The 55978-nt window shown below is 69.3% G+C and carries 52 protein-coding genes (2 of these 52 only partly in view); 22 read left to right on the top strand and 30 right to left on the bottom strand.

The window, feature by feature from the left end; all coding sequences use genetic code 11:
- The 3 genes from ACMGFG_RS03025 to ACMGFG_RS03015 form a co-directional block, all read right to left on the bottom strand.
- Positions 1-687 carry the 5' portion of a sulfatase family protein gene (locus ACMGFG_RS03025; protein WP_436928880.1) on the bottom strand. It extends 552 nt beyond the left edge of the window, so only the first 687 of its 1239 coding nucleotides appear in the window; it begins with the start codon at positions 685-687; the stop codon falls past the left edge of the window.
- A gap of 2 nt (positions 688-689) precedes the next feature.
- Complete coding sequence (locus tag ACMGFG_RS03020; RefSeq protein ID WP_436928879.1) at positions 690-1838, bottom strand: sulfatase-like hydrolase/transferase; 1149 nt, start codon at positions 1836-1838, stop codon at positions 690-692.
- Between the two features lie 131 nt (positions 1839-1969).
- Positions 1970-3790 (bottom strand): ArnT family glycosyltransferase, encoded by a 1821-nt coding sequence (locus ACMGFG_RS03015; protein ID WP_436928878.1) that lies wholly within the window; start codon positions 3788-3790, stop codon positions 1970-1972.
- Between the two features lie 197 nt (positions 3791-3987).
- On the opposite strand from ACMGFG_RS03015, the gene ACMGFG_RS03010 reads away from it, so the two are divergent.
- Entirely contained in the window at positions 3988-5394 is a 1407-nt protein-coding gene (locus ACMGFG_RS03010; RefSeq protein ID WP_436928877.1) for an oligosaccharide flippase family protein, read from the top strand.
- 102 nt (positions 5395-5496) lie between these two features.
- On the opposite strand, the gene ACMGFG_RS03005 is transcribed toward ACMGFG_RS03010, so the two are convergent.
- On the bottom strand, positions 5497-6828 hold the full coding sequence (locus ACMGFG_RS03005) for a sulfatase family protein (RefSeq protein WP_436928876.1): 1332 nt from the start codon (positions 6826-6828) through the stop codon (positions 5497-5499).
- Positions 6829-7010: 182 nt separating this feature from the next.
- Positions 7011-8408: a sulfatase-like hydrolase/transferase gene (locus ACMGFG_RS03000; protein ID WP_436928875.1), complete on the bottom strand. Its 1398-nt coding sequence runs from the start codon at positions 8406-8408 to the stop codon at positions 7011-7013.
- A gap of 184 nt (positions 8409-8592) precedes the next feature.
- On the opposite strand from ACMGFG_RS03000, the gene ACMGFG_RS02995 reads away from it, so the two are divergent.
- Both ACMGFG_RS02995 and ACMGFG_RS02990 read left to right on the top strand, forming a co-directional pair.
- Complete coding sequence (locus ACMGFG_RS02995; RefSeq protein ID WP_436928874.1) at positions 8593-9579, top strand: alkaline phosphatase family protein; 987 nt, start codon at positions 8593-8595, stop codon at positions 9577-9579.
- Between the two features lies 1 nt (position 9580).
- Positions 9581-10921, top strand: coding sequence for a sulfatase-like hydrolase/transferase (locus tag ACMGFG_RS02990; RefSeq protein WP_436928873.1), 1341 nt, complete (start codon positions 9581-9583; stop codon positions 10919-10921).
- Positions 10922-10980: 59 nt separating this feature from the next.
- On the opposite strand, the gene ACMGFG_RS02985 is transcribed toward ACMGFG_RS02990, so the two are convergent.
- Both ACMGFG_RS02985 and ACMGFG_RS02980 read right to left on the bottom strand, forming a co-directional pair.
- On the bottom strand, positions 10981-11889 hold the full coding sequence (locus ACMGFG_RS02985) for a glycosyltransferase family A protein (RefSeq protein ID WP_436928872.1): 909 nt from the start codon (positions 11887-11889) through the stop codon (positions 10981-10983).
- An 87-nt stretch (positions 11890-11976) separates the two neighbouring features.
- Positions 11977-12834, bottom strand: coding sequence for a TrmB family transcriptional regulator (locus tag ACMGFG_RS02980; protein WP_436928871.1), 858 nt, complete (start codon positions 12832-12834; stop codon positions 11977-11979).
- Positions 12835-12923: 89 nt separating this feature from the next.
- Between ACMGFG_RS02980 and ACMGFG_RS02975 the strand changes: the two genes are divergently transcribed.
- Both ACMGFG_RS02975 and aglJ read left to right on the top strand, forming a co-directional pair.
- A complete protein-coding gene (locus tag ACMGFG_RS02975) occupies positions 12924-13088 on the top strand; it encodes a DUF8595 family protein (protein ID WP_436928870.1) in 165 nt (54 codons plus the stop codon).
- Between the two features lie 124 nt (positions 13089-13212).
- Complete coding sequence (gene aglJ, locus ACMGFG_RS02970) at positions 13213-14265, top strand: S-layer glycoprotein N-glycosyltransferase AglJ (protein ID WP_436928869.1); 1053 nt, start codon at positions 13213-13215, stop codon at positions 14263-14265.
- A 14-nt stretch (positions 14266-14279) separates the two neighbouring features.
- Here aglJ and ACMGFG_RS02965 read toward each other — a convergent pair whose 3' ends face one another.
- Complete coding sequence (locus ACMGFG_RS02965) at positions 14280-14609, bottom strand: DUF5789 family protein (RefSeq protein ID WP_436928868.1); 330 nt, start codon at positions 14607-14609, stop codon at positions 14280-14282.
- Between the two features lie 240 nt (positions 14610-14849).
- Here ACMGFG_RS02965 and ACMGFG_RS02960 point away from each other — a divergent pair, with 240 nt between their 5' ends.
- Positions 14850-16550 (top strand): rhomboid family intramembrane serine protease, encoded by a 1701-nt coding sequence (locus ACMGFG_RS02960; protein ID WP_436928867.1) that lies wholly within the window; start codon positions 14850-14852, stop codon positions 16548-16550.
- 27 nt (positions 16551-16577) lie between these two features.
- Here ACMGFG_RS02960 and ACMGFG_RS02955 read toward each other — a convergent pair whose 3' ends face one another.
- From ACMGFG_RS02955 to ACMGFG_RS02930, 6 genes are all read right to left on the bottom strand, one after another.
- Positions 16578-17276, bottom strand: coding sequence for an METTL5 family protein (locus tag ACMGFG_RS02955; RefSeq protein WP_436928866.1), 699 nt, complete (start codon positions 17274-17276; stop codon positions 16578-16580).
- A 129-nt stretch (positions 17277-17405) separates the two neighbouring features.
- Entirely contained in the window at positions 17406-18476 is a 1071-nt protein-coding gene (locus tag ACMGFG_RS02950) for a sensor histidine kinase (protein WP_436928865.1), read from the bottom strand.
- A complete protein-coding gene (locus ACMGFG_RS02945) occupies positions 18476-18916 on the bottom strand; it encodes a response regulator (RefSeq protein ID WP_436928864.1) in 441 nt (146 codons plus the stop codon). Before ACMGFG_RS02945 ends, ACMGFG_RS02950 begins: the two co-directional genes overlap by 1 nt.
- Positions 18917-18989: 73 nt before the next feature.
- On the bottom strand, positions 18990-21017 hold the full coding sequence (locus ACMGFG_RS02940) for a sensor histidine kinase (RefSeq protein ID WP_436928863.1): 2028 nt from the start codon (positions 21015-21017) through the stop codon (positions 18990-18992).
- Positions 21018-21210: 193 nt separating this feature from the next.
- Positions 21211-22284, bottom strand: a complete 1074-nt coding sequence (dph2, locus tag ACMGFG_RS02935) for a diphthamide biosynthesis enzyme Dph2 (protein WP_436928862.1) — start codon at positions 22282-22284, stop codon at positions 21211-21213.
- Between the two features lie 118 nt (positions 22285-22402).
- A complete protein-coding gene (locus ACMGFG_RS02930) occupies positions 22403-22537 on the bottom strand; it encodes a hypothetical protein (RefSeq protein WP_436928861.1) in 135 nt (44 codons plus the stop codon).
- 144 nt (positions 22538-22681) lie between these two features.
- On the opposite strand from ACMGFG_RS02930, the gene ACMGFG_RS02925 reads away from it, so the two are divergent.
- The 6 genes from ACMGFG_RS02925 (at position 22682) to ACMGFG_RS02900 (ending at position 27410) form a co-directional block, all read left to right on the top strand.
- Positions 22682-22957 carry a hypothetical protein gene (locus ACMGFG_RS02925; RefSeq protein ID WP_436928860.1) on the top strand — a complete coding sequence of 92 codons (276 nt, stop codon included), beginning with the start codon at positions 22682-22684 and terminating at the stop codon, positions 22955-22957.
- A gap of 85 nt (positions 22958-23042) precedes the next feature.
- Entirely contained in the window at positions 23043-23474 is a 432-nt protein-coding gene (locus ACMGFG_RS02920) for a hypothetical protein (RefSeq protein WP_436928859.1), read from the top strand.
- Positions 23475-23571: 97 nt separating this feature from the next.
- The gene (locus ACMGFG_RS02915) at positions 23572-23970 is read left to right on the top strand and encodes a YlbF/YmcA family competence regulator (RefSeq protein WP_436928858.1); all 399 of its coding nucleotides are present in this window, start codon (positions 23572-23574) and stop codon (positions 23968-23970) included.
- 74 nt (positions 23971-24044) lie between these two features.
- The gene (locus ACMGFG_RS02910; protein ID WP_436928857.1) at positions 24045-24875 is read left to right on the top strand and encodes an MBL fold metallo-hydrolase; all 831 of its coding nucleotides are present in this window, start codon (positions 24045-24047) and stop codon (positions 24873-24875) included.
- 165 nt (positions 24876-25040) lie between these two features.
- Positions 25041-26261 carry a hypothetical protein gene (locus tag ACMGFG_RS02905; RefSeq protein ID WP_436928856.1) on the top strand — a complete coding sequence of 407 codons (1221 nt, stop codon included), beginning with the start codon at positions 25041-25043 and terminating at the stop codon, positions 26259-26261.
- Between the two features lie 246 nt (positions 26262-26507).
- Positions 26508-27410 carry a phosphoribosyltransferase HisG-related protein gene (locus tag ACMGFG_RS02900; RefSeq protein WP_436928855.1) on the top strand — a complete coding sequence of 301 codons (903 nt, stop codon included), beginning with the start codon at positions 26508-26510 and terminating at the stop codon, positions 27408-27410.
- Positions 27411-27416: 6 nt separating this feature from the next.
- On the opposite strand, the gene ACMGFG_RS02895 is transcribed toward ACMGFG_RS02900, so the two are convergent.
- Entirely contained in the window at positions 27417-27773 is a 357-nt protein-coding gene (locus tag ACMGFG_RS02895) for a DUF555 domain-containing protein (RefSeq protein ID WP_436928854.1), read from the bottom strand.
- A gap of 327 nt (positions 27774-28100) precedes the next feature.
- Between ACMGFG_RS02895 and ACMGFG_RS02890 the strand changes: the two genes are divergently transcribed.
- The 3 genes from ACMGFG_RS02890 (at position 28101) to ACMGFG_RS02880 (ending at position 30644) form a co-directional block, all read left to right on the top strand.
- Entirely contained in the window at positions 28101-28283 is a 183-nt protein-coding gene (locus ACMGFG_RS02890) for a hypothetical protein (protein ID WP_436928853.1), read from the top strand.
- 118 nt (positions 28284-28401) lie between these two features.
- Positions 28402-29133, top strand: a complete 732-nt coding sequence (gene psmB / locus ACMGFG_RS02885) for an archaeal proteasome endopeptidase complex subunit beta (RefSeq protein WP_436928852.1) — start codon at positions 28402-28404, stop codon at positions 29131-29133.
- A 158-nt stretch (positions 29134-29291) separates the two neighbouring features.
- Positions 29292-30644, top strand: a complete 1353-nt coding sequence (locus tag ACMGFG_RS02880; protein ID WP_436928851.1) for a phosphopentomutase/phosphoglucosamine mutase — start codon at positions 29292-29294, stop codon at positions 30642-30644.
- Positions 30645-30668: 24 nt separating this feature from the next.
- On the opposite strand, the gene ACMGFG_RS02875 is transcribed toward ACMGFG_RS02880, so the two are convergent.
- The 5 genes from ACMGFG_RS02875 to ACMGFG_RS02855 form a co-directional block, all read right to left on the bottom strand.
- The gene (locus ACMGFG_RS02875; protein WP_436928850.1) at positions 30669-31433 is read right to left on the bottom strand and encodes a DUF5673 domain-containing protein; all 765 of its coding nucleotides are present in this window, start codon (positions 31431-31433) and stop codon (positions 30669-30671) included.
- A gap of 55 nt (positions 31434-31488) precedes the next feature.
- A complete protein-coding gene (locus ACMGFG_RS02870; protein WP_436928849.1) occupies positions 31489-32496 on the bottom strand; it encodes an alpha/beta hydrolase fold domain-containing protein in 1008 nt (335 codons plus the stop codon).
- A 106-nt stretch (positions 32497-32602) separates the two neighbouring features.
- Entirely contained in the window at positions 32603-33988 is a 1386-nt protein-coding gene (locus tag ACMGFG_RS02865) for a sensor histidine kinase (RefSeq protein WP_436928848.1), read from the bottom strand.
- A gap of 231 nt (positions 33989-34219) precedes the next feature.
- The gene (locus tag ACMGFG_RS02860) at positions 34220-35077 is read right to left on the bottom strand and encodes an alpha/beta fold hydrolase (protein WP_436928847.1); all 858 of its coding nucleotides are present in this window, start codon (positions 35075-35077) and stop codon (positions 34220-34222) included.
- A 98-nt stretch (positions 35078-35175) separates the two neighbouring features.
- On the bottom strand, positions 35176-36657 hold the full coding sequence (locus ACMGFG_RS02855) for a glycoside hydrolase family 43 protein (RefSeq protein WP_436928846.1): 1482 nt from the start codon (positions 36655-36657) through the stop codon (positions 35176-35178).
- A gap of 139 nt (positions 36658-36796) precedes the next feature.
- On the opposite strand from ACMGFG_RS02855, the gene cdd reads away from it, so the two are divergent.
- The gene (gene cdd / locus ACMGFG_RS02850; protein ID WP_436928845.1) at positions 36797-37189 is read left to right on the top strand and encodes a cytidine deaminase; all 393 of its coding nucleotides are present in this window, start codon (positions 36797-36799) and stop codon (positions 37187-37189) included.
- Positions 37182-38015 (top strand): nucleoside phosphorylase, encoded by an 834-nt coding sequence (locus tag ACMGFG_RS02845; RefSeq protein ID WP_436928844.1) that lies wholly within the window; start codon positions 37182-37184, stop codon positions 38013-38015. Before cdd ends, ACMGFG_RS02845 begins: the two co-directional genes overlap by 8 nt.
- Before the next feature lie 98 nt (positions 38016-38113).
- Here the strand turns inward: ACMGFG_RS02845 and ACMGFG_RS02840 are convergent, their stop codons facing one another.
- The 6 genes from ACMGFG_RS02840 to ACMGFG_RS02815 form a co-directional block, all read right to left on the bottom strand.
- On the bottom strand, positions 38114-38518 hold the full coding sequence (locus ACMGFG_RS02840; protein WP_436928843.1) for a methyl-accepting chemotaxis protein: 405 nt from the start codon (positions 38516-38518) through the stop codon (positions 38114-38116).
- A gap of 250 nt (positions 38519-38768) precedes the next feature.
- Positions 38769-39143: a hypothetical protein gene (locus ACMGFG_RS02835; protein ID WP_436928842.1), complete on the bottom strand. Its 375-nt coding sequence runs from the start codon at positions 39141-39143 to the stop codon at positions 38769-38771.
- A 137-nt stretch (positions 39144-39280) separates the two neighbouring features.
- A complete protein-coding gene (locus ACMGFG_RS02830; RefSeq protein ID WP_436928841.1) occupies positions 39281-39415 on the bottom strand; it encodes a hypothetical protein in 135 nt (44 codons plus the stop codon).
- A 250-nt stretch (positions 39416-39665) separates the two neighbouring features.
- Complete coding sequence (locus tag ACMGFG_RS02825) at positions 39666-39851, bottom strand: hypothetical protein (RefSeq protein ID WP_436928840.1); 186 nt, start codon at positions 39849-39851, stop codon at positions 39666-39668.
- 130 nt (positions 39852-39981) lie between these two features.
- Positions 39982-41145, bottom strand: coding sequence for an NAD(P)/FAD-dependent oxidoreductase (locus tag ACMGFG_RS02820; RefSeq protein WP_436928839.1), 1164 nt, complete (start codon positions 41143-41145; stop codon positions 39982-39984).
- A gap of 255 nt (positions 41146-41400) precedes the next feature.
- Positions 41401-41934 carry an HTH domain-containing protein gene (locus ACMGFG_RS02815; protein WP_436928838.1) on the bottom strand — a complete coding sequence of 178 codons (534 nt, stop codon included), beginning with the start codon at positions 41932-41934 and terminating at the stop codon, positions 41401-41403.
- 173 nt (positions 41935-42107) lie between these two features.
- Here ACMGFG_RS02815 and ACMGFG_RS02810 point away from each other — a divergent pair, with 173 nt between their 5' ends.
- The 3 genes from ACMGFG_RS02810 to rocF all read left to right on the top strand — a co-directional run bounded on the left by ACMGFG_RS02810 (position 42108) and on the right by rocF (position 44520).
- Complete coding sequence (locus tag ACMGFG_RS02810; protein WP_436928837.1) at positions 42108-43028, top strand: NAD-dependent epimerase/dehydratase family protein; 921 nt, start codon at positions 42108-42110, stop codon at positions 43026-43028.
- Between the two features lie 37 nt (positions 43029-43065).
- Complete coding sequence (locus ACMGFG_RS02805) at positions 43066-43527, top strand: hypothetical protein (protein ID WP_436928836.1); 462 nt, start codon at positions 43066-43068, stop codon at positions 43525-43527.
- Positions 43528-43605: 78 nt separating this feature from the next.
- Entirely contained in the window at positions 43606-44520 is a 915-nt protein-coding gene (gene rocF, locus ACMGFG_RS02800) for an arginase (protein WP_436928835.1), read from the top strand.
- A 9-nt stretch (positions 44521-44529) separates the two neighbouring features.
- On the opposite strand, the gene ACMGFG_RS02795 is transcribed toward rocF, so the two are convergent.
- From ACMGFG_RS02795 to gyrB, 3 genes are all read right to left on the bottom strand, one after another.
- The gene (locus ACMGFG_RS02795) at positions 44530-46725 is read right to left on the bottom strand and encodes a DUF7282 domain-containing protein (protein ID WP_436928834.1); all 2196 of its coding nucleotides are present in this window, start codon (positions 46723-46725) and stop codon (positions 44530-44532) included.
- Between the two features lie 131 nt (positions 46726-46856).
- Positions 46857-49412, bottom strand: coding sequence for a DNA gyrase subunit A (gyrA, locus tag ACMGFG_RS02790; RefSeq protein ID WP_436928833.1), 2556 nt, complete (start codon positions 49410-49412; stop codon positions 46857-46859).
- 49 nt (positions 49413-49461) lie between these two features.
- Positions 49462-51378, bottom strand: coding sequence for a DNA topoisomerase (ATP-hydrolyzing) subunit B (gyrB, locus tag ACMGFG_RS02785; RefSeq protein ID WP_436928832.1), 1917 nt, complete (start codon positions 51376-51378; stop codon positions 49462-49464).
- A 225-nt stretch (positions 51379-51603) separates the two neighbouring features.
- Between gyrB and ACMGFG_RS02780 the strand changes: the two genes are divergently transcribed.
- Both ACMGFG_RS02780 and ACMGFG_RS02775 read left to right on the top strand, forming a co-directional pair.
- Positions 51604-54039: a DNA topoisomerase VI subunit B gene (locus tag ACMGFG_RS02780; protein ID WP_436928831.1), complete on the top strand. Its 2436-nt coding sequence runs from the start codon at positions 51604-51606 to the stop codon at positions 54037-54039.
- Positions 54040-54063: 24 nt separating this feature from the next.
- Positions 54064-55161, top strand: coding sequence for a DNA topoisomerase IV subunit A (locus ACMGFG_RS02775; RefSeq protein ID WP_436928830.1), 1098 nt, complete (start codon positions 54064-54066; stop codon positions 55159-55161).
- Between the two features lie 532 nt (positions 55162-55693).
- Here ACMGFG_RS02775 and ACMGFG_RS02770 read toward each other — a convergent pair.
- A protein-coding gene (locus ACMGFG_RS02770) for a metallophosphoesterase (protein WP_436928829.1) crosses the window boundary here: on the bottom strand, positions 55694-55978 show its final stretch. It continues 468 nt past the right edge of the window; only the last 285 of its 753 coding nucleotides appear in the window; its start codon lies beyond the right edge, outside the window; it ends in the stop codon at positions 55694-55696.

Below are 55978 nucleotides of genomic sequence, written 5' to 3'. Positions count from 1 at the left end.
GAGTCCGAGCCCGTAGCGGAGTCCGGTCCGGAGGAACTTCGCGACCTTGTGGAGGTAGCTGTCGCGGTAGGCGATGGCCTCGCCGTGGTCGCCGTGGAGCGCGGTCACGGTGTTGGCCGGGACGTGGTCGTGGAACCGTTCGAGCGCGCGGTCGAGCGCCGAGAGGGTCCGCGCGTAGGGGTAGCGCCCGTACGCCGGGTCGTCGTAGCCGTCGGGGACGCGGACGGGGTCGTGGACCTCCCAGAGGTGGAGGTAACAGAAGAACGGCTCCTCCAGGCCCGCGACCGTCTCGACGGCCTCGTCGAACCAGTCGCCGACGAGCTCCTCGTTGCGGTCGCGGTAGGCGTACTCGTCGAAGCCGCGGTCGAGACCGGTATCGGCGACGATGGGTCCCGTGACCATCGCCGTCGTGTCGTAGCCGGCGGCCGAGAGGTGTTCGGCGAGCGTCGGGACCGACTCGTCGAGGCGGGCCTCCTCCAGCGAGTAGACGCCGTTGTGCTCGGAGTACGTGCCGGTCATGTAGCTGGCGACGCAGGGGGTCGTCGTCGTCGCCGTGGCGTACATCTCGCGGTAGTCGGTCCCGTCGGCGACGAGGCCGTCGATGAACGGCGTGTCTGCGTGGTCGGTGCCGACGAAGTCGCTGCGGAGGCAGTCGACGGTGACGAACAGGAGGTTCTTCCCCGACATGGCTACCCCGCGTCCGAGTAGCCCAGGTCGCGCAGCTGCGCCTCCACGTCCTCCGAGACGTCCGTGCGTTCGACCGTCACCTCGCCCTCGTCGTCGGTGATCGACACGTCGGCGTCGCGCGCGACGAGCTTGCGGTCGAAGTCCTGCCAGCAGACCGTCGCGCTGTCGTGCCACGGCGCGACCGTGAGCGTCTCGTCCGTCCCGGTCGCCGCGAGGTCGTTGCCCTGCCACGCGGTCGGGACCTCGGCGCCGACCGCGCCGGCGAGCGTCGGCGCGATGTCGAGCAGGCTACACCGGTCGCCGACGGTGTCGACCCCGTCGAGGACGACCGGCACGCGGATGATCGGGTCGGCGACCCTGCGGCGGTAGCCCTGGTGGTAGTAGTAGCCCTCCTCGCCGAACTCGTCGCCGTGGTCGGCCGCGAAGGCGAAGATCGGGTCCTCGCTGTCGATCCCTTCGACCACCCGCTCGACCCGGTCGTCGACGCGCCCGAGCGCGTCGCGGTAGGCGTCGAGGATGGTGCGGCGCTCCGCGTCCGTGACTTCCGAGGAGCCGAACCAGTGGCGGCCGCCGCTGGCCTCGGCCTTGCGGTCGACCGACCCCGGGATGGCGTCGTCGCCGCGGCCGTAGGGGCGGTGGCTCTCCATCTGGTGGACCCAGAGGAACCGGGGGCCGTCGGCGTCGTTGAACCGCTCGATCGCCTCGTCGACGACCGCGTCGTCGGCCGGGAGGTCGGCCATGTTCGCCTCCATCGGGTAGACCCGGCGGTAGACCTGCCGGACGATGTCGAACGAGCCGAGGAACTCGCGGAGGCCGCTGCGGCGGTTCTTCGCGGCGTTGCCGCTGCCGCTCATGTAGTTGTCGTAGTGGTCGAACCCGTCGTCGAAGCCGAAAGCGGGGTCGGCCTGGGCCGTCGGGACCAGGCCGATAGTCTCGTAGCCCGCCTCGGAGAGCACCTCGGCCAGCGAGGGCCCGATGACCCTGGACTGGACCGAGGCGCGCAGCCGCGACGACTGGAGGGCGGCGAGGCTGGGCCGGGTGTAGTGGCCGGCGGTCACGCCCGTCAGCACGTCGTGGCCGTCGACGAAGGGCATCGCGTCGACGAAGTCGCGGCGGACCGAGTCCGCGGTCAGGAGGACGACATCTCTCATTCGAAGCTCGTGCCGTCATTTTCCGGGAACCTATACAATCCCTTCGGAACCCGGTCCCGCCCGCGGCGCGAGCGAGCCCGGGCCGCTCGAATTCGGGACCGCTCGACGCAGAGCCGCTCCCGCCTCCGGGATCACCCGCCTGCGCGGACCGCGCGCCGGTCGGCGTCCGCCATCGTCCCGGTCCGCTCCTCGTGGGCCAGGATAACCACGTATCGCTCCTGCCCCTCGACCTCGGGGCGGAACACGGCCCGCATGAAGTCGTCGCGGAGCGTCTCGGTCCGCTCCCAGTGGCCGAACGTCGCGACCACCCGGTAGTCGTACTCCCCGGCGAGCAGCCCCTGAACGTAGGCCCGCCGCTCGGGGTAGCGGTGGTAGTCAGTGTCGGTCGGGTCGACGTAGGACAGCTCGTTCGCGGTGAGCTCGATGTAGGCGGGCTCGCGGTCGGGCCCGCTCGTCATCCACTCGGTGAACCGCGACTCGTTCAGGACGAGCGAGGAGCTGGACGTGGCCCGCTCCTCCCGGTAGTCGAAGTGGACCGTCTCCCGGCCGTGGGGCGTCCCAACGTCGGCGATTGAGTTCTCGTAGACCTCGACGCGGTCGCCGTCGTTCGTGTTCGTCGCGATCCACTCCGTCGCGCCGTCGCGCGGCTCGGTCAGGTAGCCGGCCCCGGCGACGCCGGCGATGAGCGCGCTCGACACGACGACGAGCGCGAGCGCCGCGCGGACGCCGGTCCGGACCTTCGGCCGGTCGACGTCCCACCAGCGACTGGCGGCCGCGCCGAACAGGACGAGCAGCGGCGGGAAGGTGGGGACGACGTGGCGCAGGCGGACGAACTCCCACCGCGAGTAGACCAGCAGGAAGACCGCTACCGAGGTGATCACCAGCCAGTAGAGGGGTTCGACCCTGGAGCGGCGGGTGACGAGGTGACGGGCGGTCGCGACCGCGCCGGCGACGGCGGCGAGGAACAGCGGGACCCCGAGCCCGCGGACGTACTGGCGGACCAGCCAGTAGGAGATCGGGGCGGTGAGCCCGCCGGACTTGCCGGTCTTCGAGGCGATCGACCCGGTCGCCCGCGCGAACAGCTCCAGCGGGCCGCCGAGTAGCACGCTCGGGATGGCGACGTAGATGGTGGCGGCGCCGACCGCGAGCCCGCCCAGCACGACCCGCGGCCGGGCCAGTTCGCCGAGCGGGTCGTCGCTGCGGGCCGCGCGGACGAGCAGCGCCACGCCGAGGACGACCGCGGCGACGCCCCCGGAGAGCTTGAACGCGACGGCGAGCCCGCCGGCGAACGAGCCGACCAGGAAGTCGGTCGCGCGCCCCTCGGCGACGTACCGGTTGGCCAGCAGGACGGTCGCGAGCAGCAGGAAGATCATCGGGATGTCCTCGCCGATCATGTGGGTCTGGGCGACGAAGCCGACCGACAGCGCGAGCGAGAGCGCCGCGACGCGGCCGGCGAAGCGGTCGCGGAGTTCGGTACCCAGGCGGTAAGTGAGGTAGACGCAGCCGACGCCGAGCGCGACGCTGACGAGGCGGCCGAGCAGGATGGCGAGCGTCCAGAACCACGCCGGCGCGGCGTGCCAGAGTTCCCATCGCGACTGGATCGTCCCGAGCGTCGCGAACTCCCCGAGCCGGCCGGTGGCGACGACGACCAGGAACACCGGGGCCAGCGTGGCCGCGTAGAGGTAGAACGTCGCGCCGAGCGCCCGGCCGTCCGTGACGCCCGCCCGGATCGACTCGAAGCTCGGCTCCGCGACGAACCGGCCGGCGACCTTCATCGGCTGGATGAGCCGGGAGTACTCGTCGGGCGCGGCGAAGTTCGGCAGCCGGAACCAGACGCCGAACCCGCAGGTCACCACCGCGAGCGCGAGCAGATAGGGGAGATACGGGTCCGCCGCGGCGTCCGACCGGACGCGACCGAGCGGCCGCCCCAGTAGCTCCCGTATCCGTGACATACGCCCCGGTTGTTCGGTCGGTGTCGAAAAGATTGCTATCTCCCGAGCGGCGCGAGTCCGGGGCCGCCACGGGCCGTCGGGCGGTCCGGAGCGAGGCGGGCGCGTATCAGAAAGGTTCTGAACCCCGCCGGTCACAGTGGGCCCATGAGCGATCGTCGTTCGAGCACGCGCCGCGTCGACGGGGTCGGCGGGTAACGATGCGGCTCGGCCGGACCACACTCTTTCACTTCGCCTCCCACGTCGTCGTCTCGCTCGCGGGGTTCGCGGCGACGTTCGCGATCGCCCGGCTCGGCGGTGCGGACCTTCTCGGTCTCTACGCGCCGGCCGTGGCGGTCGCCTTCTGGCTGAACATCCCCGCGACGGCCGTCGGCGACTCGCTCACGAAGCGGCTGAGCGAGGGGAGCGACCAGCGGGAGTTCCTCGCGACGGGCCTCGTGATGCTGGCCGGGATCGCCGTCGTCCTCGGGGTCGCCGTATTCTTCGGTACGCCGCTGGTCAACTGGCTCGTCGGCGCCGAGGTCGGCGGGGTCGTCGCGCTGCTCGTCGTCGGCAACGTGGCGTTCATCGGCATCAGAGCGGTACTCAACGGCGAGAAGAAGGTGGCCAGGGCCGCGGGAACGAAGTCTCTGGAGCGTATCGTCCGGTCGGCCCTGCAGATCGCGGCCGTCGCCGCCGGCTACGGCGTCACCGCGCTCGTCGCGGGTCACGCCGCCGCCCTGTTCGTCGGGACGCTGGCCGCCGTCGTCTTTGTCGACCTCTCGCCGGGCTGGCCGACCCGGCGGGCGGCGCGGAGTCTCTTCGACTTCGCCCGCTACACGTGGCTCAGCACGCTGAAGACCCGCGCGTTCAGCTGGATGGACACGGTCGTCCTCGCCGCGTTCGCGGTCGGGTCGACGCTCATCGGCGTCTACGAGGTGGCCTGGAGCCTCGCGTCGGTGTTCGCGCTCGTCGCGGTCTCGGTCAAGAGCACCCTCTTCCCGGAGATGAGCGAACTCGGCGTCGACGACGAACACGACCGCATCCACCACTTCCTCAACGAGGGGCTGGTGTTCACCGGCGTGTTCGTCATCCCCGGGCTGTTCGGCGCGTGGGCGCTCGGCGAGCGCGTCCTGCGCATCTACCGGCCCGAGTTCACGCAGGGCGCGCCGATCCTGGTGTTGCTCGTCTTCGCGCGGATGCTCGCGGCCTACGGCGAACAGTTCCTCAACGTCGTCAACGCGATCGATCGCCCCGACGTCGCCTTCCGCGTCAACCTCGCGTTCGCCGGCTCGAACCTCCTGCTGAACGTCGCGCTCATCTACCTGTACGGCTGGGTCGGCGCCGCCGTCGCGACCGTCCTCTCGGCCGGCGTCGGGCTCGTATACTCCTACGTTGCGCTCTCACGGCTTGTCGGGCGCCCGGACGTGCCGGTTCTCGAGATCGCCCGCCAGGCCGCCGCGGCCCTCGTGATGGTCGCGGTCGTCGTCCCGGTCCGCCCGGCCGTCCCGACGGGCAACTATCTGACCGTCGGACTAGTGCTGGCCGGTGCGGCGGTCTACACCGGGGTCCTGCTCGCCGTCTCAGGGCGGATCCGGTCGAAGGTCCGGGGACTGGCCGGCGTGTAGCGAGCGGTGCGGGACGGGTCCGAACGGAGCGGGACGGGTCCGAACGGAGCGGGACGGGTCCGAACGGAGCGGGCCAAGGTTCGTCGGAGAGACGGGACGGGGTCAGACTTCCATGTAGCCGAGCGCGGCCAGTTGCTCCTCGTCGGCGGCGTCGTCGGGGTCGCGGGTCCCGAGCGACTCCGTGCGGAAGAGCGGGTCGGGGATCTCGGCCTCGAACTCGTCGACGACGCCCGGACGCTCGTCCGCGAGGTCGGCGCGCTCGTCGGGGTCGGCCTCGAGGTCGAACAGGTGCCGGCGGTCGCCGTCGCGGATGTACTTCCAGCCGTCCCAGCGGCCGCCGACCACGGCCCTGTCGTCGATGGCCGCCGACCCGGTCGTGATTACCTTCCTGTCGTCGCCCTCGAAGAGATGGGTGCCGAGGAACGGGAGGTCGTCCGTGTCGAGGCCGTGCTCCCGGCAGATCGTCGGAGCGATGTCGAGTAATTCGCGGTCCTCCGCAATCGTCTCCCCGCCCGACCGGGACGCGAGCTTGGTGAACAGCGGGACGTTGATCAGCTCGTCGTACGGGAGGTTTCGGTGGAAGTACATCCCGTGGTCGTAGAACTCCTCGCCGTGGTCGGAGGTGAAGTAGATGTCCGTCTCCGCCCAGAGCCCGTCCGACTGCATGAAGTCGAACAGCCGGTCGAGATGCTCGGAACAGTACCGGAGATCGGAGTCGTAGAGGTCCTCGATGAGGCGGTTCTGGCCCATCGTCACGTCGTCGGGCGCGGTGCCGGCCGTCTCCATGAGCTCCATGATCGTCTCGTCGTCGGGCTGTTCGTCGAGGTACTCCGGGTCGGGGTCGTGGACGCCGTAGGGGCGGTGGCCCTCCATGTAGTGGACCCACAGGAAGAAGTCGTCGGGGGCCTCGCGGAGCCAGTCGATCACCTCGTCGGTCATCCGCTCGGCGCTGGTGTAGCCCTTGAACTCGTGGGTCGAGAACAGGCGGTCGTGGACGGACTCGGCGGCCTCGTAGAGCGGGCGCGAGACGCTGACCACCGGCTCGACGGCCCGCTTCGCGGCGTCGAGGACGGGCGAGTGGTTGGCCTGCTCGTAGAACTCGTCGCGGCCGAGGTCGGCGTACTCGTCGAACACGAGCGCGCCCTCGTTGTCCCTGAACCCCGTCAGCGTCCCGAGGCAGGCGGTGTGGGCGCCCGCGTCGCTGAGGGCTTCGGCGACTGTGGGCGACTCTCCGATCAGTTCGTGGCCGCGGTACTGCGACGTGTGAAAGGAGGGGATCGACATCCGCGTGTACGGCGCGTTCGAGAAGGCGTTCGGGAAGGTCGTCCCGTCGGCCGCCAGCCGGTCCAGCGCGGGCATCGTGTCGCGGTGGTAGCCGAACTGTCCGAGATGGGACTGCCTGACGGCGTCGACCGTTATCAGCAGGGAGGGCATACCAGATGTCATCGATATACTAACTTAATGGATACGGATCGTTCCAGCCGTCGGGCTCCAGTCCTGCGGTTCCGGGCCAGGAGCTGGGTCGGTAGATCCGCGCTACGGGCCGCGGTTCCGGGCCGGTGGGAGGGGCGTCCGACCGGGGGTCCGAACCGCCGGCTCGGGTCCGCGCTGTCGACTCAGAGGTAGCCGAGCCGCTTCAGCCGGTCCTCGGGGATGTCGTCGCCCCAGTCTTTCTCCTGGGCGTCGCCGAATCGGCTCTTGAACTCGGCCAGCGGGACCTCGAACACCTCCTCGACGCTCTCGTCGAAGGGCTCGTCGACTTCCTCCTGGCGGCAGGGGCGGTCTCGGTCGATACGGTAGACCGAGCGATCGCCGAACGAGTCCCAGACGTACTTGCGGTCGCCGTCGTAGACGGCGCGGATCATCCGGTCCCAGTAGTCGTAGTTCTCGACGTGGTCGGGCGGCGCGCCGCCGACGACCTCGGCGGGGACCCGGTCCCTGTAGGTCGTCGGCAGTTCGTCGTCGGCGAGGCCGGCCACGAGGGTCCGCAGGTCGAGGTGCGAGAAGTAGGTGTCGTCGGGTTCCCGGACGGACTCGGGGGCGTTGAACACGAGCAGCGGCACGTGCAGCAGCGACTCGGTGACGTTGCCGATGTGGCCGAGCATGCCGTCGTCGTCGGGGTAACAGAGGTTCTCGCCGTGGTCGGCAGTCACGACGACCGTCGTCTCCTCCTCGGTCTCGCGCTGGAGGCGCTCGACGAACGGGACGAGCTTGCGGTCGACGTAGCCGATCGACGCGGCGTAGGTGTCCCGGTAGTGCTGGACGTGCTCGTCGTAGCCATCGGGGTCCTCCAGGAGGCGGTTGTTGAACGGCACCGTCCGGTGCTTGTCGGACCACCAGTCGTTCGGAACGTCCTCGGCCCGGTAGAAGACGTTGTTCGCGTGGGGGTTGTGCGTCTCCATCAGGTTGACGAAGCCGAAGAAGGGCTCGCGGCCGGCCGTCGCGAGGTCGGTCGCGTGCGAGAGCTGCGTCCGGGTGCCGTAGTCCCACAGCCGCGGGACGGGCACGCCCTCCAGATAGTCGTTGGTCTTGAGCATCAGCCCGTTGGCGATGCTCCTGACCGTCTCGTCGTGGCCGAGCGCCTGCCTGAGGAACTCGTAGTAGCGGCGGACCCCCTCGGCGTCGACGTCGTGGAGGAACGAGTCGATCTCCTCGCCCTCGGCGAAGACGGCGTGGCGCGAGACGCTGGTGAACTCGTCGAAGTACTCGTCGAACCCGTACGGGCGGGCGACGAAGAGGTTGCTGCTGACGGCGAAGCGGTAGTGGTCGCGGAAGGCGTCGAACAGCGTGTCCTTGACGGGGATGTCGTCGTAGCTGGGGTCGTGGCTGTGCAGGCCCGAGACGTGCGGGAGCTCGCCGGTGAAGATGGCGCCGTGGCTGGAGGGGCTCCAGTTGCTCGCCGCGCGGCAGTGGTCGAAGGACACGTCCGCCGCGTCGGCCAGCCGGGGTGCGTGCTCGTCGAAGTAGTCTTTCCGGACGGAGTCGAGGACCACGAGGACGACGTTCCGCGCCATGTCCGCCCTGAGTTCGGCGGTGCAGTAATGTCTAACGGGTCGCTCGCGGTCGGCCCGCGATCGCGGGGGTGGGGAACCACGGCGGGAAACCGACGGGAGCGCCGCGGCGGGGAAACCGACGAGAGTCGCCCACGGTAGGGAAAACGACAAGATACTTGAGCTACGGCGGACTCCGGGACGGTAGATGACGCTGGTCGTGCTCGGCGTGGACGCGCTCGACCCGGACCTGGTCGACGCCGACGCCCACCCGAACCTCACCCTGGCGGCCCATCGCGCGATCGAGACGATCGACAGCCACGCGGGCGAGCCGAGCACGCACGAACTCTGGCCGACGATCATCACGGGGTTGCCCCCGTCGGAGCACGGGCTCGAACTCGGCGACGACGGCGTGGCGTGGGGCAACCCGGTACTGGAGTTCGGCAGCGCGGTCGCCGACTACCTGCTGCCCGACTCGCTGCAGACCCGCCTCGGCGCCTGGCTGCTGACCAACACCGACACCGACGCCTTCCGGACGCCGGCCACCTACTACGCCGACAACGACCTCACGACCGTCTTCGACGGCCGCGAGGCGGAGCCGATCGGCGTCCCGAACTACGTGGTCGACCCTGACAGCGAGGACCGCGAACACGCCCTCCGGCGGAGCCTGGGGAACCTGTTCGAGCGCGACCCCGAGGCGACCGGCGGCCACACCTCCTCGGACCCCGAGACGTTCTACGAGCAGTGCATGGAGATGGCGATGATACGGATCGCCCGGGCGCGGCGGGCCTACCGCGGCGGCCGCCACGAGCTCGTCTTCGCCTACACGAGCGGACTCGACCTGATCGGCCACGTGACCTACGACCGGCCGGAACTGCAGCGGGCCGCCTACGACGAGGTCGACGAGTTCGTCGGCGAACTCCGCGCGGACCTCGGGGACGACGACGAACTCCTGCTGGTCAGCGACCACGGCCTGCAGGACGGCGTCCACACTCACGAGGCGATGGTCGCCGCGACCGACGGGTCGCTCGTCGAGTCGATCGAGAGCGTCACGGACGTGCGGGCGGCCATCGACGCGGAACTCGACGGGACAGACCACTCGGGGACGCCGACCCACCGCCCTGCCGCCGGCGGGGGCGACGGCGTCGGCGGGGACCGCGTGAAAGAGCAGCTGGAAGACCTCGGGTACATGTGACATGACGAACATCGCACTGGTGGTGATGGACACGCTGCGGAAGGACTCGTTCGACGAGCACTTCGACTGGCTCCCGGGCGCGCGATACGAGAACGCGTGGTCGCCGGGCGGGTGGACCGTCCCGGTCCACGCGACGCTGTTCGGCGGGTTGTACTCGAGCGAGCTCGGCGTCTACGCCAAGACCACGACGCTCGACTGCGAGAAGCCCGTCCTCGCGGAGCACCTCTCGCGAGCCGGCTACACGACCCGCGGGTTCAGCGCCAACGCCAACATCGCGGACGCCTTCCAGTTCACCCGCGGGTTCGACGAGTTCCACCACAGCTGGCGGGGCCGCCGGCGCGACCCCGACATCGTCGACTGGGCGGAGTTCATCTCCGAGACGCGCGGCGAGGGGCCGACGCGGTTCCTCAGGGCAGTCAAACGCTGTTTCGCCGACGACGTCGACACCGTCGAGTCGCTGAAGTTCGGCGTCAGGATGAAGGCACGCGACCTGGGGATCGCCTCGATCGCCGGCGAAGACGACGGCGCCAGCGAGGTCCTCGACCTCGTCGAGTCGACCGACTTCGGCGACGACGAGTTCCTCTTCGTGAACCTGATGGAGGCCCACGGGCCGTACAACGCCCCGGAGGGGTACCGGAGCGTCGACGTCTCGGCAAACCCCAGCTTCGAGGAGACGGTCGGCGACGGCCCCGAGGCGGACCCGGCGGACGTGCGCCAGGCCTACGAGGACTGCGTCCGGTATCTCTCGGACATCTATCGGGACATCTTCGCGGCGCTCCGCGAGGAGTTCGACGTGGTCGTGACGGTGTCGGACCACGGCGAGATGTTCGGCGAGGACGGCGTCTGGGGGCACAACCACGGGCTCTACCCCGAACTCACGCACGTGCCGCTGACCATATGGGACGGCGGGGACGCCGTCGAGACCCGCGAGGAGACGGTGGGCCTGCTCGACGTCTACCGGACGGTGCTGTCGGCGGCCGGCGTGGACGACGAGGAGGCGCGCGGCCGCGACCTGCGCGCCGACCGCGGGTCGCGCTCGTATCTCACCGAGCGCCACGGGCTCCGCTCCGAGCGGATCTCCCACCTCCGGAACCAGGGGTACGACGAGGCGACCGTCGAGCGCTACGACGCGCCGCTCAACGGCGCCGTCCTCGAGGACGGTGGTTACGGCTGCGAGACGCTCGACGGCTTCCGGACGTGGGACGGCGCCGACGAGGCGACGGTCTGGGCGGCCATCGACGACATCGTCGACACGCTCGCCGTCAGGGACGTGGCGCTCGGCGAGGACCAGGACCTCCCGAGCGACGTGGAGGAGCGGCTCTCGGAACTCGGCTACGTCTAGACGGATTCTGACGGTGCCGGTGAGCGCCTGCTACGGCGACAGCGGTCGCCGACCGCGCGCTACAGCGGCGGCCGGCCCTGGAGCTTGCGGACGAACTGCCGCGCGTCGGTCACCTTCGCCTGCAGTTCGAGGGGGAGCCGCGTCAGCAGTCGCTTCGCGAGCAGTTCGGCGACGCGGCCGTCCGAGGGGAGCCGGTCCTGGGTCTCAAGCCACTCGAGCTGGCCGTAGACGATCTGGCGGTAGCCCCACTTGTCGAGGAAGTACTCGCGGGCGTCCATCAGGCGTTCGCGCTTGTTCCGGTTGGCGGTGTAGGAGCTGCCGCCGCCGGGATAGTGGGGGAACTGCACCGCCGGACAGCAGCCGAACCGCCAGTCGGTCCGGCGCTTGTGGCCGACGTAGAAGTCGAGGTGGGGTTTGCCCTGCTGGAGCTGGGGGTCCCAGGCGTAGTCCTCGACGCACTCCCGGCGGAAGGCCGCGACGTTCTGGAGGAAGTCGAACTCGACGAGCGGCTGGCCGGCGACGAGCTCCGCCTCCTTGCCGCGGATGTCGCGGACGAGGATGTCCCCCCGCTCGTAGAGGTCGTGGCAGGTCCCGCGCAGCCCGCCGTGCTCGAAGAGGAGCCCGCAGACGCCGCCGAACTCGGGTCGGGCCTCCAGCTGGTCGACGAGCGTCGCCACGTTTCCCGGGATCGTGTGGTCGCTGTCGGCGATGACCAGGTAGTCCTCGTCGAGCCGGTCGACGATGCTCCGCCGGCAGTTCCCCAGCCCGGAGTCGTACTCGACGTCGATGGGGACCAAGTCGAACGCGAACTCGGAGTCGTAGAGGTCGCGCCGCTCGTCGGTGTGGCCGTTGTCGGCGACGTAGACGGTGTCGACGGGGACGTTCTCGGCCGATTCGAGGAGGTTCCGGAGCTTCTCGGTCCGCTCGTAGACGGGGACACCGAGGGCGACTGACGCGCCTGCGATCATTGCGGGCTCACCGTTCTCGGGAGCCGGTTCCGCGGGCCCGCCAATGAAGATTCCCTTTCGACGCGGCCGCGTCGCCGCACGGACCCGTCACCCCTCGCGGTCGGCGACGCTCTCGTGGTCCCAGATGAGGTCGAAGTACCGCTTCAGGCCGGCGACGAAGGCGCCGTTGTCGGTGATCGCGGCCTGGCGCATGTGGTTGGGCACGTCCTCCTCCTCGACGAGGAGGATGGCCGACCCCGTCTCGTAGTCGGGGCTCGGGTCGACGACGTGGCCGCGGAAGGGGAGCTTCCCCGTCGAGAAGCGGATCTCGACCGCGGGGTACTCCGCGCGGATCCGCTCGACGATCTCCCGCTGGATGGCGGGCTCGTCGCGCGGGTCCGTCGAGAGGAAGTCGGGGACGAGCATCAGGACCGAGACGTCGACGCCCCGCTCCAGCGCGTCGGCGAGGCCGGGCTCGACCGAGTCGAAGTACTCGAAGCTCTTGGTGACGACGTCGACCTCCTCGTCGGCCTCGTGGTAGAGCCGCCGGGTCTCCCGTTCGCTGGGTTCGCCCACGTCGACGACGTGGAACAGCTCCTCTGTCGGGGTCACGTCCTCGCTGGCCCGCTCGTAACGGGGGCGGAACTCCGCGAGGAAGTCCTCGCGCAGGTCCTCGATGGCAGCGGCGAACGCCTCGAAGTCCTGGCGGTGGTTCTCGACGGCGCGGTCGAGGATCGCTTCCGGGGGTTTGGGCTGGTACTCCTTCGGCCGCCCGGGGATGACCTCGACGAACCCGCGGTCGGACAGCGAGTCGAGGACGCCGTAGATCCGGGCCTTCGGGATGTCCGTCGCCTCGGCGAGGTTCGGCGCCGTCGTCTTCCCGAGCGAGAGCAGCTCCCGCAGCGCCGTCTCCTCGTACTCGGTCAGCCCCAGCCGGTCGAAGACCGCGCTCCCGTCACCGCTCATGGTACCGCCCGGTTCGCCGCCCGGGCTTAAAATGCCCCCGAAAGGTACTTACCTGTCGCCGACATGAGTTACTCACAAGCTGAGTAACTATGGTCGAACTCGACAACGCGGCCGACGGGAGCTCGGACGACCGGGTCGACGAGGAGTCGGCCGACGGGGACGCCCGCGCAGACGCCCACCTCGACGACGTGGACGACGGCTGCGGGTGTACCGAGATCTGGGAGCACCTGAGCGAGGAGCGCGCCGACGACTGAGCCGTCCGCGCTGTCGTTCTCCCCGGTCCGTCGTCCCCACGGCTCCGGCGGCGGGCCGCCTCGGGGTGGGCGAGCCCGTGTCCAACGGGGAACCTTTTTCTCCCGGAGCGTCAAAGCGCGGACGATGGATTACGACGACGTCTGCGTGCTGATCCCCACGCTGAACGAGTCCGAGACTATCGGGCCGGTCGTCGAGTCGTTCGCGGCCGAGGGGTTCGACGACATCCTCGTGATCGACGGCGGGTCGACCGACGGGACCCCGTCGATCGCCGAGGAGAAGGGCGCGCGCGTCGTCCAGCAGCGCGGCTCGAAGGGGAAGGGCCAGGCGCTCCAGGAGGGGTTCGAGCGGACCGACGCCCCGGTCGTGCTCATGCTCGACGGCGACCTGACCTACCGGGCCGAGGACGCCGCGACGATGCTCGAACCGATCTTCGAGGGGCGGGCCGACCACGTCATCGGCGACCGCTTCGCCGACATGGAGGACGGTGCGATGACCCGGCTCAACCAGTTCGGCAACGGCGTCATCAACCGGGCGTTCTCGCTCATCCATGGGCGTGACTACGGTGACATCCTCAGCGGCTACCGGGCGCTGACCCGCGAAAGCATCGACCGCATCTCGCTGACGGAGGATCATTTCGGCATCGAAACGGAGATGGCCGTCGAGTGCGTCAAGCACAACGTCCGCACGGAGGTGGTCCCGATCCGCTACCGCGCCCGGCCGGACGACTCCGAGACGAACCTCCGCCCGTTCCGCGACGGCGCCGACATCATCCTCACGCTGTACAAGATGGCCAAGACGAACAACCCGCTGTTCTACTTCGGGAGCGTCGGAGCCGTCAGTCTCGTCGTCGGCCTCGTCCTCGGTACCTACGTCGCCGTCGAGTGGATCACGGCCAACACTTCCCACGAGGTGATCGCCTTCCTGGGGGGGCTGGCCATCATCTTCGGGGTCCAGCTACTGATGTTCGGCGTGCTCTCGGACATGATCGTCACGGTCAACCGCGAGCAGACACGGCAGCTGGAGGACCTCACCGAGCGGTTGAGCGAGCAGCGGGCCCGCGGCGCCGCTCGCGTCGACGAGTCCGGGACCGGGCGCGACGCCGGTGGAGCGACGGACCGCGCGGACGGGGAGCGCCCGTCCGATCCGGAGCCGTCGGCGGCCGAACGGCAGGGGTGACGGGCCGGACCGGCTCAGAAGGGGACGAGCCCGCGCAGCTGCTTGACGAGGCTCGTCGAGGCCGCCTGGCGCTTGCGCTCGAAGACGGGGTGCAGCGCGTTGAGCAGCTCGTCCTCGGAGTCGAACGACTCGCCGTCGGCCTCGGCCAGCGCCTCGGTGACGGGCATCTCGTTGCCCGACGCGTCGTACGGGACGGTCGCGTCCCCGAAGTACTCGCGCAACTCCTCGGCTGTCGCGGGGAAGGACACGTCCGCGTCGGCCAGTCGCGCGTCGAGTGCCGCGATCCCGAACTCGACGACGTCCGGTTCCTCGTCCACGTCGTTCGACGGTGGCCGAACTCCCATTAGCGGGTACATCGGCGTCGACCCCCGAAAATCCTGCGGCTCGAACCTCCCGGTAGCGGGCCGTTCGGAGCGTCCCGCAACGCCCGGAGTCGCGCCCGCAACCGAGCGTCGAGACCCCTCGGAGTCGCGACCGCCACCGAGCGTCGGGACTCCCCGGAGCGTTTCCGGGTGCGTCCGACCGCCCGACGGTAGGCCGGTGGCGCCACCAACGATAACTAACCGGCCCCCTATGTGGCGGACATGCTGCAGTCGTCGCCCGGGCAGGTCGCCGATCTGGTCGAGGCCGTCCGCGCGGTCGCCCCCTGGCAGCAGCTCTTCCTCCTCGTCGCCGTCGCCGTCTCCGTCGCCGTCGCACGGCGGCTCGTCCCCGGCGAGCGCTGGGGCGACCGCCTGCGCGCCCGGTTCGTCCTCGGCGTCCCCTGGGGGACGCTGCTGACGGTCCTCGGCGTCCTGCTGGTCTACTGGATCGTCCAGGGCGGGTGGGAACACCCCCACAGCCCACTCGTGATCCCCTTCCGGTCGTGGTCGTACTTCTACCCGCTCGGGGTTCTCGTCGCCGGGTTCGCGCACAACGGCGTCGGTCACATCACCGGCAACCTGGTCGGGACGGTCGTGTTCGCCCCGATCGTCGAGTACTACCTCGGTCACTACCCCACAGAGCGGGGCTCGGAGTCGTTCTCGTCGCTCCGGGCGAACCCGTTCGTCCGCCTGCTGGCGGTCCCCGCGGGGTCGATCGCCGTGGGCGTGTTCACCGGCTTCTTCTCGATGGGACCGGTCATCGGGTTCTCCGGCGTCGTCTACGCCTACGTCGGCTTCGCGATGGTGACGCGGCCGCTGCTGGCGGTGCTCGCGCTCGTCTCCGAGCGGGTCGTCGACCTGCTCTACCGCGGGCTGCGCAACCCCTACATCAGCCGCGAGCCGGGCCCGAGCTTCTTCTCGCCGTGGTGGGCGGACATCGCGATCCAGGGCCACGCGATCGGCATCCTGGCCGGCGTGCTCGCCGGGATCGCCGTCCTCGCCGCCCGCGAGGAGTACCCGAACCCGCTCGCCCTGTGGTTCGCGGCGCTGGTGCTGGGCATCCGGCAGTCGCTGTGGGCGATCTACGCGCCGATGGGCGCCAACCGGTTCGTCCTGTTCCGCGCGGTCGGCGTCGGCGTGATCTTCATCTCGGCGGCGCTGATCGCGACTGCCGTCTCGGCGTCGAACCGGTCGCTGCTCCCGCGGCTGGAGGGACGGAGCGTCGGCCTCCCCGCCCCCGACGCGCCCGTGGTGGTGATCGCCGTCGCGCTGGTCGTGCTCTCGTCGTTCGCGGTGCCGTTCGGCTTCGCGACCGTCTCCGGGGAACTGCCGGCCGACGCCGCGACCGTCGAGGTCCGCGACTACACCGTCACCTACGTCGAGCACGAGCCCAACCAGTACGTCTCGCTGGTCAACGAGTACCTCTACGGCGACACGGGGACGATCCGCTCCAGCGGGGTGGTCGTCCTCAGCGAGGACCGCCGCATCTGGCTCGAAGCGGTCTCGAAGAGCCAGCTCGCCTTCAGCGGCGGCGCGGCCGTCCGCGTCGGCGGGCTGGGCTGGCGCGAGACGGTCTACGCGGACCGCGAGGGCTGGTCGCTGGTCGGCAACGGGTCGGTGTACAGGGTGTCGCTCCGCGAGCGGGGCGAGCGCGGGCGGCTCGCCTACGCGTCCGACGCGCGCCGCGCGCGGCCGGTGATCGACGGCCGCAACGTCTCGATCGCACCGGTCGAGGGCGGGTTCGAGGCCATCGTCTCGACGAACGGGACCGTCCTCGACCGGGCGCCGGTCCCCGGGCCGTCGAACGCGACGACCGTCGGCGGGCTACGGCTCAACCGGACCGGCCGCGAGCTGGTCGCGACCAGCGGCCGGACGAGAGTGCAGGTGGCCAGCAAGTCGGTGCCGCGGGCGCGGCAGGGCTGAACTGCGAGTGTCTCGTGCGCGTAGCAGTCACTCGGCGCCGTCGTCGGCGCCGCCGCCGCCCGTGTCCTCTGCGTCGCCGGCGTCTCCGGCGTCGCCGTCGTCCCCGTCCCAGGCGATCCGGAAGACCTCCACGTCGACGGTCTGCGAGTCGGCCTCGTGGAAGTCGAACTGGCGGGGCAGGTCGAGTTCGGCGGCGAAGGCGTGGGTGACGCGGCCGCCGCTGTCGGCGGCGAACGACTCGACGAACTCCTCGCTGCCGGCGTTGTGGACCGAGTAGGACACCTCGCTGATGGCGGCGGCGGTCGCGAGGAACGCCCGGTCGGCGTGTTCGTTGCCCGACTGGGCGCCGAACGGCGGGTTCATCACGACCGTCGTCGGGCCGTCCGGGCACAGCGGGACCGCGGTCGCGTCGGCCCGGACCCACTCCACGTCGGCGGCGGCCGCGACCCGGCCCTCGTTGGCCCGCGCCGTCGCCAGCGGCCCCGGGTCCAGGTCGACGCCGACGACCCGCTCGGGGCCCCGCAGGACGGCCCCGAGCGCGAGCATCCCCGTCCCGGTGCCCAGGTCGACGACCGTCCGGCCCTCGATGTCGCCCTGCAGGTCCGCCGTGTGGATCAGGTGGGCCGCGATGTCCGGCGGCGTCCGGTACTGTTCGAGGTCGACCCGCGGGTCCTCGAAGCCCGCGACGACCGCCAGCTGCTGGGCCAGCCGTGTCTTCGTGCTCACGCTCTCACCCCGCGGTTCCCGGACTCGCTCGCGCGTCGCGCCTGGTCGGTCATCCGTCGACAATATCTCCCGCGTATGCAAAAACGTTGTTGAATGCCCGAGAGTAATTCACGACGGGTCGCGGGCGGGTCACGCCCGGGGGAGTTCCAGTACGAAGGCGGCGCCGCCGCGGTCGCTCTCTTCGGCGCGGACGGACCCGCCGTAGGACTCGACCATCGAGGAGACGAAAAAGAGGCCGAAGCCCGTGCCCGAGGAGGCGGCCCCCTTCCCACCGCGCTCGAAGATGTCGGCCCGGTCCTCCGGGGGGAGTCCCGTCCCGTCGTCGGCCACCCGGAGACAGACGGTCGACCCGCCGTCCTCCGCGGTGACGACGACGTTCGTGGTCTCCTCGGAGTGCTCGACGGCGTTCGTGAGGAGGTTCCCGACCACGTCGTCGAGGAGGTCGTTCGCGAGGACGGTCAGTCCCGCCGGGACCGACGCGTCGACGTCCACCCGGTCGGTCATCGCGTCGACGCGGTCGGCCTCCTCGGCGACCAGCGGTCGGAGCGCGACCGCCTCGAGGGCAGTGTCCCCGTCGCTGGCGACGGAGTCGAGGATCGACCGCACCTTCCCGCTCAGGTCGGTGATCTTGACGCTCCAGTCGTAGATGCTCTCGGCGTGGCCCACGTGTTCGGGGTCGTCCAGGTCGTTCCGGAGCATATCGGCCCGCGCCATGATGACGTTGAACCCGTTCATCATGTCGTGCCGGAGGACGCTGTTGAAGAAGTCGAGCTGTTCGTTGCGGCGCGCGAGCGTCTGTTCCTGCTCGTGGCGGTCGATGGCGTAGCGGAGCGCTCGCACCAGTCTGTCGCCGTCGAGGTCGCCTTTCGGCAGGTAGTCCTGGGCGCCCGACTGGATCGCCTCGACGGCGATGTCCGTGTTGTCGAGCCCGGTGAGCACGATGATCGGTACGTTCGAGTCGAACCCCGCGGCACGGCGGAGCGTCTCGATCCCCTCGGACTCGGGGAGCCCGAGGTCGAGCAGGAGCACGTCGTAGTGTCCCGCGGCGAGCGCGTCGCGCGCGGCCGACAGTGACTCGACGTGGGTGAGCGCGACCTCGTCGAGAAACGCCCGGACCGAGGAGTTGTCGAGGTGATGCTCGACGAGCTTCGCGTCGCCGGGGTTGTCTTCGACGAGCAGCGCGTTGACGGTCGACTCCATCACTCCGGGGGCATCCTGACGACGGTGAGCCAGAAGTCCTCGATCCGTTCGACGATGTCGAGGAAGCCGTCGAAGTCGATCGGTTTGGTCAGGTACGCGTTGGCGTGCAGGTCGTACGACTGGACGATGTCCTCCTCGGCCTCCGAGCTCGTCATGACGACGATCGGGATCCGCCTGAGGTCGTCGTCCGTTTTGATCTCCTCCAGCACGTCTCGGCCGTCCTTGCGCGGCATGTTGAGGTCGAGCAGGACGAGGTCGGGGCGGGGCTCGTCGGCGTACTCCCCCTCCTGGCGGAGAAAGGCGAGCGCCTCGACGCCGTCGTTGACGACGTGGAGGTTGTTGCTGATGTTCCCCCGTTCGAGCGCCTTCCGCGTCAGCGTCACGTCACCGGGGTTGTCCTCGGCGAGGAGTATCTCGACCGGTTCGCCGTGGTCGTTCATACCCGCGCCTCCGCGAGTCGAGTCGGTTCGTCGCCGGTTCGCGCTCGGTCGGTCGCGGTCGTGTCGTGGGGGGTCATGCGTGGATCTCCGTCTCCGCTGTCGCCGGCATCGTGAAGTGGAACGTCGCGCCGTCGCCGGGTTCGGACTCGACCCAGATCTCGCCGCCGTGGCGGTTGACGATGCGCTTGCACATCGCCAGCCCGATGCCGGTACTCCCCGAGCGGCTGGCGTTCTGTTTGAATATCTCGAAGATGCGGTCGTGCTGGTCGGCCTCGATGCCGGGGCCGTCGTCGGCGACGGTGAAGTGGACGCGGTCGTCCTCGCGTTCGGCGCCGACCGTCACGGTCGGTTCGTCGCCGCCGTAGTGGAGCGCGTTCTCGACGAGGTTCTGGAACACCTGTCCGAGCTGGTTGCGGTCGACGGTGACCGCCGGCAGTTCGCCGCTGTCGACGGTCGCGTCGCGCTCGTCGATCAACAGCTCCAGGCTCCGGACCGTCTCCTCGAAGACGGCCCCGGCGTCGGTCTCGGTCGGCTCGTCGCCCTTCGTCGTCACCCGCGAGTACTGGAGGAGCGCGTCGATCATCTCCTGCATCCGCGTCGCGCCGTCGACGGCGTACTCCATGTACAGTTCGCCCTCCTCGTCGAAGCTGTCGCCGTACTCCTCCTCCAGCAGGGTGACGTAGCTCGACACCATCCGCAGGGGCTCCTGGAGGTCGTGGGAGGCGACGTAGGCGAACTGCTGGAGGCTTTCGTTCGAACGTTCCAGTTCCGTCCGCTGGCGTTCGAGTTCGGCCTCCCGTTCGACGCGGTCCAGGGCGTCGACCATGGCCTGCTCGACCATCTCGACCATCGTGTGTTCGAACTCGTCTATCTCGGCCGTCCCCGGGTTGCCGATGTTCAGGAGGCCGTGGTCGCCGACCGGAACCAGCATCAGCGTCTCCAGGTCGGACTCCGGGGACGACGGGTTCGGCAGGTCGCCGTAATCGGCCACGACCGACAGCTCTCCCGCCTCGAACACGTCCATCTCGTCGTGACCTCGTTCGATATCCGGCAGAGCCCGTGGGGTCTCGACCCCGGCGACTTCGAGCGCGCGCTCCGACGCGAACAGCGGCTCGAGCCTGTCGCCCCCTTCGTCGTACGACCAGTAGGCGGTGACCGGACAGCCGGCGATCGAGTCGACGATATCGACGATGATCTCGGCGACCTCGGTCTCCGACCGAGCGTGCGGGAGCTGTCGCGTCGTCTCGGCGAGCTCCTTCAGTCGTTCCTCCCGCCGCTTGAGCTCGGAGATGTCGCGCGTGAATCCCGCGACGTACGACACGTCGCCGTCCTCGTCGAAGACGGGTTCGGCGTGGACGCTGAGCCACCGCGTCTCGTCGTCGCCGGTCAGGGTGCGGTACTCGAGGTCGGCCGGGTCGCCCTCCGAGAGGACGCCCATCTTCTCGCCGACCATCTCGCGGTCCTCCGGGTGGATCCCCTCGAGGAAGTCGGTCGGGTCGTCGATCAGGGCCGCCTTCGTCCGGTCCCACACGTCTTCGTACGCGGAGTTGACGATGACCGTCTCCGACCAGTCCGCCGTGAACATCCACAGCGTGTCCGTCGTGTACTCGGTCAGCCGGAAGAGCAACTCCGTCGCGTCCTCGTAGCGCTCGTGGGCGCGATACGTCTCGACGACCGCCTCGATCCGGTCGACGAGCGTTCGAAACGTCTCGGACCCGGGCTCGCCGTCGTACGTGACGTACCCGTCCGCGCCCGCGTTGACGGCGTCGGCCGCGACGCGCTCGCTGCCGTCCCCGGTGACCAGCACGAACGGCAGGTCGCCGTGCTCCGCCCGCAGGCGTTCGAGGACCGCGATCCCGTCCGGCTCCCCCGCGGCCAGCCCGCACACGAGACAGCCGGCGTCCTCGGCGTCCAGACGCTCGAACGCCGACGACACCGTCGTCACCGCCGTCGCATCCGTCGCGTCGCCGGCCGCCTCGATACCGTCGGCGAGGCGCTCGCCCGTCGCCGCGTCCGGGTGGAGACAGACCACGCTGACTCCCGGTTCCTGCTCGTCGAGCGGCCTGACGTACGTCGACGACGACGGGCGACCGTCGCTCACGGACTGTTCCCTCCGCGGTCGGCCACCGTCGCCGTCGGGCCGGTGGGCCCACGACCGACCGCCACTCGCTGGGCTCTCGCGCTCGATTCGGTGCGCATACGCGAGGCTCACCGTCCGACTGTAAATCGTTGTGCCACCAGTTATCGCGGCTGATACTCCACAGGACCCGCGAAAACAGGCCGCCGGCGGCGGGCTACCAGGTGCCGTGGAACGTGTCGAACTCCAGCGCCTCCAGGGGTTCCTCGCCGATGGCGATGCGGTACTCCTGGGGGGTGAGCATCGGTTTCTTGAACTGCGGGCCGTCGTCGGTCGTGATCCGGGGACAGCCGGTGTTGACGTAGGCGTCCATCCCGAAGTTGGTCAGCCGGTCGGGCGTCACCTCGTCCATCGTGATGAGGTAGGCGTCGTCGTTGTTCTCGACGATCTCCTGGGCCTGGTCCCAGCGGCCCTGGCCGATCTTGGTGCAGAAGATGACGCCCCACTCCTCGGCGTCCATCGCGCGGTGGACCGCGCCGTAGCGCTGTTTCATGAACTTCTCCGTGTCGGCGACGGAGACGGCGTTGTTGACCGGGTCGGCAATAATGACCTTCTTGTCGGGGTGTTCCATCGCGAGGCCGAGCGGGTGGAACTTCCCGCCGCCGACGTAGAGCATCTGGTCGGCGTCGACGTCCGCGCTGGCGTAGTTACAGCCCAGCACCTGGCCCTCGTGGGTGAGCCGCTCGTCGCCCTTGCGGGTGTGGACGGTGTAGCCCCGCTCCTCCAGCCACGAGCGCATCTCGTCGAACTTGTTCATGTGCTGGGCGGTCGTGACGAGGCCCACGTCCTCGTCCTCGTCGGCCGGCGCGAGTTCCTCGTCGAGCGCCCGCTCCATGATCGGGAAGACGTCGACGTTCGAGAAGAGGGGGACGTAGATGATCTTGTCCGACTCCTTCATCGGGGAGTGGCCGAAGTGGACGAACACGTCCGTCCGGCGCATGAGGTAGGTGTCCAGGTCGCAGGCACCGTAGCAGGGCTGGCCGGAGATCATGACGGTTACGTCGTCGGGCAGTTCGGCGCGCAGGTCGTCGGCGACGCGGGGGCCGCGGCGCTTCAGTCCCTCTGGGAACTGGAGGCCGACGGTCTCGGCGTCGCGCTCTTCGACGGCGTCGACGATGCGGTCGAGTTCGTAGTCCCACTCGCGGTCGTGGCGCAGCGACATCCCCGTCTCCCTGAGGTCGCCCTCGGTGCGAGCCGCGTCCTCGGCCTCGCCGCGCGAATCCTTGCTCATTGGAGGCTCGTATCCGCTCGCGGGGTAAAACCTCCGCGGTCCCACCCGCCACTGTCAGCCGGTGACGGATCCGCCGCTGGCCGGCCCGACGAGCGCGAAAAACCGGGCCCCCGTCCGGTCAGGGGTCCTCGATGACGACCCGCTCGTCGCCGCCGCGGGCGCGGGTCAGCGCCGAGACGATGCGGTCCTGGAACCGGAGGAAGCCGAACACCAGCAGCGCGAGCAGCCCGCCGACGACGAGTTCTGAGACCATACCCCCGTTTCGGTCCCGCGTCGGATAAGGGCTCGGGGAGCGTGCGAACGTCGCCGGTTCCGGTGACGCGCTCCCCGACGATCCGGCCCGAAAGCGAGTACGGCCACGCATTTAACGCCACCCGCCGAGTAGGGTCGACCGACGATGGTCCCCCTCCCGACCGTCCTCCGCACGGCGGTCGTCGCCGTCGCCTCGTTCGCCGTCGCGGCCGGCGCCGCGGTCGCGGTCACTCGTCTCGCCGTCCGAACCCGCTTTTTCGCGATGCAGGACCGCCCGCTGGACAGCTGGCACGGCCGACCGCCCCGCCAGGCCGACCGCGAGCCCCGGGACGGGCTGAACCCGTTCATCCTCGCGTTCCTGACCTTCTGGGTCGCGTTCGCGCTCGCGAGCCTCGCGCTCGACGTGCTGTTGCTCGGGTAGGTTCGCGGACCTATCCGCGGGGTCCCGAAGTTCCGGTCCCCCCGCAGTCGCGGGAGCTTTGACGCTGGCGCACTCGGGGACGGGTATGTCCCTCCGCACGTGGGCGTCCGCCACCGTCGACTTCCTGCTCGCGGCGGTCGGGCTCTACCTCGGGCTCGCGCCGGCCTTTACGGTCGGCTACGCGCTCGCCGCGGACGCGACGCTGTTCGCACAGCCGCCCCAGACCGCCGCGGCCGTCGTCGCGATCGGCGGGAGCTACCCGTTCGTCGCCGGCGACTGGTCGTACCGCCGGCTGGCCGTCTTCGTCGTCGCGCTGTACGTCGCCAGCGGCGCCGCGGGCCTGGCCGGCCTCGCAGTCCTCCGGTCGCTCGACGTCTCGCTCCCCTCGACGGTCCTCGCGCGGGCTGGCGCGCTGGCTATCGCCTACCCGGTCGCCGCGGCGGCGGTGTTCCGCGACCGCGTCCGTCGCCGGCTGGGACTCCGCCCGCTCGACGCCGACGACCTCACCGGGCGGTGAGTGCCGAGGGTGCTCGGCGGCTGCCGTTCGATAGAGTCGACCCGGCGACCGCGGCCGGAGTCGGCACCTTGAAACCCGCGAGAGACCAACGGCGAGTATGAGCATCGAGACCGACGCGGCGAACGCGGAGGCCGGCGAGGAGGTCGACGCGCTCGCCCGCGAACTCGGCGAGCGCATCGCGGAGCTGCCCGTCTACGAGCGCTACCGCGAGGCCAAGGCCGAGGTCGAGGCCGACGAGGACCTCCAGGAGCAGATCCGCGAGTTCGAGCAGATCCGCGAGGAGTTCATGCTCGCGCGCCAGACCAACGAGGCCACCCAGGAGGACCTCCGGACCCTGCAGGACGCCCAGGAGGAGCTGCACGACCACCCGAAGATGGCGGAGTACCTCGAAGTCCAGAGCGAACTGGAGCTGCGCCTGCAGGAACTCAACGAGCTCATCTCCGAGCCGCTGACGGTCGACTTCGGCGGGAAGGCCGGCGGCTGCTGCGAGGACTGACCCTCCCGGACGGGCCGGGGAGCGGACGGCCGGTTTCACCCACCTTTTTGCTGGCGTCGCGCGGAGTTACCGGTATGACAGTGGAAAGCGACTGGGGCGACTGGCTCCCACGTGCGGTCGAATCGGCGTCGCCGGACACCCTCGCGGTCTGGTACCTCGGCTGTAACGGCTTCGTACTCAAGGCCAGCGACGACACGACGGTCTTCATCGACCCCTACCTGGGGATCGGCGACCCGCCGCGGACCGTGCGGATGATCCCCGTCCCGTTCGAGCCCGAGGACGTGGCCGAGGCCGACGCCGTGTTCGGCACCCACGAGCACGTCGACCACGTCCACGGGCCGAGCCAGGCGCCGATCCTCGCGAACACGGGCGCCGACTACTACACGGCCGACGCCGGCCACGACGTGATCGACGAGGAGGACTGGACCGGCGAGTGGGGCGTGAGCGACGACCAGCTCCACGAGATCGAGGAAGGCGACACGGTCGAACTCGGGGAGCTGACCGTCCACGTGGAACCCGCAAATGACCCGGACGCTATCCACCCGGTCTCGCTGGTCTTCGAGCACGAGGCGGGCACGTTCTTCCACGGCGGCGACGCCCGCCCAGGCGAGTTCGAGCAGGTGGGCGAGGAGTACGACATCGACATCGGGGTGCTGGCGTTCGGCGCGGTCGGCAATATCCAGGACAAGGAGACGGGCGAGGACGTGCGCACCCGGTGGTACAGCGACGAGAACATGGTGATCGAGGCCGCCAACGAACTCCAGCTCGACACGCTCGTGCCGAGCCACTGGGACATGTGGAAGGGCATGACCACCGAGCCGACGGTGCTGCACAACCACGCCGCGAGCTTCGAGTACCCCGCGAACTTGCGGGTCGTCGAGATCGGCGACCGGTTCGACCTGTAGGAAGGCCACCGGGCCGCGCCGATGCCGACCGCGCACTCCCGGACCGGAATCGACGGACGGCCGGTCGCTTTTCCCCAAAATTCCGCGCGTTCCTTCCGCTGAGTAGAGATGAAAGGATCTGGACAATAAGTATCATTAAGTTGGTCCCTAAACGAGAGAGAACACATGAGCGACTCACAGCAGTACGAAAAAGTGTCCGTCTCGTCGGACGGGGTGACGGTGGACAAGCGGTTCGAGGAGGACGAGTTCCCGGTGCCGGCGATCGCCTTCGAGATCCAGTCGGCGCGCTCGGAGACGGTGACGGTGACGCTGGTCGACCAGGTGCCCGAGGACGTGGCCGTCGAGGACCTGGGTTTCCATCCGGAGTACGGCTCCGAGTACTGGACCATCGACGAGGAGCAGATCACCTTCGAGCGCGAACTGGAGGCGGGCGCGGACTACACGACGGTCTACGGCATCCGGGCGACCGGGACCGACAACGTCGAGCAGTTCCTCACGACGCCGACCGTCGAGTCGGTCGACCCGCCGCTGGACGACGGCGAGGGCAGCGTCGTCGACGAGGACAGCAGCGACGTGGTCCGCGACGTGATCTCCGGCGACGGCGACGTGCCGGGGCTCGAAGACGACGACGACGAGGCCGACGGGAGCGACGAGGACGTGGAGACGCTGAACCTGAAAGACCCCAACGAGCCCGACGACGCCGGGTCGGGCGGCGGTGGCGGCGGTGGCGGTGGCGGCGGCTCCTCGGGCGGCGGGACCGTGGCCGTCGAGGACGCCGACGTGGACTCGCTGGTCGGCGCGCTCGCCGCGGAGATCCGCAACCAGAACGTCGACGCCGAGGACGTGAAGCTGCTGCGCAAGGCGTTCGACCTCGCCGAGGACGACAAGGGCAGCGTCGACGCGCGCATCCAGCACCTCCAGACCGAGGTGTCGGATCTCCTCGCCTACACGTCCGCGCTGGAGGAATTCCTCGACGAGAACGGCACCGGCGACGAGATGATCGAGGAGTTCCGCGAGCAGGTCGAGTCGTTCGAGTCCGAGCTGGAGGAGGTCCGCGAGATGGCCTCCGGCCACGAGGCGTCGATCTCCGAGGTCGAGGAGACCGTCGCCTCCGTCGAGTCGTCGATGGACGCGCTCCAGTCGGACATGGACGAGGTGCTCGACGACGTGGAGTCCGTCCAGAACGAGGTCGACTCCGTCCAGAACGAAGTCGATTCCGTCGAGAACACCGTCGACGACGTGGAGGAGGACCTCGACGAGCTCGAAGCGCAGGTCGGCGACATCGACGTCGAGGACGTGCGCTCGGACATCGAGGACATCAACGACGAGATCGAGGAGCTCAAGGAGTGGCGCGAGCAGCTCTCCTCGGTCATCGGCGGCAGCTGAGCGGTTCAGGTAGGACCGACGGATATCGGAGTCGAGCGGCGCCGGACGGAGGGGAGTCGAGCGGCGCCGGACGGAGGGGAGTCGAGCGGCGCCGGACGGAGGGGAGTCGAGCGGCGCCGAACACCGGAATCGAGCGGCGCCGAACACCGGAATCGAGCGGCGCCGGGCGGCGACAGGTGTCCCGCGGGTGGACAGACGTAGCGGAGATCGGACTCGTTTTACGCGCCGCTTGCGTGCTCGATAGCAATGACGACCGTCAGCGTCGCGGTGCCGCGGAAGGGACGCCCGCTCGAAGCGGTCCTCGACAGACTCGCCGACGAGACGGGGGTCGCCGGCCTCGCCGACGACGTGATCTCGACCCTGCGCTACGAGAAGGCAGTCACCAAGGGCGAGCAGTCGGCGACCGGCGACGTGTACGAACGACTCGCGACCTACAGCGACGACGAAGACCCCCATGCCCCGGAGTACACGCTGGTCCGCGACGACCGCTCGGGGATGCCCCGCCGGATCGTCTTCGACAGCGTGGTCGTGCCGGTCGACGAGGACCTGCAGTTGCAACTGGTCGGCCGCGAGGAGCCCTTCCGGGCGCTCCGGAAACACGAGATGCCGCTGGGGTTCGATAGCGCCGACCTGTTCCTAGAGGAGGTCGTCGAACTCCGCGCGGAGCCGCTGGCCGAACTCGGCGAGGTCAACGAGCGGGTCGACCCCCGGGACACCGACGTGCGGCTGGTCGCCGGCCTCGGCGACACCGTGTGGCACTCGCTGCTGGTCACCCCGGAGGTCGCCGCCGAGTACGACGCCAACCCGACGCGGGAACTGGTCGACGCCTACGAGGGCGATTTCTGCATCTCGCCGCGCTACGAGCGGCTCGTCGAGGGCGTCCTCGGCACCGCGGCCATCGAGGGGATCGAGTTCACCTATCCGGGGGCCGACCACGAGGAGGAAGCGGCCATCGCCGAGACGGGCATCGGGGTCTACCTGACCGTCTCCGGCGGGACCGCCCGCGAGCACGGCCTCGAAGTCGGCGAACACCTCTTCCCCAGCGAGACGGTGCTGCTGAAGAGCGAGCCGGAGGTGACGGCGGCGGCCGAGCGGGTGGCCGACCTGCTCGTCAGCGCCGAGACGGGGACGCGACTGGCGGCGCAGTAAGAAGGGTCAGTTCTCCTCGTCTTCCTCGGTTTCGACCGTGTCGATGACGTTGAGCGGCACGTCGCGGAGGGCGCCGCCCACGTCGCTCTTGGCGATGCGCTGGGCGTGTTCCTCGCTCTCGGCGTTGAACACCTCCATCTCCAAGACGAGGCCCACCAGAGCGGTGTCGGCGGCGATGTACGCCGAGTCGAACGGCTCGCCGCAGGCCGGACAGTTCGTCGAGCCCACGCCCACCTCGACGTAGTCCATGTCCTTCTGGTTGAGCCGCTTGCCCGCCTCGCTGATGGCGACGCCGATGGCGTCGTCGATGTTGTCCACGTCGTGAACCAACCAGGCCGCTTCCATCACTACGATGTAGTTCATACACGTTGCTCCGCCTTTCTCCGTAATCCTGTTTTTGGTCCGCTCCCGCCAGCGAGGCCTCCCGGCGGCCCGAGCCCCGCTCCGCGACCGCCGCGAGCCGCTGCGCACGTGACCCCAATCATGGCCATAACTTATGAGGATTCCCGGGCTCACCAGCGGACCCGTTACCTCGAAATCCGCACGAACGCCGATGTGGTTGTCTCCGGGACAACTCCGGTTGAACCGCAAGACGGCGCGGAGGCGAAACCACATGATTCTTCATCAACTACCCGGTGTCGTGGGGTAAAGTTTATATACTCCCTCGACTGGAGAACAGAGCATACCACGATGCCGACCACCCTGAACCGCGCAGCCGTCTTCGCAGTGTACCAGTTGACCCTGTTCGCCGGCATTCTGCTCATGCCGCTGGCGCTCGTGATGCGGAAGGCGGGGGTCACCCTGCCCGTCCACCGGGCGGTCGACCGCGTCAACGAGACCTACGAGGAGATGGACGCCGAACGCACGAACTGACGGAGCTACCTTCTGTCGTCGAACCGCCCACCGGCGAGCGACGCGTCGGCCCCGTGCCGTCGCCGGACGGGGGATCGAAAAGGTGGTTTTATCAGCACAGGACTGATACCCGACTACCATGCGCGACCCATCCGCAGGCCCCGAGTTCTCGGAGAATCTGCAGCGCCACGACGCGGGGATCCCCGACCCGACCGAGCCGGAGATCGGCTCGTTCCCCGACGAGTCCCCGCAGGGCGACCAGAACAAGGTCGCCGAGACCGGGACGACGACCATCGGCATCACCGCCGAGGACGGCGTCGTCGTCGCGACGGACATGCGCGCCTCGCTGGGCGGGCGGTTCGTCTCGAACAAGCGCGTCCAGAAGGTCGAGCAGATCCACCCGACGGCCGCGCTGACGCTGGTCGGCTCCGTCGGCGGCGCCCAGTCGTTCATCCGCTCGCTGCGCGCCGAGGTCGACCTCTACGAGGCCCGCAAGGGCGAGGACATGAGCATGACCGCCCTCTCGACGCTGGCGGGTAACTTCGCCCGCGGCGGCCCTTTCTTCGCCATCAACCCCATCCTCGGCGGCATCGACGACGAGGGCAGCCACGTCTACTCCATCGACCCCGCCGGTGGCGTCATGGAGGACGACTACACGGTCACCGGCTCCGGCCTCACCGTCGCCTACGGCACCCTGGAGGACCGCTACGAGGACGGCATGGACATGGACGAGGCCCGCTCGGCCGCCGTCGCCGGCGTCCGCGCCGCCGCCGAGCGCGACACCGGCTCCGGCAACGGCGTCTACATCGCCGAGGTCACCGAAGAGGGCGTCGAAATCGAGGACTACCCGGACTTCGACGGCGTCGAGTAACGCCGGTCCGTTCTCTCCGCTTCTCTCTCGCCGACCAGCCGCAGGGCTCGGGTCCCGGGCGCGGTGCCCGTGCCCTGGTCCGCTCGTTCGAGAGCCGCTGGTCTTCCGTGTCGACCGCGTCCCACTATGGTTAATGGGCGCCCTCCCGTGGAACCGATATGGACCTGTTCGGGACCGCGGGGATCCGCGGCGACACCCAGTCCCGGGTGACACCGGAACTGGCGCGGGCGGTCGGGCGCGCGGCCGGCGTGGACGGCGACTCGTTCGTCGTCGGCCGCGACGGGCGAACCACGGGCGAGGGGCTGGCGGCGGCCGTCGAGGCCGGACTGCTCAGCGCCGGCGCGGACGTGACCAGGGTCGGCCAGGTGCCGACGCCGGCGCTGGCCTACGCCGCCCAGCAGCGCCGCGGCGTGATGGTCACGGCCAGTCACAACCCCCCGGCGGACAACGGGCTCAAGCTGTTCGCCGACGGCCGCGAGTACGGCGACGACGCCGAGGCACGGATCGAACGCCGCGTCGCCGACGACCCCGACCCCGTCCCGTGGGACGAGTGGGGGTCGAGCGAGCACGCGGACGTGCTCGGCGCCTACCGCGACGCCGTCGCCGAGTACGCCCGCGACCACGGCGAACCGCTCGACGGCCTCTCGGTCGCGGTCGACTGTGGCAACGGGATGGCCGGCGTCGCGACGCCGCAGGTCCTCCGCGCGCTGGGCGCCGACGTGACTGCCATCCACGCCAACGTCGACGGCCACTTCCCCGGCCGCGAGAGCAAGCCCACGCCCGAGAGCCTGCGCGACCTGCGCTCGTACGTCGCCGAGAGCGACGCCGACCTGGGGATCGGTCACGACGGCGACGCCGACCGGATCGTCGTCGTCGACGCGAGCGGGCAGGTCGTCCACGAGGACACGATCGTCGCCATCCTCGCCGAGCACTACACGGCCCGCAGCGACGCGGCCGACCCCGTCGTCGTCACGACGCCCAACGCCTCCGCCCGCATCGACGAGCGGGTGCGGGCGGCGGGCGGCCGCGTCGAGCGCGTTCGGTTGGGTGCGCTCCACGAGGGCGTCGACGCCGCACGCGCGGCCGGCGGCGACGGCACCGAGGTCGTCTTCGCCGCCGAACCGTGGAAGCACATCCACACCGTCTTCGGCGGCTGGATCGACGGCGTCGCGAGCGCGGCGGTGCTCGCCCGCCTCGTCGCCGGTCCCGGCCTCGCCGTACTCCGGGATCCGGTGACCGAGCGACCCTACCGGAAGGTCAGCGTCGAGTGCCCGGACGACGACAAGGAGCGCGCGATGGCGCTGGTAGCGGAGCGACTCCCCACCGAGTTCCCCGACGCCAGCGTCGACACCGAGTACGGCATCCGGCTCGAACTCCCCGACGGCTCGTGGACGCTCGTCCGCCCGAGCGGGACCGAGCCGTACGTCCGCGTCTACGCCGAGAGCGAGGACGTGGCCGAGCTGGTCGACGCGGTCACGACCGTCGTCCGCCGCGCCGTCGCCGACGCCTGACTGCGGGCCGAACCGGGCGGGGAGTCAGCGCCGGGACAGTACCTCGTCCAGCGCCGCGGTCACCGCATCGAGGTCCTCGATGTCCCCACGGTCGAACGAGCGGTTCGAGTGGTACCACTTCGGGCGAGTGACCGTGAGCGCGTCGTCGGTCAGCTCGTAGCCGTCGACGGTGTCCCAGTCGTGGATCTGTCGCTCGACGCGGAGTCCGCCGTCGGCCACCGCGACCTCGCGACCGTCGGAGTCGGCCAGGATCGGGATCCAGACCCCGAACATGGCCGGGAGCCACCAGTACGAGAACTCCATGTCGCCCCCGAGCGCGAAGGAGACGGCGACGGCCGCGACGACGAGGACCGCCATCACACCGACCGCGATCCGGGTCTGTCGGCGCGTCTCCGGCGGATTTCGCGCCTCGAAGACGGCCAGTTCGGTCAGCCCGTCGATCCGCTCGCGGGTCCGCCAGTCGGCGGCGACGACGACGGCGACCACCCAGGCGAGCGCCGCCGCCGCGCCCCCGGTCCACGGCGTGAACAGGAAGGTCGGGATAGAGGTGGCACCGGTCCAGGCGGGCCAGAGCCACCCGAGCGGGGCCGCGAACCCGACGAGGATCCGCGGGAGTGTCAGCACCGCGTCGGGCCCGTCCAGCGTCGCGGTCGCCGCGAATCCCGCCGCGCCGCCGAGGATCGCACCCGCGGCGAACGAGGGCCACGTCGGCGCCGGTGCGAGCGTCGCCACCGGCGCGGCTAACAGCGCGACGTACGCGGCCAGGGACGCGCGAAGCCAGCGTCGCATCGTTCGGAAACTGTCTCCCCACCTTCAAGTTCGTTGTGTTCTGTCCGGCACGCCGTCACTCGATAGTTCGTTCGAGGAACCGGCGGATCGGCTCGGGACCCGCTGGTGGGAGATCCGCGAACAGGGGATCGGGCGACCCGCCCTCGTCGACGTGTGTCGCCTCGTAGACCGACTGGGCGTGGGTCGGCTCCGCCGCGAGCAGGTCCATCGCCACGCCTTCGCCCTCGATGTCTTCGACATCCTCGACCCAGACGTGGTTCAGGTCGCGTAGCTCGTAGAAGACCGCGTCCACGCCGGCGTCGTTCAGGGCGTCGAAAAACCGGTGGCTGTGTTCCACGTCGACCACCTCGTCCTCGCGGCCGTGCATCAACAGCGCCGGCGGGCTCTCGGGGGTAACGTGTGTGACGGGGCTGGCCTGTGCCCACCGCTCGGGGACTTCGGACTGGGGCCCGCCCAGCAACAGCGGGATGAGCCCGTCGTCTTCGCCATTCTCGTCCCCTCCGCGCTCGTCCGCGACGATCCCGAAGTCGGCGGCGCCGTACCAGCTGACGACGGCCTGGACGGCGCCGGATTCCTCCGGCGCGACGGTCTTCTCGACCTCGTCGGCGTAGGCGTCCCCGAGGTCGGTGACGTCGTCGACGACGCCCGCGAGGAGGGCGAGATGCCCGCCCGCGGACGAGCCCCACGCGGCGATCTGCTCGGCGTCGTAGCCGTACTCGTCGGCGTGGGCGCGGAGCCATCGGATCGCGGCTTTCACGTCGACGAAGTGGTCGGGGAAGGCGCCCCGCGGGGTGGGATTCGACGGGTCGTACATCTCTTCGACGGCCGCCCCGTCGGGAACCGCCTGGAGGCGGTAGCTGACGCTGGCGATCGCACAGCCCCACTCGGCGGCGTACCGCTCGGGGTCGGGGATGTTCGAGCGAGTCGCCGCGATCCATCCGCCACCGTGGACGTAGACGACCAGCGGCGGGTTCTCGCGCTCCGGGAGGTAGAGGTCGAGTTTCATCTCGCCCGCGTCGCGCTCGGCGTAGGTGATCCCCTTCCGAACGGTAGCTTCGGCCATTCTGTCACGAACGAGATAGTGTGAGCGTATAAAGATTTAAAATCGGTCCCGGTTCGACCGGCGGTTCGATGCAGTGCTGGCAGCCATACGGGCATGCTCCGGCCCATCAGGGGTACTGCAGGTCCCGAAATTCGAACCGCGCGCCGCCCTCAGACGACTCCGTCACGTCGACACGCCAGTCGTGGCCACGAGCGATCGCACGGACGATGTCGAGGCCGAGACCAGTGCCGGTCGACTTCGATGAGTGGCCGGGTTCGAAGACGCTCTCGCGCTCATCTGCGGGGATCCCTGGGCCATCGTCGGAAACAATGAACCCGTCTCCGTCGTCGAGATCGTCGACAACGACCGTGACGTCGTTACCGGCGTGTTCACGAGCGTTCCGGAAGAGGTTCTCGAACAGCTGTTGGAGGCGGTCCCCGTCGGCCAGTACGACCGCGTCGGTGTTCACATTGAGTTCCATCTCCCCCTCGTCGACGGTCTCCCACGCCCGGTCGGCGGTCGAATCGAGGCGGACCGGACGGAGGTCGCCGACGGCTCTGCCTTCCCGGGCGAGCGTGAGCAGATCGCTGATCAGGCTCTCGATCCGGTCCAGCGCGGTGGCGATTTTCTCCCGATGCTGTTGTTCCCCGGGAGCGTCCATGAGTTCGAGGTGGCCGGTCGCGACGTTCAACGGGTTCCGGAGGTCGTGACTGACGACGCTCGCGAACTGTTCGAGCCGGTCGTTCTTTTTCGAAAGTTCGGAGACGGCCTCCTGGAGATCCTTCTCGGTCTTCTTCAGGCTGGTCCCCTCGGTGATGATTGCAAACGCACGCTGTGCGTCGTCGTACTGGTACGGTATCAGCCGGAGGCGGTAGTATCGAGTGTCCCCGGACGACGAGATGGTGAACTCCCGCATGATCGAAGTCCCCGCCGCGACGGCGCTGTGGAGGTCCTCGTCGATGTCGTCGAGGTCAACTACAGACCCCAACCGCTGTCCCTCGTAGTTTCCATCTATCGGGAAGGTGGTCCGAAACTCGTCGTTCACGGCGACGATCGAAAACGCGTTCTCACGGATGGACAGATCCGCGACCGCGGTCGGAGCCTTCGCAAACAGCGACTTCCACCGGCGTCGATCGCGGTCAGCGGTTGCCAGGGCGGACCTGGTCCGACTGATCTTCGTGCCGGCGAACCCGCCTCCGACTGCTCCGCCGATAGCCGCTCGTACGACGGCGGCGGGCGAACCGGTGCCACCGCCCGCGATCCACAGCCCCAGCGCGGCGCCTCCAAGGGCCCCTCCGGCGCTCCACACCGCCACTGTCGTCCAGTCCACCCGATCGACGTGGCGGTGGAGATATCCAGCCAGCAACAGGGACGGCCCACCGAGCACGACCGCGATCAGCGCCTGCGACGGTGAAGCGGTCACACCCCATCGAACCAGCCACTGGCTTTCGATCGCGAGTTCCGTCACCGGGGCGTTTGCCGCCCCTACGTGTCGCGCGAGAGAGACATCCATTCCGTGGTCTGTCTACGATCATGCCACAGCGATTGTTAGCGTTGCGTCGAAATTCTCCGGGTTGATAACGGCTCTGTTCTACTAGACGCGGGAGTACGAGGCATCGACTCGGTGATGCCGACGCGGACGAAACCGACCGGATCGCGCTCTTCTCCCCGGTCTCCGGTGTGAAAGGGTTCTACGACGCCCAAACGAGTTATCGTCGACGTCCGTCTCGCGCTCCAGAAATCGTCAGAGCGTTTCGAGGAACGCCCGGAGTTCCTCGGTCGCACGCTCCCGTTCGTCCCAGAAGACGCAGTGTCCGGCGTCGTCCACGTGCGCGATCCGTCCGTCCGGGAGCAGGGCGGCTATCTCCCGTTCCCGCTCGCGTTCCGCCTCGTCCGCGTCGGCTTTCAAGAGTAGCGTCGGCGCGTCGATGTCGCCGTACGTCTCGGTGGGGTCGACGAACTCGGCCCCGGAGACCCGGGCGATCTCGGGTCGGAGCCGGTGCCTGGCTTCGGCGACCCGGCGCGCGAGGTCGGGCTGTCCGCGCTCGGCGAGGTCCCGAAACATCGTGTCGGCTTCGAGGAGTTCCTCGACGCTGTGGTCCTGCCACCACGCGATCTGCTCCTCGATATCATCGCCGCGATCCTCCTCGACATCGTCGCCCGGGTCTTCCTCGATCAGGTCGTCGTCGACCCCGTCGAGTATCCAGACGGGATCTTCGAGGACGACGGCCCGCGGCCGATCCGGTCGGCGGGCCGCGGCCGCCGTCACCGTGTCGGCGCCCATGGAGTGGCCGAACAGGATCGGGTCTTCGAGCGCGAGCGCGTCGAGCAGTCCGAGCAGGTCCGACGCCCGCTCTGGCGGACCGTACTCCCCCTCGGGGGCGTCGGAACGGCCGTGGCCGCGGGCGTCGTACAGCACGACGTCGAAGTCGTCCGCGAGTTCGCGGGCGAGGTCGAGCCGACAGTAGCCGTCGTCGGTGAAGCCGTGGGAGACGACGACCGGCGGACCCGACCCGCCGGTGCGGCAGTAGTGCAACTCGATGCCGTTCGCCTCGACGAAGCCGCGCTCCCACTGTTCCGGGACCTGTGTCTGTTGACTCATCTGTCAGGAACTCGCGATCGATAGGCAAAAAATCATGCGAGATCGTTCGGCCGCGTGGAGACAGGGGCCGGGGACGCGTCGTCCACAGTCCCGGTGGTTTACGACTCGTAGACGAAGCGTTCGACCACCGCGTCCGCCTCGCAGGTGGTCCCGTTCCCGGTCGCGTAGGGGCCGAAGAAGACGCCGGTGAACCCGGTGGCCACCTCCGTCGAGAGGTAGCGAGTCGCCGCCGAGGCGAGCTCCTCGCCGTCGACGCAAAAGCGGTAGTCGTCGGTGTCGGCCACGACGGCCAGGTCGGCCGATGCCCCGACCGAAGTGCGTCCGACTACGTCCGTCGCATCGCCGATACGGAGGCGGACGACGGCTTCCCGCCAGCCGTCCTGACGGGTCACGCCGAGTTGATAGTGGTGCCGTTCGTTGGCGACCACCGCGAGACCGGCCTCGTCGCCGTCGGCCGGGTCGAACGACAGCGACAGCTCGGCCCGGCAGTCGAAGGCAGTCTGGCGCCGGCCGACGAAGGTGGCCCCGGGCTCGTCGAGCGTCTCCGGACCGCCGCGGAGGGCGAGCCCGTCCGGACCCGTCCGATAGCGGTCGCGGTCGGGGTTGCGACGGAACTGCCACTCGACGCCCAGCCCGTCCGCGAAGTCGGTCTCGGTGTGTTCGACCGGGTTCGTCTCCGTCCGGCCCTCGCCGGGGAGCGGTCCGCTCATCTCGGCCCGGATCGGCTCCCCGTCGTTGACCACCGGCCAGCCGTCCTCCCACGTGACGGGAGCGAGGAACGTCTCGCGACCGAGATGGTGGTACCGCGGCCACGGGCCGCGCTGGCGGATGCCGAGACAGACGAGCCACCACTCCCCGTCTCCGTCCTGTACGAGGTCGGCGTGGCCGACTGCACGGATGTCAGCCCGCGGGCGACCCCAGTGCGTGAGCACGGGGTTGGCCGGACACCCCTCGTACGGACCGGTCGGGTCGTCGGCGCGTGCCGCGACGACCATGTGCCCCGCGTGAGTCCCCCCTTCGGCGAGAAGCAAGTGGTACGTCCCGTCCCGTTCGAAGATGTGTGGTGCTTCGACGTGGGGATCGCGAAAGCCCGTCCATATCGTCCGCGGTTCGCCGAGGTCGCCGGTCTCGACGTCGAGTTCGGCCTGTCGGATCGGGTTCTCGGTGTCCTCCTCGTGGTACGTGAAATAGCAGGTGTCGCCGTCGAAGAACAGATCGGGGTCGAACCCCGGCGCGTCCACCCACGTCGGGTCGGACCACTCTCCGGTCGGGTCGTCGGCGGTGACGAGCAAGTGGCCGTCGCCACTGACGTTCGTCGTGACGAGGTAGAAGGTCCCGTCGTGGTGCCGGAGCGTCGGTGCGAAGATGCCGCCGGACGGACCGACATCCCGGAGCGCGAGCTGGGAATCCCGGGTGAGTGCGTGACCGATGGGCTCCCAGTCGACGAGGTTCTCGCTTCGATAGAGCGGGACTCCGGGAAAGTACTCGAACGAACTGGTCGCGAGGTAAAAGGTGTCGTCGGCCCGGCAGACCGTGGGATCGGGATGAAATCCCGGCAGTATCGGGTTCTCGTACCGCATGGATATCGTTTCTCGAAAAATGGTATTCATTCTGTCGATTCAGCCGACGCGTCGCCGTTCCCTGGCGTACACGCGTCGACTCGTCGCGACGGCACCACAGGGCCGACGGCTTAAGTGCCGTCCGCCGCTCGGTACGGCCATGAGTGACCTGCTGGACCGCGCTCGCGAAGCGCGCGGGAACGCCTACGCCCCCTACTCGGAGTACGCCGTCGGCGCGGCGCTGCGGACCGCCGACGGGACCGTGTATACGGGCTGTAACATCGAGAACGCCAACTACAGCAACAGCCTCCACGCCGAGGAGGTCGCGCTCGGGTCGGCCGTCCGCGACGGCCACCGGGAGTTCGACCGGCTGGCCATCTCCTCCGCGGCGGAGGACGGCGTCACTCCTTGCGGGATGTGTCGCCAGTCGCTCGCGGAGTTCTGTCCGGAGTCGTTCGTCGTCGTCTGCGAGGGCGAAGACGGCCCCGTCGAGTACGAACTCGGCGAGTTGCTGCCCGAGGCGATCTCCCGGGAGATGGTCACCGATGAGTGAGGACACTCCTGCCAGCGAGGACCCGAACGACGGCGAGCAGTACCACCTCGAAGTCTCGCCCGGCGACGTGGCCGACAGCGTCCTCCTGCCGGGCAACCCCGAGCGCGTCGAGAAGATCACCGACGGCTGGGACGCCCACGAACTCGTGGCCGAACACCGCGAGTACCGCACGGCGACCGGGAGCTACGACGACACGCCCATCTCGGTCACGTCGACGGGGATCGGCTCGCCCTCGGCGGCCATCGCCGTCGAGGAACTCGCCCGCGTCGGCGTCGACACGCTCCTCCGGGTGGGCTCCTGCGGCGCGATCCGCGAGGAGGCGTCCGTCGGCGACCTGGTCATCACCGCCGGTGCCGTCCGCCAGGAGGGGACCAGCGACGAGTACGTCCGCGAGGACTACCCCGCGAGCGCGGACGACCGCGTCGTGGGTGCGCTCGTCACCGCGGCCGAGCGGCTGGGCTACGACTACCACGTCGGGCTCACGGCCAGCACCGATAGCTTCTACGCCGGACAGGGCCGCCCCGGATTCGGCGGGTTCGAGGCCGCGGGGAGCGACGAACTCGTCGAGAACCTCCGCGAGGCGAACGTGCTCAACTTCGAGATGGAGGCCGCGGCGATTCTGACGCTCGCCAACCTCTACGGACTCCGGGCGGGCGCGGTCTGCACCGTCTACGCCAACCGGGTGACCGGTGAGTTCCGCACCGAGGGCGAGCGCAAGGCCGCGAAGGTGGCGAGCGAGGCCGTCTCGATCCTCGCCGAGATGGACGACGCCGCCGACGCGGCGGGCGTCGACCGGTGGCACCCAGGGCTCGGACTGGGGGAGTGACTGGCCGGGTCCTCACTCCGGACGCCCGCTGTCCTCGACGGCGACCTGTTCACTGGCCCTCCCGGCGGCCGCGCCCCCCGGGTCGGGACCCGGGCCGGTCACCTACCTCGAACCCGGCCAGCAGCGACCGCAGCCGCTCGGCGCGGCGGGCCTCCTCGACGGTCGCCGTCGTCTGGGCCTGCGTCTCCTCGACGAGTTCCTCGATCTCCGTCGCCGATGGGGTCGCCGATCTCGGCCATCCGGTCGTCGAGCGCCTCGACGCGGTCGGCCGTCGAGCCGATCGCCGCGCGGCTCTCCTGCGTGTTCTCGATCGCCGTCCGCGCGGTCTCGGCACCATCGTCGGCGATCTCGGCCGTCTCCCGGGAGGTCTCTGCGACCGTCTGCGCGGAGGCCGCCACCTCCTCGACCGTCGCCGACAGGTCGCTCATCTCCGCCGACACCGCGTCGAGCTGCTCGGACTGCTCGCCCGCGCCCTCGGAGATCGCCTCGATCGACTCGCGCACCGCCTCGCTGGCCGCTTCGACCGCCGCGGCCCCGTCGTCGGCCTCGGCGCTCGCCTCGCCGACCTCCGCGGCGAAGCCCTGGACTCCGCCATCGCCGACTCCGTCTCCGCGTTCATCTCGCTGAACGCCTCGGCGATCCGCGTCATCGCCTCGCTCTCGCTCTCGGCGTCCAGCCGGACGTGCAGGGCGCCGTCCGCGGCCCGCGACATCGCCGCGCTGTAGTCGTCGGCCTTCGCTTCGAGGTGGTCGTTCAGCCGGTCGACCTCCCGCCGGCGCTCCTCGGCCCGTTCCTGGGCCGCCTCGGCCTCGGCGTTCGCCCGTTCGATCTCCGCCCGCTTTCCTCCAGGTCGGTGACCTGCTCGCGCTTCTGCTCGGCCTCGCGGGGCCGCTCGGTCGCTTCCTCGCGGAGCCGCTCGGTCGAGTACCAGTGCGACATCGGCGCGGCGGGCAGCGCAAGCACGAACACCCCGTGGATCAGCCCCCAGGCCCACGGGTTGGCGATCGCGGCCTCGTGGTTGTACACTCTGCTGGGGTTTATCATCCCGAAGACGCCGTGGGTGAGCACCACCTTCCCGACCCCCAGCGCGAACGGGACCCAGTCCTCGTAGACCGCGACGACCGCCATCGCGACGAAGAAGTGGAAGTGCGCCTCGATGAAACCGCCGGAGAACTGGACGAGGACGATCGACGCCGTCAGCAGGCTGACCGTACCGAGCGCGGTACGGGCGCGTCGGGGTCGTCGTGAGAGGCTTGCCGCGGCGATCAGCCCGACCAGAACGCGAGTTCGAGCAGGACTGTCGACAACGGGATGACGGGTATCGTCGCCCCCGAGAACGTCGTCTCGGGCCCCTCGAAGGCCCCCAGCAGAAAGAGAACGGGGGCGTGCGCGAGGACCACGAGGAGGATGTTGCGGTGGCGCCGCCGCTACGCCTCGTCGGGGATCGTGTCCCCGCTCGGGATGTACTCGACGAAGGTTCGGAGACTGGACCGCAGCCCCCCGGTCGCTGCGGCCGGTTCGGTGGCTCCCTCGGCTGGCATACAAGCTCGGAGGACTAGCTCGAGGAACGCACACTGGCCCGAGAATCAGCCGCTGAAACGCCCGATTCGGCCGGCTGCGGCCGGGTGGTCGCAGATCGCCCGTCCGGAGTCAGGCAGTCGCGGCTCGCTTCAGGATCTGCGGCGTGACGACCAGGTCGAGGACGGCCACCGCGTACGCGATCAGCTGCGCAGTTCCGTCGAGGAAGAGGTACGCGACGACAGCGATCGCCAGCGCGCCGGAGGCACCGATACCGTACCTGATAGCGGGGTTCGCCAGGGGGTTCTGCTGCGACATCGGACTGGGGATGAACCGGTCGGCACAAACCCGTTGTGATTGACGTTTTCTGCCCGGGCTGTAAACCTGGTGAGACCGTCGGGATGCCGACGACCGTCGGCGACGTATCCGGCGGGGTAGACCCACGGAATTACATGTCGGGCCAGGCGTCGATGGCGTTGCCGATCGAGGACACGTCGGCGATCCAGCGGGCGGCGATGCCCTTCTTGAGGATCTCGGCGGGTTTGCCGCCGAAGGTGGAGATAGGGAGGAACTTCACGTCGTGGGCGACGGCCTCGTCGCCGACGGAGACGACGGTGCCCTTGTCGTCGTAGGTCCACTCGGTCAGGGGCTGGCCCTTGACGCGGCGGGCGAGGTTCTCGCCGGCGACCTCGGCGGCCTGCCAGGCGGCCTGGGCGGTCGGCGGCGCGGGGTCGTCGCCGGGCTGGTCGACCAGGGCGGCGTCGCCGATGGCGAACACGCGGTCGTCGTCGGTCTCGAAGGTCGTGTCGGCGAAGATGCGGTTGGAGCGGTCGTCCTTGTCGACGTTCGCGTCGGCGACCGCCTCGCGGCCGGTGATGCCGCCGGTCCAGACCAGCACGTCGTAGTCCATCTCCTGATCGTCGCCGATGTAGACGGTGTCCTCGTCGACCTCGCCGATGAACTCGCCGGTGTGGATGTTCACGTCCGCCGCTTCGAGGCGCTTGCGGAGCGCGCCCTGGAGTTCGGGGTCGCTGTTGGGGAGCACGCGGTCGAGCCCCTCGACGAGTTCGATGTCGACGTTGGCGCCGTAGTCGTCGCGGTACTCGGCGATCTCGCCGGCGGTCTGGATGCCCGAGAGGCCGGCACCGCCGACGACGACCGTCGCGGGGTCGTCGCGGGTCGCCTCGGCCGCCGCCTCCGAGACGGCGTCGTGGATCGAGAGGGCGTCGTCGAGGCTCTTGAGCGTGTGGGCGTACTCTTTCAGGCCCTCGATGCCGAAGAAGGCGGTGCGCGAGCCGATCCCGACCAGCAGATAGTCGTAGGACACGTCGTCGCCGTCCGCGAGTTCGACGACCCGGTCGTCGGTGTCGACGCCCTCGACCGTGGCCTGGCGGAACGTCGTCGACGGCGACTTGACCTCCTCGACCGGGATGGTGACCTTCTCGCGGACGCTCGGGTCGCGGATACAGCGGTGGGACTCGTGGAGCACGAGGTGGTAGTCCACGTCGGATATCCAGGTGACGTTGGCCCGACCGTCGAGATGGGATTCGAGGCTCTTGACCGCACCCGCGCCCGCGTAACCGGACCCGAGCACGACGACGTTGTCGCTCATGCGAGCGACTCGGGAGGCGGGCGATACAAACCCTACGAATCCGTCGCGAGAATCGGGCGCTCCGACGGCCGTCTGTCACGAAAATACAGGACCGACGGTGCCGATCGAGTCAGCCGAGACGAACGACGGGCGGCTCGGGGCCGCCCGGATCGGAGTCCGGGAACGTGGAGTCCGGGAACGTGGAGTCCGGGAGCACGGAGCCGGTGGGATCGAGAGAGCGAAGCGAGTGGACCGGTCGACGGGGCGGCCGCCCGGTCAGTGCTCGGGTTCGCCGGCCGGCGCGCGCATGTCGTCGATGGTGAGGATGAGCTTGTTGTTGGTGTCGTCCTTGCCTTCGAGGGTGCCGATGATCTGGAGCTTCGAGAGCGGCGTCGGACCGACGGTGATGGTGTCGCCCTCGTGGAAGTCGGCGATCGACCCCTGGAGCTTGATCTCGGCGCGGCACTCCTCGGGGTGGTGGACGCTGGTGAGGTCGATCTCCTCGACGTTGGCGTCCTCGATGTCCGAGCCGTTGTGGGCCAGCGGCACGTCGGCGGCCTGGTCCATGTCCTGGATCTGGAGGGCGTCGTAGGCGGTGGCCGTCGGCTTGTACCCGCCCTTCGGGCCGGGGACGCCCTCGACCAGCTGGAGGGCCTTGAGACTCTGCATCTGGTTGCGGATCGTCCCGGGGTTGCGGTCGACCTTCTCTGCGATGTCCTCCCCTTTCACCGCGCTCTCGGACTCCCGGTAGAGATTGACCAGCTCCTGCAGGATGTTTTTCTGGCTGGGCGTCAACTCGATTGATGACATACCCGCGTTTTGGTCATAGATTTTATTAAAGCCGGCGGTGACCGACCGCGACCGCGGCAAGATTCACCGGCCGCCGGCCCGAGCCCGCGGCAGTCAGTCCCTCACACGGTCGATCCGCTCGCGGTCCGACGATAATGGGACGATTTATTGCGCTCGGAGTGACATCTCGATCCATGAACGGCAAGCGGGTACTCGTCACGGGTGGCGCGGGGTTCATCGGGTCGAATCTGGCGAACCACCTCGCCGAAGAGAACGACGTGATCGCGCTGGACGACTGCTACCTGGGCACGCCCGACAATCTCGACGAGTCGGTCGAGTTCGTCGAGGGGTCGGTGCTGGACGACGACCTGCCGACGGACGTGGACGTGGTCTTCCACATCGCGGCGCTGTCGTCGTACGCGATGCACGAGGACGACCCCACCCGGGGCGCGCGGGTCAACGTCGAGGGGTTCGTCAACACGGTCGACCAGGCTCGCCAGGACGGCTGTGATACGGTCGTCTACGCCTCCACGTCGTCGATCTACGGCGACCGCACGGAACCCTCCCCGGAGGACATGCCCGTCACCGTGAACACGGGCTACGAAGCCTCGAAGCTCGCCCGCGAGAAGTACGCCGAGTACTTCGCCAACCACTACGACATGTCCATGGCCGGCATGCGCTTCTTCTCGGTCTATCAGGGGATGGAAGACGGCGCCGAACAACACAAGGGCGAGTACGCCAACCTCATCGCGCAGTTCGCCGACGACATCGCCAACGGCCGCAACCCCGAGATCTGGGGCGACGGCTCCCAGACGCGGGATTTCACCCACGTCGACGACATCGTCCGCGGGCTCGAACTCGCCGCCGACCACGAACTGTCCGGCGTCTACAACCTCGGCACCGGCGAGCAGTACAGCTTCGACACGCTCGTCGACCGCATCAACGCGGAACTCGGCACCGACGTGGAACCGGTCTACGAGGACAACCCCATCCCCGAGGACGTCTACGTCCACGACACGATGGCCGACGCCACCAAGATGCGCGAGGCCACCGGCTGGGAACCCGAGATATCCTTCGAAGAGGGCGTTCGACGCGTCTGTAGCCAGTACCGGTAACCCTTAGCTTAATCCGGTCGCGAGCGAACGGGGGGGTATGTCGGTCCGTGACTCGCTCCGGCGCGGTCGTCGGTTCCTCCTGGGAGACTACCAGTCACAGGTCGCCGCGGGGGCGGCGACGACGGTGGCGCTGTTCCTTCTCGGCGCCGTTGTGGTCTGGCCCGCACGCTCGGTCGGGATCACCGGCGTGATCGCCTCGGCGGTCGGCGGGACGGTGACCGGCGTCGCGCTGGGGCGCAACTGGTTGAGGGGGGCCGCAGTCGGGGCCCGCGCGGTCGTCGTGGGCTTCGCGGTGCTGGGCGTCGTCGTCCCCGTCGGGCTGTTCCTCTCGTTGCGCGCCCAGACCGGCCAGCACTTCTTCTACGTCTCGCCGCTCCTCGGCGGCGTCCTGCTGCTGGTCTCGCCGGTCTGCGCGCTGGTCGGCGGCGTCGCCGGCGCCCTCGGGGCGCAGGTTCGCCGCGCCGTCGTCCCGAGCGAGTACAACCCGCCGGTCTACTGACCCGGGGGCGGTGGCCGCGAACGCCGGTCGGGGCGCCGGATCCACACGGTTTAGGACGACTCCCGTGTAATCGGGGGTATGGACCGACCGGTACACGTCCTCGGCGTCCCGATGGACCTGGGCGCAGACAGGCGCGGCGTCGACATGGGGCCGTCGGCCATCCGCTACGCCGGACTGGCCGACGAACTGGCGTCGCTGGGGATCGACTGCGACGACGGCGGGAACGTCCCGGTCCCCAGCCCGGAACGGACCGAAGCGGACGCCGGCCGCTCCCCTGACGGTCGGACGAAGTACCTCGCCGCCACCGAGCAGGTGTGTCGGGACCTCGCCGACGAGGTGGCCGCGGCCGTCGGAGACGGCCACATCCCGCTCGTCCTCGGCGGCGACCACTCCATCGCCATCGGGACCGTCGGCGGCGTCGCCCGCGACCGGGACCTGGGGATCGTCTGGTTCGACGCCCACGGGGACTTCAACACGCCCACTACGTCGCCCTCGGGCAACGTCCACGGGATGTCCGTCGCCGCGATTCTCGGCCGCGGCGCGTTCGCCGACAGCGACTGGGCGGCGGCCCCCACGGTCGACCCCGAGAACGTCGCGATGGTCGGACTCCGCGATCTCGACGGCGAGGAACGGGAGGCCCTGCGGAAGAGCGACGTGACCGCGTTCTCGATGACCGACGTCGACCAGCGCGGACTGCCCGAGGTAACCCGCGAGGCCGTCGAGGTCGCGGCCGACGGGGTCGACGGCGTCCACGTCAGCCTCGACATGGACTTCCTCGACCCGACAGAGGCCCCCGGCGTCGGCACGCCCGTCCGCGGCGGGGCCTCCTACCGCGAGGGCCACACCGCGATGGAGGTCGTCTCCCGGACGACCGGCTCCGACCTCGCCTCGCTGGAGATCGTCGAAGTCAACCCCATCCTCGACGACCACAACAGGACCGCCGAGCTCGCCGTCGAACTCGCCGTGAGCGCGCTCGGAAAACGGATTCTCTGACTCTCGCCGTCACTCCCGCCGCGACATCGCGACCGCGCCGAACAGGACGACGGCCGCGACGACCGCGGTCACTCCGAACCCGGGACCGAACCCGTCGGTCGCGCCGTCGGTGACCGTCGCGGTCCCGTTCGCGGCCGTGCCGTTCGGCCCGGCGGTCCCGTTCGCGGCGGTCGGGACGCGGGTCCCGTTCGGGGCGGTCGTCCCCGCGGGCGTCGCCGTCGGGGTGTCCGTCCCGCGCAGCGTCGGCGGCGGCAGTTCCGTCGTCGTGACCGCCCGGTCCGTCGGCGTCGCGGTCGGCGTCGGCGACGGGGTGGCGGTCGCCGTCGGCTCGTCGGTCGGGGTCGCCGTCGGGACCGGCGTCCCCGTGATCTCGTCGGCCGGCGGGAGCGTCACCCCGAGGTACTGCGGATTTCTCGGCGGTTTCGACCCGCCGTCGAGCAGCACCCTGCCCACGCCGTAGACCGGGTCGCCGCCGATCCGGTAGGGGCTGTCGTCGGCCGGGTAGTCGAAGCGGCCGTCGCCGTCGTCGTCACGGTGGGCCACGAGGACGACGTTCTCACTGCGGGTCAGCGGGCGGTCGAGCGACACTGTGGGGTCGTGGACCCCCGACTGGAGGTACCCCGAGCGACCGATCAGGTCCTCCCGGGTCACCTGTTCGTTCGGCGGCACGCGGTAGGCCGCCAGGAACCCGCCGTCTTCGAGCGCGACGCGGACGTTCCCGACCCGGTCGGCCTCGCTCGAACTCGCCGAGGCGTACTCTTCGAAGAGGACGGCCGTCGCCTCGGCCGACCCCGTCGTCAGCAGCGTCTCCGAGCCGTCGATCTGGGCGATGGAGGCGGTGTACCGCGCGTCGTCGCGCGCGTCGCTCAGGTCGATGTCGACGCCGAAGCTCCCGTCGTCGTCGACGGTCGTCCGCGCGCTCGTCCTGTAGTCGCGGTCGAGCCCCGTGACGTTGACCGTCAGGTTCGTCCCTGGCGCGAGGTTCGTCTCGCCGGCGACCCGCTGGCCGGGTTCGGCCGCCCGGACGAGGATCCCGCTGTCGGCGTCGTAGCTGTACTCGCGGGCCGCGACCGTGTAGTCGACCGCCGTCGTCGTGTCAGACTCGGCGATGTGACTGCCTCCGGTGAACGTGTAGGTCGCCCGGCCGGGCCCGCGGAACCCGCGGTCGAGGCCCTCGCGGACCGCCACGCGCCGCAGGTCGGCGGTCACGTACAGCGTCTCGCTGTCCGGGTCGGGGATCACCCGGGCGGTCCCGTCCGTCACGCTCCCGCGGACGTCGACGGCCGACTCGCAGTCGCCCGACGAGGTGATCGACAGGTCGAACGGACCGTCCTCACCCGTCGCGGCGAGGAAGTTCGCCTCGCTGGTCGCGCCGCCCTGGGCGGCCATGAGCCCGTAGACCCCGCTCGCGTTCAGCCGGTAGACCATCGTGTCGCCGAGCGCGGCCGCCGGCCCGTCGTCGGTCATCGGCGGCTCGGTGACCAGCCCGGACTCGCGGGCCGCGACGAGGTCCCCGTCGGTGTCCAGTTCGCCGAAGCGGTCGCCCGGCGCCCGCAGGAGCGTCGTGTCGCCGACCGCGGGGTCGTCGATGGTCAACCGCTGCGTGGTCGTCCCCGACCGCGTCTCGACGGTCACGTCGTAGGCGCCGACCGGCATCGGCGCGCCGGTGACCGACTCCCTGTCCTCGACGGCCACGCGGTCGTTGTCGCCGGCGGTGTACGCGAGGCCGGCTACCGCCGTCTCGTTGCCCGCGAGGTATGTGTTGACGTACAGCTCCGCCGGCTTGCGCCCGTCGTTGTTCGCGAACGTCAGCGAGACGTTGAACTCGCCGCCGACCGACTCGATGCGGACGGTCCCGGTCTCGCCGCGCGTGATCCCCGTCTCGATGGCCGCGATGTCGCCCCGGGCCACGTCCATCCTGGGCGCGTCCGGGTAGCTCGCCAGCGAGTGGCCGCTCGCCGCCGACGCGGTCGAAGCGCCACCGGGACCGCTATCCCCGCCGTCGCCACCGGCGGACGCCGCCGGCCCGATAGTCCCGCCGCTAACGACCGGACACTGCGTTCCGCCACCGCCCGCGTTCGCCGGCGCCGCGGGCTGTGTCGCCGGTCCGGCGGCCGCGAACGCCGGTATCGCCGCGGTCCCGGCGACCGCCACCGCCAGGACGAACAGTACTCCGAGCGTCGAACCGCCGCGTCTCTCGAACATCGTGATCGTGAGCTCCCCCGTCGCTGTCCGGGAGTCCGCCCGACTCCGGCAAAGTTCTTGTGCCCCTCCACGGGTGAGCGCGCCGCTCGACGGCGAGAACGGCGAAAACGGGATGTGTCGACAGAACCGCTCTACTCGGCGTCCTCGGCGTCGACCTCGTCGACGGACTCGGGGACCACGTCGACGCTGGCGACGCTGTCGCCCTCCTCGAGTTTCATGACGACGACGCCCTTGGTGTTGCGGCCGACCTCGCTCACGTCGCCCGCGCGGATGCGCATGATCTGGCCGCGCTCGCTCATGATCATCAGGTGGTCGTCGGCGCTGACGGCCTTGACCGTGCTGACGGGGCCGTTGCGCTCGTCGGTCTTGATGTCGATGAGCCCCTTGCCGTAGCGGGACTGGCGGCGGTACTCCGAGAGGGGAGTGCGCTTGCCGTAGCCGTTGCGGGTGACCGTCAGCAGACACCGGTCGTCCTCCTCGTCGGTCGCGACCATGCCGGCGACGCGGTCGTCGCCCTGGAGGTCGATCCCGCCGACGCCGCGGGCGTTGCGGCCCATCTCGCGGGCCTCGCTCTCGTCGAAGCGGATGGTCATGCCCTGCTCGGTGGCGATGACGAGATCTTTCGTCCGGTCGGTCACCTCCACGTCGACGAGTTCGTCGCCCGCCTCGAGGTCGGCGGCGATGATCCCCGTCGAGAGGATGTTCTCGAACTCCTCGGCGTTGGTCCGCTTGACGTAGCCGTTGCGAGTGACCATCGCGATAGACTCCTCGGGCTCGAAGTCGTCCGTGTTGACGACGGCGGTGATCTCCTCGCCGTCGTCCAGGTCGATGAGGTTCACGGCCGATTTGCCCCTCGCTGTCCGGCTCATCTCCGGGATCTCGTAGGTCTTGAGCTTGTAGACCTGCCCCTGGTTCGTGAACGAAAGGAGGTAGTCGTGGGTGTTGGCACGGAACACCTTCGAGACGCGGTCGCCCTCCTTGGGGTCGGCGCCGATGATGCCCTTGCCGCCGCGGCCCTGCGGGTCGAAGCGGTCGACGGGCATCCGCTTGATGTAGTCGTCCTCCGTGATGACGACGACCACGTCCTCCTCGGGGATGAGGTCCTCGTTGGTGATCTCGTCGCTCTCGACGAAGTCCGTCCGGCGCTCGTCGTCGTACTCGGCTTTCATCGCCTCCAGCTCCTCCTTGATGACCGCGAGGAGTTCGGACTCGTCGTTCAGAATCGTCTCCAGGCGCTCGATCTCCGCCTGCAGGTCCTCGTACTCGCTCTCGATCTCGGCGGCCTCCATCGAGGTGAGCGAGCCGAGCTGCATCCGGACGATGTGGTCGGCCTGGTCGCCCGAGAAGTCGAAGGCCGTCTGCTCGTCGAGGTGCTCGAACTCCGCGTCCAGTTCGCCGAGGTCGACCTCGCCCCGCAGCGCGGCCTTGGCCTGGTCGCGGTCCTCGGAGTTGCGGATGAGGTCGACGACCGCGTCGACCTGCTCCAGGGCCTTCAGCCGGCCCTCGAGGATATGCGCGCGGTCCTCGGCCTCCGCGAGTTCGTACTCCGAGCGCCGGCGGACGACGCTCTTGCGGTGGTCGAGGTACTCCTCCAGGGTCTCCTTGAGTGTGAGCACCTGGGGCTGGCCGTCGACCAGCGCGAGGTTGATGACGCCGAAGGTCGACTCGAAGTGGTGTTTCTTCAGCTGGTTCTCGACCACGTCGATGTTGGCGCCCCGCTTGAGTTCGATGACGACGCGGACGCCGTTGCGGTCCGACTCGTCGCGCAGGTCCGAGACGCCCTCGATCTTCCCCTCGTTGACGTCCTCGGCGATGCGCTCGACCATCCGCGCCTTGTTCTCCTGGAAGGGGATCTCCGTGAGGACGATCTTCCCGTCCTCCCGGTCGAGCTCGTACTTGGCGCGGACGGTAACTCGCCCGCGGCCGGTGGTGTAGGCGGAGTGGACGGCCTCGCGGCCGACGATGGTGCCGCCGGTCGGGAAGTCCGGGCCCTTGATCGGGCCGGCGGTGCCGTTGCCGCGGCCGTCGCGGGTGTCGACCAGGTCCTCCACGTCGCAGTCGGGGTTGTCGATGAGATGGACGACGGCGTCGACGACCTCGCCGAAGTTGTGCGGCGGGATGTTCGTCGACATGCCGACCGCGATGCCGGACGAGCCGTTGATCAGCAGGTTCGGCACCTTCGCGGGCAGGACCTCCGGCTCGGTCAGCCGGTCGTCGTAGTTGGACTGGAAGTCGACGGTGTCCTTCTCGATGTCCGCGAGCATCTCCTCGGCGATGGGGGCCATCCGGGCCTCCGTGTAGCGCATGGCCGCCGGCGGGTCGCCGTCCATCGAGCCGAAGTTCCCCTGGCCGTCCACGAGGGGATAGCGCATCGAGAAGTCCTGGGCCATCCGGACGAGCGTGTCGTAGATGGCGGAGTCGCCGTGGGGGTGGTAGTCACCCATCGTCTCGCCGACGATCGACGAGGACTTGCGGTGGGACGTGTTGCTCGTTACACCCATCTCGTGCATCGCGTAGAGGATGCGCCGGTGGACGGGCTTGAGCCCGTCGCGCACGTCCGGCAGCGCCCGGCCCGCGATGACGCTCATCGCGTAGTCGATGTAGCTCTGCTCCATCTCGTTCTCGACGCGGACGCGGTCGACCTCCGCGGCCGGCGTCGCGTCGGAGTCGGGTACGTCGGAACTCATCGTGTCACCTCCCGTCGGTCGGCGTCGGCCGCCGCTCGGTCGCGCCGGGTCATATGTCCACCCACTCCGCCTCGGGCGCGTGGTCCTTGATGAACTGCTTGCGGGGTTCGACGGCGTCGCCCATGAGGACGGAGAACATCTTGTCGGCGGCGGCGGCGTCCTCGATGGTGATCTGTTTGAGGATCCGCTGGTCGGGGTCCATGGTGGTGTCCCACAGCTGCTGGGGGTTCATCTCGCCCAGGCCCTTGAACCGCTGGACCTGGCTGGGGTTGCCGTCGCACTTCTCGGCGACGATCCGGTCGCGTTCCTCGTCGCTCATCGCGTCGTAGGTCTCGCCGTTGTACCGGATGCGGTACAGCGGCGGCTGGGCCGCGTAGATGTAGCCCGCCTCCAGCAGCGGCCGCATGTGGCGGTAGAAGAACGTGAGCAGTAGCGTCCGGATGTGCGCGCCGTCGACGTCCGCGTCGGTCATCAGGATGATCTTCTCGTAGCGGGCATCGTCGATGTCGAACTCGTCGCCGATGCCGGTGCCGATGGCGGTGATCATCGCGCGGATCTCGTTGTTCTCGAGGATGCGGTCCAGCCGGTGTTTCTCGACGTTCAGAATTTTCCCGCGGATGGGGAGGATGGCCTGGAACTCGGGGTTGCGGCCCTGTTTCGCGGAGCCGCCGGCCGAGTCACCCTCGGTGATGAACAGCTCGGCCTCCTCCGGGTCGCGTGTCTGGCAGTCCGAGAGCTTCCCCGGCAGCGCCGTCGAGTCCAGCGCGGACTTCCGGCGGGTCAGCTCCTTGGCCTTCTTGGCGGCCTTCCGAGCTTTCGCGGCCTCGACGGCCTTCTGGACGATGACCTCGGCCGTGTCGGGGTTCTCCTCGAAGTAGGTGCCCAGCCCCTCGTGGATGGCCGACTCGACGATGCCGCGGACCTCGCTGTTGCCGAGCTTCGTCTTGGTCTGGCCCTCGAACTGCGGGTCGGGGTGTTTGACGGAGATGACGGCGGTGAGCCCCTCGCGGATGTCCTCGCCCTTGAGGGTGCCGTCGATCTCGCCGAGCAGACTGTTGTCCTCGGCGTAGTCGTTGACGATGCGGGTCAGCGCGGTCTTGAAGCCGGTGAGGTGGGTGCCGCCCTCGCGGGTGTTGATGTTGTTGGCGAAGGCGTGGATCGACCCCTGGAGTTCGCTGGTGCCCTGCATCGCCACTTCGACGTGGATGTCCTGCTCTTCGTCCTCGAAGTAGACGACCTCCTCGTGGAGGGGCTCTTTCGTCTCGTTGAGGTACTCGACGAACTCCTTGATGCCGCCCTCGTAGCGGAAGGTGTCCTCCGTCCCGTCCCGTTCGTCGGTCAGCGTGATCTCGACGCCGGAGTTGAGGAAGGCGAGCTCGCGCAGCCGCGACTCCAGCGTCGAGTAGTCGTACTCCGTGGCCTCGAAGATGCCGGTGTCGGGCCAGAAGCGGATCTCCGTCCCGGTCCCCTCGTCGTCGTCCATGTCGCGGACGCGTTCGAGCCCGTCCTGGGGGGCGCCCTGCTCGAAGGACTCGCGGTAGACGGCGCCGTCGCGCTTGACCTCGACCTCCAGCCGTTCGGAGAGGGCGTTGACGACGGAGACGCCGACGCCGTGCAGGCCGCCGGAGACCTGGTAGGACTTGTTGTCGAACTTGCCGCCGGCGTGGAGGACGGTCATCACCACCTCGACGGCGGGCTTGTCGTACTTCTCGTGGGTGTCGACCGGGATCCCCCGGCCGTCGTCGGCGACGGAGACCGACCCGTCGTCGTGGATGGTGACCGAGATGCTGTCGCAGTATCCCGCCAGCGCCTCGTCGATAGAGTTGTCCACGACCTCGTAGACCAGGTGGTGCAACCCCCTGTCGTCGGTGGACCCGATGTACATCGCCGGGCGTTTGCGCACGGCCTCCAGCCCCTCCAGGGCCTGGATCTGCTGTGCGCCGTACTCTTCAGACTCCCGTGACATAGAACTGTGTCCCGATAGTACACCGGCTCCCTTAAAGCTCTCGCACGCGCGCTCGCGCGTATATCGCCGCAGTCGGCTCTACTATGGTCGCCCCCATGCCACTCGGACCACCCGGGCCGACACCCCATCGCCGGGGTCGAACCCCCGGGGGTTGCCCCGCCGCGTTTCACTTTCACCCCGCTGGCGAACGCCTTTTAAGCCGTCCGGCAGTAGGGGGTCGCACGGATGACATCGGAACAGCCGGACCTCGGCGGGGAGGAGATCGCCGAACGGTTGGCCGAGAGCCAGCGGTCGATCTCCATCGCCGAGTTCTTCGAGAAGAACAAGCACATGCTCGGGTTCGACAGCGGCGCCCGGGGGCTCGTGACCGCCGTGAAAGAGGCGGTCGACAACGCCTTGGACGCCTGCGAGGAGGCGGACATCGCCCCGGACGTCTACGTCGAGATCCAGGAGGCGGGGGACTACTACCGGCTCATCGTCGAGGACAACGGGCCGGGGATCACCAAGGAGCAGCTCCCCAAGGTCTTCGGGCAGCTGCTCTACGGGTCGCGGTTCCACAAACGGGAGCAGAACCGCGGCCAGCAGGGGATCGGCATCTCGGCCGCGGTGTTGCACGCCCAGAAGACGAGCGGCAAGCCCGCCAAGATCACCTCCCGCACGCAGGGCGACGAACAGGCGCAGTACTTCGAGCTCATCATCGACACCGACGACAACGAGCCGGAGATCAGCGTCGAAGAGACGACCACCTGGGAGCGGCCCCACGGGACGCGCATCGAGCTGGAGATGGAGGCGAACATGCGCGCCCGCAACCAGCTCCACGACTACATCGAGCACACCGCGGTCGTCAACCCCCACGCCCGCATCGAGCTCCGGGAGCCGAGCGAGCACATGAAATACGAGCGGGTGACCGACCAGCTCCCGGCCGAGACCGAGGAGATCCGCCCCCATCCCCACGGGGTGGAGCTCGGGACGCTCATCAAGATGCTCGAGGCCACCGACTCGTACTCGGTGTCGGGCTTCCTCCAGAGCGAGTTCACCCGCGTCGGCGGCAAGACCGCCGACTCGGTGATCGACAACTTCCGTGACCGGCAGTTCGGCCGCGAGATGGCCTGGACGCCGCCGAAGGCCCACGAGCCGGCCGACGTGGCCCGCGCGCTCGACGCCGCGGTCGCCAACAAGGGCGCCGAGGCGACCGCCGAGTTCGCCGACCGGGTCGCCGACGCCGTCGACGGCTACGACCGGGTCGCCCACCACGAGTTCCGCGACCTGATCGACGACGTGGCCGACGACATCGAGGACAAATACGACGTCACCTTCGGCTCGACCGTCCGCGAGAACGCCGTCGACGCCGGCTGGGCCGCCGTCGTCGGGACGGGTGAGGCCGTCGACCCCGGCGAGGACGCCGACGAGTACGACCACCTGCGGGGGGACCTGTACGCCGTCGTCGACGAGGTGACCACCGCCCAGAAGGACGACGCGACGGTCCAGGGGGTCGCCGACCGACTCGCGCCGAAGTTCGGCGACAGCGACGACGCCCGTCACCGGTTCACCCGCGACGAGATACGGGAGTTCGTCCGCCGCGCGGCCGACGCCACCGAGGAGTACGACGACGCGACCTTCGGCGAGACGGCCCGCGAGAACGTCGTCGAGGCGCTGTGGGACCGGGCCCGTCGCGTCCCCGACGACCCGCCGAACGTGAACGAAATCACGGGCGACCGCGACACCGCCAGCGAACTGCTGGAGGCGATGCGCGAGACGGACATCATCTCGCCGCCGACGGACTGCCTCTCGCCCATCCAGTCCGACCTCATCGAGGAGGGGCTGCGCAAGGAGTACGACGCCGACTTCTACGCCGCGTCGACGCGGGACGCCTCGGTCCACGGCGGCGACCCGTTCGTCGTCGAGGCCGGCCTGGCCTACGGCGGCGACATCGAGGCCGAGGGCAAGGCGGAGGTGATGCGGTTCGCCAACCGCGTCCCGCTGGTCTACCAGCGGGGCGCTTGCGCGACGACGGACGTGGTCAAGGACATCAACTGGCGCAACTACAACCTCGACCAGCCCGGTGGGTCGGGCATCCCGAACGGCCCGGTCGTGGTCATGGTCCACGTCGCCTCAACGAACGTACCGTTCACCAGCGAGTCGAAAGACGCCGTCGCGAACGTCCCCGAGATGGAGTCGGAGATCGAACTCGCGGTGCGCGAGGCGGCCCGCGAGCTGAAATCCTTCCTGAAGAAGCGCCGGTCGATGCAGCAGCGCCGCCAGAAGCAGGACAAGCTGGCGACGATCCTCCCGGAGATGGCCGAGAAGCTCTCGGCGGTCACCGACAACGAGGACCTGGAGATCGACGACACGCTCGCCCGGATCATGAACAACGTCCTCGTCGAGCGCCAGCGCGACGGCGACACCGTCCGACTGGTCGTCGAGAACAACTCCGACCGGGCGGCGGACGTGGAGATCACGGACATCGTCGCCGGCAGCGAACCCGTCCTCGCCAACGGCGACGCCAGCGTCGTCGAGATGGACGGCGAGTGGTTCGTCAAGTGGTCGACCTCGGTGTCGGCCGGCGACGAGGCAACTCTGGAGTACGACGCGGGCACCGACGCGGAGTTCGACATCTCCGTCGACGGGATCGAGGACGAGCGGGTCACTATCGACGCATAAGCGCGCAGACACCGACACATACCAATGAGCGCAGACACAGACACCGACGCCGACGCGAGAGAACAGCTGATCGACCTGGCCGAGCAGTTCTACGAGCAGTTCGAGGGCGGCGACGTGCCGAAGATGAAGATTCCGACCCGGACCAAGTCCAACATCGAGTACGACGAGGACAAGGACGTCTGGGTGTACGGCGACCGCGAGAGCACCCGCACCGCCAAGACCATCTCCGGCGCGGAGAAGCTGCTGAAGGCCACCTACACCATCGACTTCCTCGCCCGCCAGCTCGACGAGGACCGCTCGTCGACCCTGCGTGAACTCTACTACCTCAGCGAGTCGTGGGACGTAGACGAGGCGCAATTTAATAGCCAGGACGAGTCGAACAACCTCATCGAGGACCTGGAGATCGTCTCGGAGGTCAAACGCGAGGACTTCCACATGCGCCCGGAAGAGTCGGGCGCGAAGGTGATGGGCCCGCTGCGGATCCGCGAGCAGACCAACCGCGGGGACCGCGAGATCCACTGCCAGGACGACGTGGGCCAGGGCGGCTACCAGATCCCCAACAACCCCGACACCATCGACTTTCTCGACAACGACGCCGAGTTCGTCCTCTGCGTCGAAACCGGCGGCATGCGCGACCGCCTCGTCGAGAACGGCTTCGACGACGACCACGACGCCCTGATCGTCCACCTCGGCGGCCAGCCCGCGCGGGCGACCCGCCGGCTGACCAAGCGGCTGCACGACGAACTCGACCTGCCCGTCGTGGTCTTCACCGACGGCGACCCGTGGTCGTACCGCATCTTCGGGTCGGTCTCCTACGGCTCCATCAAGAGCGCGCACCTCTCGGAGTACCTCGCCACACCGGAGGCGCAGTTCGTCGGCATCCAGCCCGAGGACATCGTCGAGTACGACCTGCCGACCGACCCGCTCTCGGACTCGGACGTCAACGCCCTGGAGAGCGAACTCGAGGACCCGCGGTTCCAGTCCGACTACTGGGAGGAGCAGATCGAACTGCAGCTCGAGATCGACAAGAAGTCCGAACAGCAGAGCCTGGCCTCCTACGGCCTGGACTTCGTCACCGACACGTACCTGCCCGAGCGGCTCGACGAGATGGGCGTGCTGTGACGACAGGGACACCTCGTCTCTGACAGTCGTCCGGTTCGACGTGCGAGTGTCTCAGTGATCTCTGTTGGCTGGGTCGTGGAGAGAAGTCGTATCGGAGTGGCCGCGCTCGCCGGTAACCGCTGAAAGCCTTCGGCGCGCTCGCGGTCGCTGTCTCCGAAAACCGAAGATTTTCGGGGTCGGGCGAGAGCACAGCTCTCGCAGCCCTCGCGGATCTCCGATTCGCTCAGTGACGAGAGAGCTTCGCTCTCTCGAACCAGGCGGGATATCCGCGCTCTCGGCACCGCCCGCTCACGGCACAGCCGTTCGCTTCGAGGCGCCCAGCCCCTCGCACCGCGCGGATACGTTGCCCGCTCAGTCGACTCTCGGCGCGAGCGCGCCTCGCCCGTTCAGTCCGCCGGGAGAGCACGCTCTGACGGCCCTCGGAATCGCAAGCGATTCCGAGACGACAGCGCACGCCGACCGCACCGCAACAATTCTCACCGGATCGCTCCAGAGTGTCTCAGTGGGCACTCACGACGCAGACTCGGCGGGCTCAGACCCGGCGGTAGTCGCCCAGGCGGGTCCCGTCGAGGAGGTACGCCTGGCCGTCGACCAGCCCGTCGGGGAGGAACGGGGCGAGGAACTCCTGGCCGGCGACGTTGACCCAGGTGCCGCCGGACAGGTCGTTGAACCCCGGGCAGACGACGAGTTCGCCGTCGACACTGAGGTCGTCGCCGTGGAACTCCCGGAAGGGTTCGGGGTCGAGGCCGCCGCGGAGCCACACCCGCTCCACGCGGGCGCCGCCGACCTCGTCTTCGAGGCGCACGACCGGGTGTTC

The sequence above is a fragment of the Halosimplex halobium genome (genome assembly GCF_051414055.1).
Taxonomy (GTDB): domain Archaea; phylum Halobacteriota; class Halobacteria; order Halobacteriales; family Haloarculaceae; genus Halosimplex; species Halosimplex halobium.
This window is presented reverse-complemented; position numbering and strand designations above follow the sequence as displayed.

What these genes read in the sequence shown, in the direction of transcription:
- ACMGFG_RS02975 (WP_436928870.1), top strand. Translation starts at nt 12,924, where the DNA reads ATGGTCGAACTCGACAACGCGGCCGACGGGAGCTCGGACGACCGGGTC.
- ACMGFG_RS02900 (WP_436928855.1), top strand. Translation starts at nt 26,508, where the DNA reads ATGACGACCGTCAGCGTCGCGGTGCCGCGGAAGGGACGCCCGCTCGAA.
- ACMGFG_RS02965 (WP_436928868.1), bottom strand. Translation starts at nt 14,609, where the DNA reads ATGGGAGTTCGGCCACCGTCGAACGACGTGGACGAGGAACCGGACGTC.
- gyrB (WP_436928832.1), bottom strand. Translation starts at nt 51,378, where the DNA reads ATGTCACGGGAGTCTGAAGAGTACGGCGCACAGCAGATCCAGGCCCTG.
- ACMGFG_RS02990 (WP_436928873.1), top strand. Translation starts at nt 9,581, where the DNA reads ATGACGAACATCGCACTGGTGGTGATGGACACGCTGCGGAAGGACTCG.
- ACMGFG_RS02890 (WP_436928853.1), top strand. Translation starts at nt 28,101, where the DNA reads ATGCCGACCACCCTGAACCGCGCAGCCGTCTTCGCAGTGTACCAGTTG.
- ACMGFG_RS02820 (WP_436928839.1), bottom strand. Translation starts at nt 41,145, where the DNA reads ATGAGCGACAACGTCGTCGTGCTCGGGTCCGGTTACGCGGGCGCGGGT.
- ACMGFG_RS02845 (WP_436928844.1), top strand. Translation starts at nt 37,182, where the DNA reads ATGAGTGAGGACACTCCTGCCAGCGAGGACCCGAACGACGGCGAGCAG.
- rocF (WP_436928835.1), top strand. Translation starts at nt 43,606, where the DNA reads ATGGACCGACCGGTACACGTCCTCGGCGTCCCGATGGACCTGGGCGCA.
- ACMGFG_RS02795 (WP_436928834.1), bottom strand. Translation starts at nt 46,725, where the DNA reads ATGTTCGAGAGACGCGGCGGTTCGACGCTCGGAGTACTGTTCGTCCTG.
- ACMGFG_RS03005 (WP_436928876.1), bottom strand. Translation starts at nt 6,828, where the DNA reads ATGCCCTCCCTGCTGATAACGGTCGACGCCGTCAGGCAGTCCCATCTC.
- ACMGFG_RS02875 (WP_436928850.1), bottom strand. Translation starts at nt 31,433, where the DNA reads ATGCGACGCTGGCTTCGCGCGTCCCTGGCCGCGTACGTCGCGCTGTTA.
- gyrA (WP_436928833.1), bottom strand. Translation starts at nt 49,412, where the DNA reads ATGAGTTCCGACGTACCCGACTCCGACGCGACGCCGGCCGCGGAGGTC.
- ACMGFG_RS03020 (WP_436928879.1), bottom strand. Translation starts at nt 1,838, where the DNA reads ATGAGAGATGTCGTCCTCCTGACCGCGGACTCGGTCCGCCGCGACTTC.
- ACMGFG_RS03010 (WP_436928877.1), top strand. Translation starts at nt 3,988, where the DNA reads ATGCGGCTCGGCCGGACCACACTCTTTCACTTCGCCTCCCACGTCGTC.
- ACMGFG_RS03000 (WP_436928875.1), bottom strand. Translation starts at nt 8,408, where the DNA reads ATGGCGCGGAACGTCGTCCTCGTGGTCCTCGACTCCGTCCGGAAAGAC.
- ACMGFG_RS02775 (WP_436928830.1), top strand. Translation starts at nt 54,064, where the DNA reads ATGAGCGCAGACACAGACACCGACGCCGACGCGAGAGAACAGCTGATC.
- ACMGFG_RS02915 (WP_436928858.1), top strand. Translation starts at nt 23,572, where the DNA reads ATGAGCATCGAGACCGACGCGGCGAACGCGGAGGCCGGCGAGGAGGTC.
- ACMGFG_RS02880 (WP_436928851.1), top strand. Translation starts at nt 29,292, where the DNA reads ATGGACCTGTTCGGGACCGCGGGGATCCGCGGCGACACCCAGTCCCGG.
- ACMGFG_RS02815 (WP_436928838.1), bottom strand. Translation starts at nt 41,934, where the DNA reads ATGTCATCAATCGAGTTGACGCCCAGCCAGAAAAACATCCTGCAGGAG.
- cdd (WP_436928845.1), top strand. Translation starts at nt 36,797, where the DNA reads ATGAGTGACCTGCTGGACCGCGCTCGCGAAGCGCGCGGGAACGCCTAC.
- ACMGFG_RS02910 (WP_436928857.1), top strand. Translation starts at nt 24,045, where the DNA reads ATGACAGTGGAAAGCGACTGGGGCGACTGGCTCCCACGTGCGGTCGAA.
- ACMGFG_RS02855 (WP_436928846.1), bottom strand. Translation starts at nt 36,657, where the DNA reads ATGCGGTACGAGAACCCGATACTGCCGGGATTTCATCCCGATCCCACG.
- ACMGFG_RS02995 (WP_436928874.1), top strand. Translation starts at nt 8,593, where the DNA reads ATGACGCTGGTCGTGCTCGGCGTGGACGCGCTCGACCCGGACCTGGTC.
- ACMGFG_RS02980 (WP_436928871.1), bottom strand. Translation starts at nt 12,834, where the DNA reads ATGAGCGGTGACGGGAGCGCGGTCTTCGACCGGCTGGGGCTGACCGAG.
- ACMGFG_RS02780 (WP_436928831.1), top strand. Translation starts at nt 51,604, where the DNA reads ATGACATCGGAACAGCCGGACCTCGGCGGGGAGGAGATCGCCGAACGG.
- ACMGFG_RS03015 (WP_436928878.1), bottom strand. Translation starts at nt 3,790, where the DNA reads ATGTCACGGATACGGGAGCTACTGGGGCGGCCGCTCGGTCGCGTCCGG.
- ACMGFG_RS02835 (WP_436928842.1), bottom strand. Translation starts at nt 39,143, where the DNA reads ATGGCGGTCGTCGCGGTCTACGAGGACTGGGTCCCGTTCGCGCTGGGG.
- ACMGFG_RS02925 (WP_436928860.1), top strand. Translation starts at nt 22,682, where the DNA reads ATGGTCCCCCTCCCGACCGTCCTCCGCACGGCGGTCGTCGCCGTCGCC.
- ACMGFG_RS02805 (WP_436928836.1), top strand. Translation starts at nt 43,066, where the DNA reads ATGTCGGTCCGTGACTCGCTCCGGCGCGGTCGTCGGTTCCTCCTGGGA.
- dph2 (WP_436928862.1), bottom strand. Translation starts at nt 22,284, where the DNA reads ATGAGCAAGGATTCGCGCGGCGAGGCCGAGGACGCGGCTCGCACCGAG.
- ACMGFG_RS02870 (WP_436928849.1), bottom strand. Translation starts at nt 32,496, where the DNA reads ATGGCCGAAGCTACCGTTCGGAAGGGGATCACCTACGCCGAGCGCGAC.
- ACMGFG_RS02865 (WP_436928848.1), bottom strand. Translation starts at nt 33,988, where the DNA reads ATGGATGTCTCTCTCGCGCGACACGTAGGGGCGGCAAACGCCCCGGTG.
- ACMGFG_RS02930 (WP_436928861.1), bottom strand. Translation starts at nt 22,537, where the DNA reads ATGGTCTCAGAACTCGTCGTCGGCGGGCTGCTCGCGCTGCTGGTGTTC.
- ACMGFG_RS02895 (WP_436928854.1), bottom strand. Translation starts at nt 27,773, where the DNA reads ATGAACTACATCGTAGTGATGGAAGCGGCCTGGTTGGTTCACGACGTG.
- ACMGFG_RS02920 (WP_436928859.1), top strand. Translation starts at nt 23,043, where the DNA reads ATGTCCCTCCGCACGTGGGCGTCCGCCACCGTCGACTTCCTGCTCGCG.
- ACMGFG_RS02985 (WP_436928872.1), bottom strand. Translation starts at nt 11,889, where the DNA reads ATGATCGCAGGCGCGTCAGTCGCCCTCGGTGTCCCCGTCTACGAGCGG.
- psmB (WP_436928852.1), top strand. Translation starts at nt 28,402, where the DNA reads ATGCGCGACCCATCCGCAGGCCCCGAGTTCTCGGAGAATCTGCAGCGC.
- ACMGFG_RS02950 (WP_436928865.1), bottom strand. Translation starts at nt 18,476, where the DNA reads ATGGAGTCGACCGTCAACGCGCTGCTCGTCGAAGACAACCCCGGCGAC.
- ACMGFG_RS02825 (WP_436928840.1), bottom strand. Translation starts at nt 39,851, where the DNA reads ATGTCGCAGCAGAACCCCCTGGCGAACCCCGCTATCAGGTACGGTATC.
- ACMGFG_RS02945 (WP_436928864.1), bottom strand. Translation starts at nt 18,916, where the DNA reads ATGAACGACCACGGCGAACCGGTCGAGATACTCCTCGCCGAGGACAAC.
- ACMGFG_RS02960 (WP_436928867.1), top strand. Translation starts at nt 14,850, where the DNA reads ATGCTGCAGTCGTCGCCCGGGCAGGTCGCCGATCTGGTCGAGGCCGTC.
- aglJ (WP_436928869.1), top strand. Translation starts at nt 13,213, where the DNA reads ATGGATTACGACGACGTCTGCGTGCTGATCCCCACGCTGAACGAGTCC.
- ACMGFG_RS02905 (WP_436928856.1), top strand. Translation starts at nt 25,041, where the DNA reads ATGAGCGACTCACAGCAGTACGAAAAAGTGTCCGTCTCGTCGGACGGG.
- ACMGFG_RS02810 (WP_436928837.1), top strand. Translation starts at nt 42,108, where the DNA reads ATGAACGGCAAGCGGGTACTCGTCACGGGTGGCGCGGGGTTCATCGGG.
- ACMGFG_RS02860 (WP_436928847.1), bottom strand. Translation starts at nt 35,077, where the DNA reads ATGAGTCAACAGACACAGGTCCCGGAACAGTGGGAGCGCGGCTTCGTC.